The organism is Streptomyces sp. NPDC006739 (assembly GCF_042869815.1).
GTDB lineage: Bacteria > Actinomycetota > Actinomycetes > Streptomycetales > Streptomycetaceae > Streptomyces.
In genome coordinates this window covers 1-56,504 of sequence record NZ_JBIAGM010000038.1, presented here as the reverse complement: position 1 = coordinate 56,504, position 56,504 = coordinate 1, and the positions used below count along the sequence as shown (strand labels likewise).

At 69.9% G+C, this 56,504-nt stretch carries 51 protein-coding genes and 3 pseudogenes; 30 read left to right on the top strand and 24 right to left on the bottom strand.

Translation table 11 applies throughout. The features are described from left to right. Positions 1-154: 154 nt before the first annotated feature. Positions 155-577: an Hsp20/alpha crystallin family protein gene (locus ACFYMM_RS40260; RefSeq protein ID WP_388396735.1), complete on the bottom strand. Its 423-nt coding sequence runs from the start codon at positions 575-577 to the stop codon at positions 155-157. Between the two features lie 172 nt (positions 578-749). Here ACFYMM_RS40260 and ACFYMM_RS40255 point away from each other — a divergent pair, with 172 nt between their 5' ends. The 8 genes from ACFYMM_RS40255 (at position 750) to ACFYMM_RS40220 (ending at position 9,089) form a co-directional block, all read left to right on the top strand. After that, entirely contained in the window at positions 750-2,144 is a 1,395-nt protein-coding gene (locus tag ACFYMM_RS40255; RefSeq protein ID WP_388396733.1) for a nicotinate phosphoribosyltransferase, read from the top strand. 136 nt (positions 2,145-2,280) lie between these two features. Next, complete coding sequence (locus ACFYMM_RS40250) at positions 2,281-2,571, top strand: DUF1918 domain-containing protein (protein WP_388396730.1); 291 nt, start codon at positions 2,281-2,283, stop codon at positions 2,569-2,571. Beyond that, positions 2,555-3,433, top strand: coding sequence for a universal stress protein (locus ACFYMM_RS40245; RefSeq protein WP_388396728.1), 879 nt, complete (start codon positions 2,555-2,557; stop codon positions 3,431-3,433). Before ACFYMM_RS40250 ends, ACFYMM_RS40245 begins: the two co-directional genes overlap by 17 nt. Positions 3,434-3,463: 30 nt before the next feature. Next, a complete protein-coding gene (locus ACFYMM_RS40240; RefSeq protein ID WP_388396725.1) occupies positions 3,464-4,453 on the top strand; it encodes an Acg family FMN-binding oxidoreductase in 990 nt (329 codons plus the stop codon). Positions 4,454-4,484: 31 nt separating this feature from the next. Next, on the top strand, positions 4,485-4,943 hold the full coding sequence (locus tag ACFYMM_RS40235; RefSeq protein ID WP_388396722.1) for a CBS domain-containing protein: 459 nt from the start codon (positions 4,485-4,487) through the stop codon (positions 4,941-4,943). Then, positions 4,933-7,776 (top strand): cation-translocating P-type ATPase, encoded by a 2,844-nt coding sequence (locus tag ACFYMM_RS40230; protein WP_388396719.1) that lies wholly within the window; start codon positions 4,933-4,935, stop codon positions 7,774-7,776. Before ACFYMM_RS40235 ends, ACFYMM_RS40230 begins: the two co-directional genes overlap by 11 nt. Next, positions 7,777-8,436 carry a potassium channel family protein gene (locus tag ACFYMM_RS40225; RefSeq protein WP_388396716.1) on the top strand — a complete coding sequence of 220 codons (660 nt, stop codon included), beginning with the start codon at positions 7,777-7,779 and terminating at the stop codon, positions 8,434-8,436. After that, the gene (locus ACFYMM_RS40220) at positions 8,433-9,089 is read left to right on the top strand and encodes a potassium channel family protein (RefSeq protein WP_388396713.1); all 657 of its coding nucleotides are present in this window, start codon (positions 8,433-8,435) and stop codon (positions 9,087-9,089) included. Before ACFYMM_RS40225 ends, ACFYMM_RS40220 begins: the two co-directional genes overlap by 4 nt. A 29-nt stretch (positions 9,090-9,118) precedes the next feature. Here ACFYMM_RS40220 and ACFYMM_RS40215 read toward each other — a convergent pair whose 3' ends face one another. The 7 genes from ACFYMM_RS40215 to ACFYMM_RS40185 all read right to left on the bottom strand — a co-directional run bounded on the left by ACFYMM_RS40215 (position 9,119) and on the right by ACFYMM_RS40185 (position 15,555). After that, entirely contained in the window at positions 9,119-9,562 is a 444-nt protein-coding gene (locus ACFYMM_RS40215; protein WP_388396710.1) for a universal stress protein, read from the bottom strand. Between the two features lie 310 nt (positions 9,563-9,872). Continuing rightward, positions 9,873-10,748: a universal stress protein gene (locus ACFYMM_RS40210; protein ID WP_388396708.1), complete on the bottom strand. Its 876-nt coding sequence runs from the start codon at positions 10,746-10,748 to the stop codon at positions 9,873-9,875. Between the two features lie 122 nt (positions 10,749-10,870). After that, positions 10,871-11,350, bottom strand: a complete 480-nt coding sequence (locus ACFYMM_RS40205; RefSeq protein WP_388396706.1) for a hydrogenase maturation protease — start codon at positions 11,348-11,350, stop codon at positions 10,871-10,873. After that, complete coding sequence (locus tag ACFYMM_RS40200) at positions 11,347-12,693, bottom strand: Ni/Fe hydrogenase subunit alpha (protein ID WP_388396703.1); 1,347 nt, start codon at positions 12,691-12,693, stop codon at positions 11,347-11,349. The genes ACFYMM_RS40205 and ACFYMM_RS40200 overlap by 4 nt, the downstream gene beginning before the upstream one ends. 24 nt (positions 12,694-12,717) lie before the next feature. After that, positions 12,718-13,569, bottom strand: coding sequence for an oxidoreductase (locus ACFYMM_RS40195; protein WP_388396700.1), 852 nt, complete (start codon positions 13,567-13,569; stop codon positions 12,718-12,720). Between the two features lies 1 nt (position 13,570). Beyond that, positions 13,571-14,389 (bottom strand): FAD/NAD(P)-binding protein, encoded by an 819-nt coding sequence (locus ACFYMM_RS40190; protein WP_388396697.1) that lies wholly within the window; start codon positions 14,387-14,389, stop codon positions 13,571-13,573. Continuing rightward, positions 14,386-15,555: a 4Fe-4S dicluster domain-containing protein gene (locus ACFYMM_RS40185; RefSeq protein WP_388396694.1), complete on the bottom strand. Its 1,170-nt coding sequence runs from the start codon at positions 15,553-15,555 to the stop codon at positions 14,386-14,388. The genes ACFYMM_RS40190 and ACFYMM_RS40185 overlap by 4 nt, the downstream gene beginning before the upstream one ends. A 293-nt stretch (positions 15,556-15,848) precedes the next feature. Between ACFYMM_RS40185 and ACFYMM_RS40180 the strand changes: the two genes are divergently transcribed. Together ACFYMM_RS40180 and acsA are read left to right on the top strand one after the other, a co-directional pair. Next, positions 15,849-16,130, top strand: coding sequence for an SHOCT domain-containing protein (locus ACFYMM_RS40180; RefSeq protein WP_388396691.1), 282 nt, complete (start codon positions 15,849-15,851; stop codon positions 16,128-16,130). A gap of 211 nt (positions 16,131-16,341) precedes the next feature. After that, positions 16,342-18,177 carry an acetate--CoA ligase gene (gene acsA / locus ACFYMM_RS40175; RefSeq protein ID WP_388396689.1) on the top strand — a complete coding sequence of 612 codons (1,836 nt, stop codon included), beginning with the start codon at positions 16,342-16,344 and terminating at the stop codon, positions 18,175-18,177. Positions 18,178-18,465: 288 nt separating this feature from the next. Here the strand turns inward: acsA and ACFYMM_RS40170 are convergent. Both ACFYMM_RS40170 and ACFYMM_RS40165 read right to left on the bottom strand, forming a co-directional pair. Next, positions 18,466-19,051, bottom strand: a pseudogene (locus ACFYMM_RS40170) (alcohol dehydrogenase catalytic domain-containing protein); the annotation flags it as partial. A 107-nt stretch (positions 19,052-19,158) separates the two neighbouring features. After that, positions 19,159-20,634 carry an AAA family ATPase gene (locus ACFYMM_RS40165; protein ID WP_388396739.1) on the bottom strand — a complete coding sequence of 492 codons (1,476 nt, stop codon included), beginning with the start codon at positions 20,632-20,634 and terminating at the stop codon, positions 19,159-19,161. Positions 20,635-21,052: 418 nt separating this feature from the next. Between ACFYMM_RS40165 and ACFYMM_RS40160 the strand changes: the two genes are divergently transcribed. After that, on the top strand, positions 21,053-21,871 hold the full coding sequence (locus tag ACFYMM_RS40160) for a universal stress protein (protein WP_388396687.1): 819 nt from the start codon (positions 21,053-21,055) through the stop codon (positions 21,869-21,871). 262 nt (positions 21,872-22,133) lie between these two features. Then, entirely contained in the window at positions 22,134-22,421 is a 288-nt protein-coding gene (locus tag ACFYMM_RS40155; protein ID WP_388396684.1) for a DUF1876 domain-containing protein, read from the top strand. A gap of 25 nt (positions 22,422-22,446) precedes the next feature. On the opposite strand, the gene ACFYMM_RS40150 is transcribed toward ACFYMM_RS40155, so the two are convergent. After that, positions 22,447-23,121, bottom strand: coding sequence for a CBS domain-containing protein (locus tag ACFYMM_RS40150; protein WP_388396681.1), 675 nt, complete (start codon positions 23,119-23,121; stop codon positions 22,447-22,449). A gap of 119 nt (positions 23,122-23,240) precedes the next feature. On the opposite strand from ACFYMM_RS40150, the gene ACFYMM_RS40145 reads away from it, so the two are divergent. Further along, on the top strand, positions 23,241-24,161 hold the full coding sequence (locus ACFYMM_RS40145) for a DUF1918 domain-containing protein (RefSeq protein WP_388396678.1): 921 nt from the start codon (positions 23,241-23,243) through the stop codon (positions 24,159-24,161). 50 nt (positions 24,162-24,211) lie between these two features. Here ACFYMM_RS40145 and ACFYMM_RS40140 read toward each other — a convergent pair whose 3' ends face one another. After that, a complete protein-coding gene (locus ACFYMM_RS40140; protein ID WP_388396674.1) occupies positions 24,212-24,892 on the bottom strand; it encodes a CBS domain-containing protein in 681 nt (226 codons plus the stop codon). 191 nt (positions 24,893-25,083) lie between these two features. Here ACFYMM_RS40140 and ACFYMM_RS40135 point away from each other — a divergent pair, with 191 nt between their 5' ends. Together ACFYMM_RS40135 and ACFYMM_RS40130 are read left to right on the top strand one after the other, a co-directional pair. Next, on the top strand, positions 25,084-25,959 hold the full coding sequence (locus ACFYMM_RS40135) for a universal stress protein (protein ID WP_388396671.1): 876 nt from the start codon (positions 25,084-25,086) through the stop codon (positions 25,957-25,959). Positions 25,960-26,016: 57 nt separating this feature from the next. Beyond that, positions 26,017-28,446, top strand: a complete 2,430-nt coding sequence (locus tag ACFYMM_RS40130; RefSeq protein ID WP_388396668.1) for a glycoside hydrolase family 65 protein — start codon at positions 26,017-26,019, stop codon at positions 28,444-28,446. On the opposite strand, the gene ACFYMM_RS40125 is transcribed toward ACFYMM_RS40130, so the two are convergent. From ACFYMM_RS40125 to ACFYMM_RS40100, 6 genes and pseudogenes are all read right to left on the bottom strand, one after another. Beyond that, positions 28,437-29,258, bottom strand: coding sequence for a TspO/MBR family protein (locus ACFYMM_RS40125; RefSeq protein ID WP_388396665.1), 822 nt, complete (start codon positions 29,256-29,258; stop codon positions 28,437-28,439). The genes ACFYMM_RS40130 and ACFYMM_RS40125 overlap by 10 nt on opposite strands. Positions 29,259-29,495: 237 nt before the next feature. Then, a complete protein-coding gene (locus ACFYMM_RS40120; protein ID WP_388396663.1) occupies positions 29,496-32,129 on the bottom strand; it encodes a SpoIIE family protein phosphatase in 2,634 nt (877 codons plus the stop codon). A 345-nt stretch (positions 32,130-32,474) separates the two neighbouring features. Beyond that, a pseudogene (locus tag ACFYMM_RS40115) lies at positions 32,475-32,606 on the bottom strand (Ku protein); the annotation flags it as partial. Positions 32,607-32,658: 52 nt separating this feature from the next. Further along, positions 32,659-34,011 (bottom strand): MFS transporter, encoded by a 1,353-nt coding sequence (locus ACFYMM_RS40110; RefSeq protein ID WP_388396660.1) that lies wholly within the window; start codon positions 34,009-34,011, stop codon positions 32,659-32,661. Next, positions 34,008-34,376: an MmcQ/YjbR family DNA-binding protein gene (locus ACFYMM_RS40105; protein WP_388396657.1), complete on the bottom strand. Its 369-nt coding sequence runs from the start codon at positions 34,374-34,376 to the stop codon at positions 34,008-34,010. Before ACFYMM_RS40105 ends, ACFYMM_RS40110 begins: the two co-directional genes overlap by 4 nt. Next, complete coding sequence (locus ACFYMM_RS40100) at positions 34,373-34,768, bottom strand: MmcQ/YjbR family DNA-binding protein (RefSeq protein ID WP_388396655.1); 396 nt, start codon at positions 34,766-34,768, stop codon at positions 34,373-34,375. Before ACFYMM_RS40100 ends, ACFYMM_RS40105 begins: the two co-directional genes overlap by 4 nt. A gap of 89 nt (positions 34,769-34,857) precedes the next feature. Between ACFYMM_RS40100 and ACFYMM_RS40095 the strand changes: the two genes are divergently transcribed. Continuing rightward, entirely contained in the window at positions 34,858-35,787 is a 930-nt protein-coding gene (locus ACFYMM_RS40095; protein ID WP_388396652.1) for a helix-turn-helix domain-containing protein, read from the top strand. A 90-nt stretch (positions 35,788-35,877) separates the two neighbouring features. Here the strand turns inward: ACFYMM_RS40095 and ACFYMM_RS40090 are convergent, their stop codons facing one another. Both ACFYMM_RS40090 and ACFYMM_RS40085 read right to left on the bottom strand, forming a co-directional pair. Then, positions 35,878-36,900: an alcohol dehydrogenase catalytic domain-containing protein gene (locus tag ACFYMM_RS40090; RefSeq protein ID WP_388396649.1), complete on the bottom strand. Its 1,023-nt coding sequence runs from the start codon at positions 36,898-36,900 to the stop codon at positions 35,878-35,880. A 63-nt stretch (positions 36,901-36,963) separates the two neighbouring features. Beyond that, positions 36,964-38,400, bottom strand: coding sequence for a carboxylesterase family protein (locus tag ACFYMM_RS40085; RefSeq protein ID WP_388396646.1), 1,437 nt, complete (start codon positions 38,398-38,400; stop codon positions 36,964-36,966). Between the two features lie 727 nt (positions 38,401-39,127). On the opposite strand from ACFYMM_RS40085, the gene ACFYMM_RS40080 reads away from it, so the two are divergent. The 4 genes from ACFYMM_RS40080 to ACFYMM_RS40065 all read left to right on the top strand — a co-directional run bounded on the left by ACFYMM_RS40080 (position 39,128) and on the right by ACFYMM_RS40065 (position 43,821). Next, a complete protein-coding gene (locus tag ACFYMM_RS40080) occupies positions 39,128-39,412 on the top strand; it encodes a hypothetical protein (RefSeq protein ID WP_388396642.1) in 285 nt (94 codons plus the stop codon). Positions 39,413-39,580: 168 nt separating this feature from the next. Next, positions 39,581-40,708 (top strand): cellulose binding domain-containing protein, encoded by a 1,128-nt coding sequence (locus tag ACFYMM_RS40075; protein WP_388396639.1) that lies wholly within the window; start codon positions 39,581-39,583, stop codon positions 40,706-40,708. Between the two features lie 341 nt (positions 40,709-41,049). After that, the gene (locus ACFYMM_RS40070) at positions 41,050-42,219 is read left to right on the top strand and encodes a cellulose binding domain-containing protein (protein ID WP_388396638.1); all 1,170 of its coding nucleotides are present in this window, start codon (positions 41,050-41,052) and stop codon (positions 42,217-42,219) included. A 531-nt stretch (positions 42,220-42,750) separates the two neighbouring features. Next, positions 42,751-43,821 carry an endo-1,4-beta-xylanase gene (locus tag ACFYMM_RS40065; RefSeq protein WP_388396636.1) on the top strand — a complete coding sequence of 357 codons (1,071 nt, stop codon included), beginning with the start codon at positions 42,751-42,753 and terminating at the stop codon, positions 43,819-43,821. A 980-nt stretch (positions 43,822-44,801) separates the two neighbouring features. On the opposite strand, the gene ACFYMM_RS40060 is transcribed toward ACFYMM_RS40065, so the two are convergent. Next, the gene (locus ACFYMM_RS40060) at positions 44,802-45,182 is read right to left on the bottom strand and encodes an STAS domain-containing protein (RefSeq protein ID WP_388396634.1); all 381 of its coding nucleotides are present in this window, start codon (positions 45,180-45,182) and stop codon (positions 44,802-44,804) included. 128 nt (positions 45,183-45,310) lie between these two features. Here ACFYMM_RS40060 and ACFYMM_RS40055 point away from each other — a divergent pair, with 128 nt between their 5' ends. From ACFYMM_RS40055 to ACFYMM_RS40030, 6 genes are all read left to right on the top strand, one after another. After that, positions 45,311-45,667: a helix-turn-helix transcriptional regulator gene (locus tag ACFYMM_RS40055; RefSeq protein ID WP_388396632.1), complete on the top strand. Its 357-nt coding sequence runs from the start codon at positions 45,311-45,313 to the stop codon at positions 45,665-45,667. A 377-nt stretch (positions 45,668-46,044) separates the two neighbouring features. After that, positions 46,045-46,464 (top strand): hypothetical protein, encoded by a 420-nt coding sequence (locus ACFYMM_RS40050; protein WP_388396630.1) that lies wholly within the window; start codon positions 46,045-46,047, stop codon positions 46,462-46,464. Positions 46,465-46,572: 108 nt separating this feature from the next. Further along, positions 46,573-46,716 (top strand): hypothetical protein, encoded by a 144-nt coding sequence (locus ACFYMM_RS40045; protein ID WP_388396629.1) that lies wholly within the window; start codon positions 46,573-46,575, stop codon positions 46,714-46,716. Positions 46,717-47,880: 1,164 nt separating this feature from the next. Then, positions 47,881-48,234: a hypothetical protein gene (locus tag ACFYMM_RS40040; RefSeq protein WP_388396627.1), complete on the top strand. Its 354-nt coding sequence runs from the start codon at positions 47,881-47,883 to the stop codon at positions 48,232-48,234. 47 nt (positions 48,235-48,281) lie between these two features. After that, positions 48,282-48,593: a hypothetical protein gene (locus ACFYMM_RS40035; protein ID WP_388396738.1), complete on the top strand. Its 312-nt coding sequence runs from the start codon at positions 48,282-48,284 to the stop codon at positions 48,591-48,593. Beyond that, positions 48,590-49,270: a hypothetical protein gene (locus tag ACFYMM_RS40030; RefSeq protein WP_388396624.1), complete on the top strand. Its 681-nt coding sequence runs from the start codon at positions 48,590-48,592 to the stop codon at positions 49,268-49,270. The genes ACFYMM_RS40035 and ACFYMM_RS40030 overlap by 4 nt, the downstream gene beginning before the upstream one ends. 379 nt (positions 49,271-49,649) lie before the next feature. On the opposite strand, the gene ACFYMM_RS40025 is transcribed toward ACFYMM_RS40030, so the two are convergent. After that, positions 49,650-50,429, bottom strand: a complete 780-nt coding sequence (locus ACFYMM_RS40025; protein WP_388396621.1) for an alpha/beta fold hydrolase — start codon at positions 50,427-50,429, stop codon at positions 49,650-49,652. Positions 50,430-50,832: 403 nt separating this feature from the next. On the opposite strand from ACFYMM_RS40025, the pseudogene ACFYMM_RS40020 reads away from it, so the two are divergent. Then, a pseudogene (locus tag ACFYMM_RS40020) lies at positions 50,833-51,423 on the top strand (transposase); the annotation flags it as partial. 233 nt (positions 51,424-51,656) lie between these two features. Beyond that, positions 51,657-53,012, top strand: a complete 1,356-nt coding sequence (locus ACFYMM_RS40015; RefSeq protein WP_388396618.1) for a cytochrome P450 — start codon at positions 51,657-51,659, stop codon at positions 53,010-53,012. A gap of 171 nt (positions 53,013-53,183) precedes the next feature. Here ACFYMM_RS40015 and ACFYMM_RS40010 read toward each other — a convergent pair whose 3' ends face one another. Further along, on the bottom strand, positions 53,184-53,372 hold the full coding sequence (locus ACFYMM_RS40010; protein ID WP_388396617.1) for a hypothetical protein: 189 nt from the start codon (positions 53,370-53,372) through the stop codon (positions 53,184-53,186). 287 nt (positions 53,373-53,659) lie between these two features. Beyond that, complete coding sequence (locus ACFYMM_RS40005) at positions 53,660-55,075, bottom strand: alpha/beta hydrolase family protein (protein ID WP_388396615.1); 1,416 nt, start codon at positions 55,073-55,075, stop codon at positions 53,660-53,662. A gap of 335 nt (positions 55,076-55,410) precedes the next feature. Between ACFYMM_RS40005 and ACFYMM_RS40000 the strand changes: the two genes are divergently transcribed. Further along, a complete protein-coding gene (locus tag ACFYMM_RS40000) occupies positions 55,411-55,857 on the top strand; it encodes a hypothetical protein (RefSeq protein WP_388396612.1) in 447 nt (148 codons plus the stop codon). Beyond that, positions 55,841-56,062 (top strand): hypothetical protein, encoded by a 222-nt coding sequence (locus tag ACFYMM_RS39995; protein ID WP_388396609.1) that lies wholly within the window; start codon positions 55,841-55,843, stop codon positions 56,060-56,062. The genes ACFYMM_RS40000 and ACFYMM_RS39995 overlap by 17 nt, the downstream gene beginning before the upstream one ends. Positions 56,063-56,504 lie beyond the last annotated feature (442 nt).

The following is a 56,504-nucleotide window of genomic DNA, read 5'->3' as shown; positions in this document are numbered from 1 at the left end:
GGCGGTCGGGGTGGGCGTACGGCACCCGCCGGGGGCTCACGTGGTGGGTGCCCGTGTGGGGGGGGGGGCGGGGGGCGGGGCCCGCGGGTGGGGGGGGGGGGGGGGGGGGGGGGGGGGCGGCCGCCCCCCCCCCCCCCCCCCCGCCGGTTCGGCATCAGTTCCCGTGCCGGATCTCCACGTGCTTCGCCTCCGCCTTCTCGGCGCCCAGACCCACGCTGACGGTCAGCATGCCGTCGGTGTAGTCGGCCTTGACGTCGTCCTCGTCGGCGCCCGGCGGCAACGTGACGCTGCGGCTCATCGCGCCGTACCGGATCTCGCCGTGGTTCTTCGTGACGTCCTTCTCGGTGCGTTCGGCCTGGACGGTGAGGATGCCGTCGCTGATGAAGACGTCGATGTCCTCGGGCGACATGCCCGGCAGCTCCGCCCGCATCACATAGCGGCCGTCCTCCGTGTAGTCCTCGATCCGGACCGTGTACAGGTCACCCATCGTGGGCATCGCGAACCGGGCCGGAAGGTTCTCGAACCAGTCCGACATCTCCGGGAACGCGAACCTCTGCTTACGTGCCACCGTGGTCATCGCCGTACCTCCTCGGCTGTTGTGCGGCCTGCCGACACCTCCAGTCCAGCGCGCACGGACCCGTACCGCTGAGGCCGAACAGCCCCTCCCCCGGGACCTGAGGTCCCTTTCGTACCGAGCGGTCGCCGCCAGACTGGGAACCAAGGAACCAAGACACCCGGCGGCGATCACCATGTCCGACGTCACCACCACCGACCTCTACGAAGTGACCATGGCCATGTCCTACCTCCGGGAGGACATGCGGGCCCCGGCCACCTTCAGCCTCTTCGTCCGCGACCTCCCGTCCGGGCGGGGCTTCCTGATTGCCGCGGGTCTGGAGTCCGCCCTGGACTTCCTGGCCCGCTACCGCGTGGAGCAGGACGACATCGAGGAGTTCGCGGACGCCCTGCACCGGCCTGTCCGGGATCTGGAACCGCTCCTCGGACTCTCCTTCGAGGGCGAGGTGCGCGCCGTGCCGGAGGGCCGTGTGGTGTTCGCCGGTGAGCCGCTGCTGGAGGTGACCGCCCCGCTCCCACAGGCCCAGCTCGTCGAGACGTACCTGCTGAACCAGCTGTGCCACCAGACGGTGGTCGCGTCGAAGGCGGCGCGCTGTGTCCTGGCCGCGGCCGGACGACCGGTCGTGGACTTCTCCCTGCGCCGCGCGCACGGCCCGTGGGCGGGTCTGCAGGCCGCTCGTCTGGGCGCCCTGGTGGGGTTCGCGGGCACGAGCAACGTGGCCGCGGCAGCGGCCCTCGGCATCCCGGCCTCGGGCACCATGGCGCATTCCTACATCGAGGCGTTCCCCGGCGAGGAGGAGGCGTTCCGTGCGTTCGCGCACGCCCACCCGGGCCCCGTCACCTTCCTCGTCGACACCTACGACACCGAGGAGGGCGTACGCATCGCCGCCCGGGTCCTGGCCGAGCTGCGGCGCGGGCCCGGCTGCGCGATCCGCCTGGACAGCGGTGACCTCGACGCACTCGCGCGCCGGTCACGCGCCATCCTGGACGCCGCCGGACTGGCCGACGTGCGGATCGTGGCCAGCGGCGGGCTCGACGAGTACGGCGTGGACCGTCTGGTACGCGCCGGCGCCCCGATCGACGTGTACGCGGTGGGCACGAAGGTGGGGGTGGCAGCGGACGCCCCCTACCTGGACGCCGCCTACAAGCTCGTCGAGTACGACGGCGGGCCCGTGATGAAGCTGTCCTCGGCGAAGGTCACGGCCCCGGGGCGCAAGCAGGTCTTCCGCCGCACCGGGCGGCCCGACGTGATCGCCCTGGCCGGGGAAGAGCCTCCGGATTCCGGTCAGCCGCTGTTGCGCACGGTCATGCGCGGCGGGCGGCGGACCTGGTCGCCGGACCACTGGCACGACGCCCGCAAGCGATTCCGTGAGGACCTCGCCGCTCTGCCCGGCCCGGCACTCCGGATCAAGGACCCCGAAACGGTCCCGCCGGTATGGTCCGAGGCTCTTGCGCGGCTCACCGCCTCGGTGCGCGCCGACATCGAAGCCCGACTCGGCCCACAGGCGCACGTCGCACCCCCGGACACAGCGATCTCCCGCTCTGTCCCCCTGTCGGCGCACACACACTGACCGGTCCCCGCGCCAGCGGAGGGTCGACAGGGCCGCCATCGGGACCATTGGCCCCTGGCGAGCCGACAGCGCCGAAGCCTTCCATGGAATCGGCGGCGGCATCGCTCCGCGCCACCGCAGGGAGGAGGCGAGGACGATGTCCGTCCCCCCACCACTGAAGAAGAACGACCAGGCCGCACCGGCGACCGGCCCCGAGGCGACAGGCGCCTCGGCGCGCGCCCGCGTCGGCGACGAGATCGTCGTACGGGGGACCACGGCCGGAGTCATCGCACGAGACGGCGAGATCGTCGGCCTCCATCACCCTGACGGCAGCCCGCCCTACGACGTGCGCTGGGCCGACAGCGGACGGGTGACCCTGTACTTCCCGGGTCCTGACTCCTGCATCCGCCATCTGGTGACCGGGGGCGACCATGTCCCGGCCCGTTGACCGTCGGCCGATCGTGGTGGGTCTCGATCCTGAGCCCGGCCATCGGATGGCACTGGCCTGGGCGGCCGACGAGGCCGCCCGACGGCGGTTGCCGTTGCGCCTGGTCCACGTCGAGGGCGTGCCCACCAGGGGCTACCGCGGGCGGGAGGTCCCACCGTCGTGGGAGGAGTGGAACGAGGCGCTGCACAAAGCGGGCCGGCAGGTGCTGGAGGAGGCGTCGGTCTTCGTCACGGCCCGGCAACCGCAGCTCGAGGTGGACGTTCTGCTCGCGGAGGGCGACCCGGTGTGGGTGCTGCGCGAGCAGAGTCGCGGCGCCGCCGCCATCGTGCTGGGATCACGGCACCTGAGCCGCAGGCAGGAGGTCTTCGGCTCACACTCGGTGGCCCTGCCGGTCATGGCCCATACTCGCTGTCCCGTGGTGGTCGTTCCCGAGCCGGAACACATCACCCAGGAGCCGGCGTACTTCGTCGTCGGCGTCGACGGCAGCGAACACTCCGCCGCGGCGGTCGACATGGCGTTCGAGGAGGCGGCCCTGCGTGGCGCCCAGCTGCGGGCCCTGCTGATCTGGGAGCCCGGACCGCTCCGGATCTTCGACGAGCACGAGCCGCAGCAGGAGTGCCGCCGCCTGCTCTCCGAGATCGTGGCAGGCCGCCATGCCCGCTACCCCGAGGTCGACCTGCGGCACGAAGTGGTCCTCGGGCATCCCGTCAAAGTTCTCACCGATGCGTCGGCGCATGCGCTGGGCCTCGTGGTGGGAACCCGGGGCCGCGGGGGCTTCGCCGGCATGTTGCTGGGGTCGGTCAGCCAAGGCGTTCTGCACCACGCCACTTGCCCTGTCATCGCCGTCCCGACACCTGGGTGAGTCCCAGGACCCTCACGAAGGGGAGCCGCCGTGACCGCAGAACCTCTCGACGTGAACGCCGTCACCACACTCGTGGCGGACGCCGCCGCGGCGCCCTCGCTGCACAACGCGCAGCCCTGGACCTTCCGCTACCTGCGGGACATCGGAGTCCTCCGTCTGTACGCCAACCTGGAACGCACCCTGCCGCGAACGGACCCGGACAATCGGGGCCTGCACATCGGTTGCGGCGCCGCGCTGCTGAATCTGCGCGTGGCCGCCGCGGCGGCGGGCCTGGCGCCACTCGTCCGCCTGCTGCCCGACCCGGCCTACCCGGAGTTCCTCGCCGAGGTGCATCTGTGCGGCACCGGACCACCTGACGGGGCGCTCGCCCAGCTGGACCCTGCCATCCGGCGCCGCCACTCCAGCCGGCTGCCCTTCCGCGACGAGGACATCCCCGCCGCCGTGCGGCAGAGGTTGTACGACGCGGCCGGGGCCGAGGGCGCACAGCTGCTGTTCCCCGGCGGCTGGCACGTGCAGACCATCCTGGACCTGGTTCGGGACGCCGAGGGCAGGGAGGCCGTGGACCCGGAAGTGCGCGGGGAAACGGCACAGTGGACACGCACGGAGCCGTCGGCTGTTGCCGGGGCGGCCGACGGCATCCCCGGCGAGGCGTTCGGTCCTCGGCAACGCGGTACCTCGGCCCCCGTGCGAGACTTCGCCGTCGGCCGCCCGATGACCGGGCGCGGCTGGGCGCCCTTCGAGAAGCATCCGAACATCGCCCTGCTGGGTACGGCCCACGACGAACCCGCGGACTGGCTCTGCGCCGGTCAGGCGCTGGAACGGGTCCTGCTCCGGGCCACCGCGGACGGGCTCGCCGCCTCGGTCACCTCCCAGCCCCTGGAGTGGCCGGAAATCCGGTGGACCGTCCGTGACCCCGTCTCGTCCATGGCGCACGTCCAGATGGTGATCCGGCTGGGCTACGGCCCCGAAGGCCCGGCGAGTCCACGGCGGCCGGTGGCCGATGTGCTCGATGTCCTCTGAGCGGACCCATCGGACAGCGAGGAGGGGACACGTGGAGGTCTCCGAGGTGATGACCGCTCCTCCGGTGTGCGTCGCACCGGACGCCTCCCTGGTCGAGGTGACCCGGCGGATGGCCGAATGCGCCGTCGGTTCGGTCCTCGTGGTCGAGGACGGAACGCTGCACGGCATCGTCACCGACCGCGACCTCGCCGTACGCGGCATGGGCGGCGGCCTGGATCCGGAGGCCCGGGTGGACGCGGTCATGTCTCCCGGTGTCGTCCGGGTGGAGGCGACCGATGATGTGGAGGTGGCCTTTCGGACGTTCCGCCGTACGGGGGTCCGCCGGCTTCCGGTTCTCGACGCGGGCCGGGTGGTGGGCGTGCTGACGATCGACGACCTCTTCCTCGACGTCTTGCGGCGGCTTGCCGACCTGCTGGGCCCGGTCGCCTGGAGCGTCATGCAGGAGCCGCCCGGCCCGCCTTCGCAGACCGGAGCCCCGCATGAGCCCTGAACCGGCTCGGCAGGCGACGGCCGCTCTCCGCGCGGGCGGACCATCGACCGGCGTCACGACGACGGCGCCACCGGATCGGCGAAACACCTCCGCCTCGTCGATCCCCGCGGTACCGGTCTCCGACGTCTTTGCCGTCCTGGGAAGTCTTCCGCGCGGTCTCACGTCGGCCGAGGCGGCCACACGCCGGGACCGTTGTGGCCCCAACGAGCTGCCCGGCGTGCGGCGGGGCCAGGTGTGGCGTCGGCTGGTCGCGCAGTTCACCGACCTCTTCGCGGTGGTTCTGCTCGTCTCCTCGGCGATCACGTTTCTCGCGTACTGGCTGGGGCAGCCCCGGGATCCGTCCACCCTCCAACTGGCCCTGGCGATCCTCGGCGTGGTGCTGCTGAACGCCGGCATCGGTTTCGCGCAGGAGTACTCCGCCGAACGCACGGCCGAGTCCCTGCAGGCGATGGTGCCGCGCACCTGCCGCGTGCTGCGCGACGGCGAACGGCGCGAGCTGCCCGCGCGGGACCTGGTGCCCGGCGATGTGGTGATCCTTGACGCCGGGGACGCGGTGCCTGCCGACTGCCGGCTGGTCGAGGCCCAGGAAGCCGCCGTCAACAACGCTGCGCTCACCGGCGAGAGCGATCCGGTCGCGCGGGTCGCGGCACCCGTGCCGCCGGGACCGCCGCTGCAGGCCCGCAACTGCGTGTTCATGGGCACCGACCTGGTCGCGGGCACCGCGAAGGCCGTCGTGTTCGCCACGGGTACGGCCACCGAGTTCGGGCGGATCTTCCGGCTCACCGCCGCCGCCCCGAGGCAGCGGACCCCGCTGCAACGGCAGGTCGCCGTCATGGCCCGCCGGGTCGCGGGCGTGGCGCTCGCGACCGGCGCCGCCCTGTTCGCTGTGCGCCTGCCCAGCGGGCAACCGTTCGTCGACACGTTCGTCTTCTCGCTCGGTGTGATGGTCGCTCTGGTGCCGGAGGGGCTGCCGGCCACGCTCTCCGTCTCACTGGCGATCGGTGTACGCCGCATGGCCCGCCGGCACGCACTCGTCAAGCAACTGCTGGCCGTGGAGGCGCTGGGGTCGACAAGCGTCATCTGCACCGACAAGACGGGCACCCTCACGCAGGCCGAGATGACCGTCGTACAGCTGTGGGCGGACGGTGCGTCGCACGCCGTGTCCGGAGTGGGGTACGCACCGGCCGGTGAGATCACCGACGCGGGGGCCCTACGGGAGTTGCTTCGAGCGGCTGCTCTGTGCAGCAACGCCCGGCTGGTGCCGCCGACCGGGCGGGACTCCTGGCGCGTGCTCGGAGACACCACCGAGGGGGCCCTGCTGGTGGCCGCCCGGAAAGCCGGCCTGGATCCGGCGCGAGAAGAGGCCGGTACACCCCGGGTGGCGGAGCATCCCTTCGACTCCGCGCGCAAGCTCATGAGCACCGTGCACCGCGACAGCGACGGCAGGTTCTTCGCCTACGTCAAGGGCGCCCCGCTCGAACTGCTCGCCCACTGCGATGCCATCGACCGCAGCGGCGCGAAGGCCCCACTGTCCGATGCGGCCCGCACCCAAGTGGCGGCGGCCGCGGACGGCATGGCCGGACAGGGCCTGCGCGTTCTGGCGGTCGCCCGGCGGCCGGTCTCCGGTCCACGGCCGTCGCTCGGGGACGTCGAGTCGGAGCTGACGCTGCTGGGGCTGGCCGGGATGTACGACCCGCCCCGGCCGGAGGTGCGGGACGCGGTGGACGCGTGCCGGCGGGCCGGGATCCGCATCATCATGGTCACCGGCGACCATCCCCTCACGGCGGAGGCCGTCGCCCGCCGTGTCGGCATCGTGCGCGAGTCGGCTCCGGCCGTGGCGACGGGCACCCAGCTCGACGCGCTGGACGACAGCGGCCTGGACGCCCTGCTGGCGAACTCCAGCGAACTGCTGCTGTGCCGGGTCAGCCCCGAGCACAAGATGCGGGTGGTCACGGCACTGCAGCGGCGTGGCGAGGTCGTCGCCGTCACCGGCGACGGGGCCAACGACGCCCCGGCCCTCAAGCACGCCGACATCGGCGTCGCCATGGGTGCCTCCGGCACCGACGTCGCCCGTGAAGCGGCGGTGATGGTGCTGCTCGACGACTCCTTCGCCTCGATCACCACCGCGGTGGGACTGGGCCGCTCGGTCTACCGCAACATCCGCAAGTTCCTGATCTACCTCTTCAGCCACAACATCGCCGAACTCGTACCGATCCTCGCCGCCACCTTCGCCGGCTTCCCGCTGGTGCCGATCACAGCGGTACAGATCCTGGCCATCGACCTCGGCTCGGACGTGCTGCCCGCCCTCGCGCTCGGTGCGGAGCCGATGGAGCCCGACGTCATGAACAGCCCTCCGAGACCCCGACAGGAGCGGCTCTTCTCGACGGCGGTCATGGGCCGCATCCTCTTCCTCGGCGACATCCAGGCCCTGGGCGTGTGCGCCGTCTTCTTCTGGCACATCCACGCCTCCGGCATCCCCTACGCGGACTTCACCAAGGACAATCCCGTCTACCGCGAGGCGATCACCATGGTTCAGGCCGGCATCGTCGTCAGCCAGTTCTTCAACGCCCTCGCCGTGCGCACCGACCGGCAGAGCGTCTTCCGGGCCGGCCTGCTGACCAATCCCTGGCTGCTGGTCGCAGGCTGCTTCGGCATCGGGCTGATGGCCGCCATCAGCTACGCGCCACCGCTCCAGGCGGTGTTCCACACCGCGCCGCTGGCCCCCGCCGACTGGGCGGTTCTGGCCGCGTTCGGAGCGCTGCTGCTGGCCGCCGAGGAACTCAGGAAATGGGCGCTGCGGCATCGGAGGACATCCTCGAAGGGAGGAAGGTGAATGAGAGTGATCATCGCGGGTTGTGGCCGGGTCGGGGCCACCCTGGCCACGCAGCTCGTCGCCGAGGGCCACGATGTTCGGCTCGTCGACCGGCAGCCGAAAGCGCAGAAGAGGCTGTCACCGGGCTTCCCCGGCACCTTCCACATCGGCAACGGCTTCAACCGCTCCGCGCTGGAGACGGCCGGAATCGCCCACGCGGACGCCTTCGTCGCGGTCACGTCCGGGGACAACAGCAACATCGTCAGCGCGCGGACCGCCAAGGAGACGTACCGCGTCCCGATCGTCCTCGCCCGCATCCACGATCCGCGCAGCGCCGACATCTACCGGGAACTGGGCATCCCGACGATCTCCAGCGTCCGCTGGGCTGTCAACCGCATCCACCAGATGCTGCTGCACCGGCACCTCACCCCCGAGCTCACCTTCGGCAACGGCGAGACACTCCTCGTCCGCTCCCAGCTGCCGTCCTACCTCTCCGGACGACAGATCACCGAGTTCGACGTCGACGGCGAGATCCGCGTCGTGGAGATCACCCGTGCCGGTCGCTCACTGCTCCCCGCCCATGGTGTCCTGGCCGAGCCCGGTGACCTGGTCACCTTCAGTGTGGCCGCCACGGCGCTGGGCCGGCTGAGCGGCTTCCTCGACAAGGAGCTGGGAACGTGAAGGTCCTGATCGCGGGCGCGGGCCGACTCGGCACCCAGATCGCCCAGGTGCTGTCCGCCGCCCGCAACGACGTCACCCTCGTCGAGTACGACGACGACCGCGTGGCCGAACTCGAAGATCTTCCGCACGTGCGCGTCGTAGCCGGGGACGCCTGCGAGCCGGCGCTCCTGGAGCACGCGGGAGCCCTCGCCTGCGACCTGGTCATCGCCGCCACCGGCCGCGACGAGGACAACCTCGTCATCAGTCTGCTCTGCAAGCGGCAGTTCGGAGTGGGGCGGGTGGCCGCGCGCGTCAACGAGGAGGAGAACGCCTGGCTCTTCGACCAACGGTGGGGCGTGGACGTGGCCGTGCCCGCTGCCACCCCACTGATCTCCCTCATCGAGGAGGCCACCGGTGCCACGGACACGGTGGCGCTGCTGCGGCTGAGCAAGGCGGGCGTCGAGGTCATCGAGACCGCGATCACCGAGGAGTCCCGGGCAGCGGGACACCGGCTGGCCGAGATCGAGCTGCCCGCCGGCACCGTGGTCGCCACCGTCGTACGCGAAGGCCGTCCCACGGTCCCTGGCCCCGAGGTGCGGCTGCTCCCGGGCGACGAGCTCCTGCTCGTGTCACACGAGGCGACCCAGCAGGAGATTCACGCGGCATTCCAGTGAAGTGGCCCCGCACTGGCCCCGGCCTCGAGTCACTGCTTCAGGGAACGCACGATCACGACCGGGCAGCTCGCATGTTGCGACACATGCTGACTGACGGAGCCGAGAAGGGCACGAGCGAACCCGCCCCTGCCCCGGCTGCCCACCACCAGGACCTCGGCTCCCTCGGCGGCCCGCAGCAGGACATCGGCGGCGTTGCCGTGCACCACACGGGTCCGCACAGAGCCCGCGGCCTCCGCGCCGAGCACGTCGGCCAGCTCCTGGCTCATCTTCTGCCGGGTCTCCTCCTCGTCGACGTCCATGTCCACGGCGGGCCCCGACCAGCCGTACAGGCCCGGCAGCTCCCACACGGCGACCGCTTCCACGGTGCCGCCGACCAGCCCGGCATAGCGCACGGCCCAGCGCAGGGCCTCGTACGAGGACTGCGACCCGTCGACGCCGACCACCACCCGCGGCTCCGAGACATCCGTGTCCATGCGTCCCACTCTCCTTCGGTGTCTGAGCCCACGGGGCCGGCCCGCCCCTGCTCTCCACGCTGCGGGACCCATCGCCACACCGCCACAGATGAGCAGCCGGCGGCATGACGGGGCGACGGGGGCGGCGTGCCGTCAGCACCCGTGACACGTGACCCAGCCGGGGCACCCCGCGTTCCCACGGATGCTGCTGCCCGACGGCATGTGGCGACACGTCGAGACCATCAGGGTGCGCGATCTGTTCGGCTGCGAGCGTGGCGCAGATGGCGCCATCCCGAGAACAGTGGACCGGCAGGCATGCCTAGGAGCACAGTCACTGCCGTTCAGGCACGACCGCGACCGGACACTGGGCATGGTGCAGCAGCGCATGGCTCACGCAGCCGAGCTGGAATCCGAAGTGACCCGTCCTACGGTGTGCCCCGACGATCACGAGATCCGCGGCCGCCGACCGGTCCACGAGGATCTTGCCGGCCGGTCCTTCGACGACGGACGGACGCGTCCGGACATGCGGATTCTCGGCGCTCGCCGCCTTGAGAAGAGCGTCGATCACGACGGAGGCGTTCTCCTCGTACGTGTCCGCCGGTCCGCCGGGCTGCAACCGGTCACCGTGTCTGTCGTAGGCAGGCCTGCGCCAGGCACGCACGACGTCGAGGACGCACCCTCGCACCTCGGCCTCGCGGAAGGCGAAACGCACAGCCTCCGCAGTCGTGTCCGATTCGCCCAGGCCGAGCAGGATCCGCTCGTGCGCACCCGCCAGGCCCACGCGATCACCCCGGACCACGAAGACCGGACAGTGCGCCCGGGCGGACACGCCGAGACCGACCGACCCGAGCAGCAGACCCGTGAGCTCACCACGGCCACGCGAACCCGTCACCAGCGCGAACGCACCGTCGCCCGCGCTGACGAGAGCGGCCGCAGCGTCCTCCGGAACGATGTCGGTGGTGACCTTCACATCCGGGTTGCGCCGTTCGGCCCGATCGGCCGCCGAGGCCACGATGTGCTCGGCCAGCAGCTGCTCGGAGGGGCGCCTCGGGTCCACCGAGGGAAGACCCGCCTCGTAGCGCGCCCACAAGGAGGCGTACACCAGCCTGAGCGGAACGCCATGACGCGCGGCTTCGTCCACGGCCCAGTCGACCGCCAGCAGGGATGAGTCCGATCCGTCCACCCCCACCACCAGGGGAAGTGTCATTGTCCCCACCGCCTTTCATGGAGCCGCCGACAGCGTGCGGCATTGGGGGTGAACTTCACCGTCCCACTCCGTGTGGGTAGTCGCGAGGGCGCTTCAGCTCGCGCTGAAGGACCATCGGCCCCCTACTGCTCCTGGTTCGGTCCGTGTCCCTGCCGAACGGATGCGGCGACCCGGTCGACCAGTTCAGGGAGCGCCGACCGCACCGCTTCACTCAGGGGCGCACCGAGTTCGACGTCCGCCACCTCCACGGCGTGCACCACGAGCCTCTGCGGCAGCTGCCCGAGTGCCTCCGCCAGGGCGAGGCACTCCCCGAGGCCGAGCGCGTGGGTGCTCGCAGTAGCTGCTGTCCGGGAGGCCGCGTCCGCCGCCGTGAGGGTGTGCAACTCCCCGGGCCGGGCCGGCTGTGCGCGGAGGGCTTCCACCACGACCACCGTGTCCGCGCCGCGCCACACATCGAGCATGCGCGCAGGTTCGCCGTCACTGACTGTGAGGACGGTTCCGTCCGGGACGCGCCCCCGCAACGCCTCCACCGCGGCCGGGCCGACGCCGTCGTCGCCGCGTAGGGGATTGCCCACGCCGATCACCACGACCCGGCGGCTCATGTGTGCTCCACGGTCACGTCGAGGAAGTGGGCGGCGCAGGAGATACAGGGGTCGTGGTTGCGGATGGCCCGTTCGCACAGATGGGTGAGCTCCTCGTCGCCAGCCGCGGGCCCAGCCGTATCTAGGCGCGCCTGGACGGCCTTGCGCACGTCCTCCTCGATGGCCGTCTGGTTCTGGGCCGTGGGCGGGACGATACGGGCCTCGGTGATCGTGCCGTCCTCGGTGAGGGCATAGCGGTGGTACAGCAGGCCCCGGGGCGCCTCGGTGGCCCCGGTACCGGCCGCATGGCGCGGCGGGACCTCGACGGCCGGTCGGGGAGGTCGTTCGTATCCGCCGATGATCCGCAGGGCTTCCTCGATGGCCTGCACCACTTCCACGGCGCGTACGACGATGCTGCGGAAGGGGTTGTCGCAGACGGCACCGGTCAACGGGTCGCCCAGGCCGGCGTCGCGCGCCGCCTCGGCGGCCACGGGGTGAAGCCAACGGCCGTTGATCGCGTAGCGGGCCAGCGGCCCGGTCAGGTGGCGGCGGCCGTCGAGTGCGGCCGTGCGAGCCGTGGAGTGCGGTACCTGCCCTTCCTGGACGTGCTGTTCGAAGTCGGCCAGCGGGAACTCGCGCAGCGCCGGGTCTTGGCCCTGAGCGGCCAAGACCGCCGGTGTTCCGGAGTCGATCGGGTAGCGGCCGGGGTCGCGCAGTGCGAACAGGTCGTGGTCGCACACGGCGTCGGGGAAGTCGAACGCCGCCGCCCAGCGGACGGTTCCCAGCGCGTCCTCCCGGGCCTGCCGCAGCCGTTCGGCCAACGGACGCAGCTCCTCCCGCCCCGGAGTCCGGTAGAAGCCGCCGACCCGGACGTTGACCGGATGGATGGGGCGGCCGCCAAGCTGTTCGACGATCGCGTTGCCGGCCTGTTTGAGCCTCAGACCGCGTTCGACAGCGGCTCGCTGGTCGCGGGCGAGCTCCACGACGTCCGCACGCCCGAGGAAGTCCGGGGCATGCAGCAGGTAGATGTGCAGAGTGTGGCTCTCGATCCATTCGCCGCAGTACAGCAGGCGCCGGAGTTCCGCGAGGGGGCCGTCCACCGTGACCCCGCAGGCGTTCTCGATCGCCCGGCAGGCGCTCATCTGGTAGGCGACCGGGCAGATGCCACAGATCCGGGCGGTGATGTCGGGAGGCTCGGTATGGCCGCGGCCGGTCAGGAAGGCCTCGAAGAAGCGCGGCGGTTCATAGATGCGCAGCCGCGTCTCGGCGACCGTGTCACCCTCGACGCGTAGGTGGAGGGCTGCCTCGCCCTCCACCCTGGCCAGCGCGTCCAGCCGCAGGACGCGGTTTCCGCGATCGTTCATGCGCGCCTTCCGGGCGGGGGTGCGTCAGGCCGGTGGGCTCTGCTGCCGCCCCTCGGCCGCGAGGTCGGGTACGGGGGCATATTCCGGCGACGCGGCGTTGAAGGTGCGGAAGACACGCTGGATGTCCCGCTCACTCATCCCGTCGTGGCGCAGCTGCGCGATCATGGAGCGCAGATTGGGCTTGCTCGACGGTCCGAAGCAGCCGTAGCAGCCTCGTCCGTAGGCGGGGCAGATGGCGCCGCAGCCGGCGTGTGTGACCGGGCCGAGACAGGGCGTGCCGTGGGCCACGGTGATGCAGGTGGTGCCGCGCCTCTTGCACTCGAAGCAGACGCTGTGGTTCGAGATCTGGGGTTTGCGACCGGCCAGGTATGCGTTGATGACTTCGAGAAGCTGGCGGCGGTCGATGGGGCACCCGCGCAGTTCGAAGTCGACCGGCACGTGGGCCGAGATCGGCGTCGAGGTCTCCAGGGTGGCGATGTACTCCGGCTGGGCGTAGACGGCGGCGAGGAAGTCGTCGACGTCGGCGAAGTTGCGCAGTGCCTGGATGCCGCCCGCGGTGGCGCAGGCTCCGATGGTCACCAGGTATCGGGAGACGCGGCGGACGTGCTGGATCCGCTCGGCGTCCTCGGCGGTGGTGATCGACCCCTCGACCAGTGACAGGTCGTAGGGCCCCCGGCCCGCCGGCCGCGCACGCTCCCGGTCGGCGCCCTCGGCCGGTGTCATCTCCACGAAGTGGTCGATCCGGACGCGTTCGGTGAGGCCGAGGAGTTCGTCCTCACAGTCCAGGAGGGTCAGCTGACAGCCGTCGCACGAGGCGAACTTCCACACCGCGAGTGTCGGCCGTGTACGAATGACCGGGCCGAGGTCGGTGACCATGTCACAACTCCCTCACGAGGAGCAGGTCTGCCACACGGTCGTAGCCGACGACCGGGCCGTCCCGGCACAGCAGAAGCGGGCCGAGCTGGCAGTGGCCGCAGTGGCCGGTGGCGCAGTGCATGTTCCGTTCCAGGGACACCTGGACGCGGTGCGGGACCAGCCCGCGGGTCACGAGATCGCGTGCGGTGTGCCGCATCATCACCTCGGGTCCGCACACCAGTGCGCAGGTCCGTTCGGGACGCAGGGCGAGACGGTCCAGAAGCGTGGTGACGACGCCTACCGCGCGCTGCCAGCCCGGACCGGGGCGGTCGACGGTCACCTCGACCTGGGCCGGGCCGCGCCAGCTCTCGATCTCGTCCTGGAAGACAATGTCGGCGGGGGTGCGGGCGCCCACCAGGACGGTGAGCCGGCCGTAGTCCGCCGGCCGGTCCAGGACCGTGTGCACGACCGGCCGCAGCGGAGCCAGCCCGATGCCGCCGGCGACCACGAGAACGTCGTGTCCGGCTGCCGCTTCGAGGTCCCAGCCGGTGCCGTACGGCCCGCTGAGTCCGACGCTGTCACCCGGGCGCAACCGGTACAGCGCGGTCGAGACCGCGCCCACCGCGCGCACGGTGTGCACAAGACCCCCGTGGCGGCCGCGCAGGGCACTGGCCGAGATGGGCACCTCGCCGACCCCGAACGCGTAGATCATCGCGTACTGCCCCGGTGAAAAGGGTGCGAGTGCTTCCCCGACCGGTACCAGCTCGATCGACCGGGTGTCGGCGGTCTCGGCCCAGGTGGCGGCGACGCGATAGGGCAGCGGGGGCGGCACGGTGGTCATCCCCCCTTCGGCTCCGCTGCCGTCCAGTCGTGCAGGGCAGCCGCTTCCTCCGTGATGTCGATACCGACCGGACACCACACGATGCAACGTCCGCAGCCCACGCAGCCCGACGAGCCGAACTGGTCGTACCAGGTACCGAGTTTGTGGGTCATCCACTGCCGGTAGCGGCTGCGCGAGGAGGAGCGGACCGGACCGCCGTGCAGCTGGGAGAAGTCCAGGTCGAAGCAGGAGTCCCACAACCGCCACCGCTCGGCGTGGTCGCCGGTGAGGTCGGTGACGTCCTCGGTGGTGGTGCAGAAGCAGGTGGGACACACCATGGTGCAGTTGCCGCACGTCAGGCACCGCCCGGCGACATCGTCCCAGCGGGGCGCGTCGAGCGTGCCGGCCATCAGCTCCCGCAGATCCGCCTCAGGCATGGTCCGTCCCATGCGGTCCGCGGCGGCTGTGACGGCTGCGCGAGCCGTCTCCCGGGTTTCCGGGTCGGCCGGACGGGCGGGCAGTTCGGCCAGGATCTCCGCGCCTTCCGGGCTGCCGCTGCGAATCCAGAAGCGGTGGCCCTCCGCGTCGACCACCTCGGTCATCACCAGGTCGTAGCCGGGACCGGCAGCGGGCCCGGTGCCCATGGAGACGCAGAAGCACGTGGCGCCGGGCTCCGTGCACTCGACCACGATCAGCAGGGCCCCGGAGCGCCGCCCCTGGTAGGTGGAGTCGCGGTACGCGCCGCCGGTCAGTACCCGGTCCTGGATGGCGATGGCCCGCAGATCGCAGGGGCGCACACCCAGGAAGGCGTACCGCGGGGGCGCGGCCTGGTCGGCGGTGAGGACCAGCTCCCCCTCCACCCGGTCGGCGCTCCACTCCCGTACCCGCGCCGGATGCAGGAAGGACTTCCAGGACTGGGGACCCGCCGCGTTCGCGAAGGCCGCGCCGTCCGACCGCTCCCGCAGACGGTACCGCCCCGCCTCCAGCTCCACGCCCCATCCGTACGGCAGCTCGTCGGCCGACAGCAGCTCCGCCAGCACGATCGCGCCGTCCCGCACCGTGGGTCCGACCACGGTGAATCCGCGCCGGACCAGCACGTCCACGAGCGCGCCCATGCCGTCCTTGCCCATGACGAGCTCGTCGGACGCGGGCGGCCGGGGGGTGTTCACATCGGCGTCGGCGCTCATGACCGACCTCCTTCAGCGCAGCGGACGGCACATCGAGCCCCGCCGTCCCCACAAGCCCACGATGGCAGCATTTCCGGCACGGTGCCGCGCCGACAGAGCCACCTGGGCACATACGCCGGGTCCTTTGGTCCCATCTCTCCGAGCCGCCGCAGCGCCGGGTGGTGGGAGGTGGATCACGGCCGACGGCCGCGCGACGTGCCGATCGGCTCGGGAACGAGGCCGAATGGCCCTTGGTGACGCAGCCCGGCCGAGGCTCACCATGACCACAAGAGACGCTGTTCGAAATCTCGCAGGTGGAGGTGGCCCGGATGTACTGGTACGGCGGCTGGGCCTGGATGACGTTCATGCCCCTGTTGTGGATCGCACTGATCGTCCTCGCCGTGTGGGCCGTGATCCGCCTGACGCACGCCACGACCGGTGGCGCCTCCCATCGCAGCCACAGCTGGGCGGACGACGAGCCCCGGGAGACCCCGGAAGAGATCCTCGACCGGCGCTATGCCTCGGGAGAGATCGACACGGACGCCTACACCGAGGCCCGCGAGCGCCTCGCTGCCCATAGGCCGAGGCCTCGCTGATCGGACTCTCCAGGTGCCGGCGGCCACTGGCTGTGCTGCTCGCGCTGCGGGCCGCCCCACTGATCGCCCGGCTCGCGCCGAAGGCGGCGGCCCGTCGGCGTGCCAGCGAGAGGACTGATGCCGACCGGCCACGGACGGGGCCGTTCGACCCAGTGCTGCGGGGGTGGCTCGGGCCGATGGTAGGAGCAGGCCCGAAGGAAGGAGGGCCGCCATGCCCTGGGAGACCATCCGTAAGGACGCCCCGCCGCGTGTCGCCCCCAATCTGCGCGACTACGACAAGGAGTGCGCGGACTTCTCGTGGCAGGCGGCGCGCAGCAGGCTGGAGGGGCTGCCCGGCGGGCGGGGACTGAATATCGCGCACGAAGCCGTGGACCGGCACGTGGCATCGGGCCGTGCAACGGCGGTCGCGCTGCGCTGCGTCGGTCGGGACGACTCCGTCACCTCGGTGACTTATGGTGAGCTGGCCCGTTCGACGGCACGCTTCGCCAACGTGCTCCGCGGCCTCGGGGTCGGTCACGGCGACCGGGTGGTGACGCTGCTGGGGCGCTGTCCCGAGCTGTACACCGTGGTACTCGGCACTCTGAAGAACACCAGTGTGCTGTGCCCGCTGTTCTCGGCGTTCGGGCCGGACCCGGTGTTCCAGCGGATGACGCTGGGCGACGCGCAGGTACTGGTCACCACGGCGGACCTGTTCCGCAGGAAGGTCGCCGCGCGACACCACGGCCTCGCCACCCTGCGCTACGTGCTGATCGTCGGTGACGGGGCGGACGACCTGCCCGGCACCCTGTCCCTCGACACCCTCATGGCCGACGCGGCCGACACCTTCACCATCCCTCCGACATCACCCCACGACATGGCCCTGCTGCACTTCACGAGCGGCACGACGGGGATCCCCAAGGGCGCGGTGCACGTGCACGAGGCGGCCGTAGCCCACTGCATGACCGCGCTGTACGCCCTCGACCTCCATGAGGACGACGTGTTCTGGTGCACGGCCGATCCGGGCTGGGTCACCGAAATGTCCTACGGGGTCATCGCCCCGCTCATGCACGGCGTGACGGTCGTGGTGGACGAGGGCGACTACGACGCCCGCCGCTGGTACCGGATCCTCGCCGAGCAGCGGGTGAGCGTCTGGTACACGGCGCCGACGGCCCTGCGCATGCTGATGCGGACCACACCGAGGACCGGTCCGTACGACCTGCCCCGCTCCTTCGACCTGAGTGCGCTGCGGTTCATCGCGTCGGTGGGCGAGCCGCTCAACCCGGAGGCGGTGGTGTGGGGGCGGGACGTGCTCGGGCTGCCGGTGCACGACAACTGGTGGCAGACCGAGACCGGCGCCATCATGATCGCCAACTTCGCCGCCTGCGACATCCGCCCCGGCTCGATGGGACGTCCGCTGCCCGGTGTGCATGCGGCGGTGCTGCGGCGCGGCGGGGACGGCCGGGCCGAGGTCGCCGGCGGGCACGTCACCGTACTGAAGGAGCCCGGAGTCGAGGGTGAGCTGGCGCTCCGGCCCGGCTGGCCGTCCATGTTCCGCGGCTATCTGCACGACGAGCCACGCAGTGCGGCGGCCTTCGCGGACGGCTGGTACCTCACCGGTGACCTGGTACGACGCGACGCGGACGGCTGGTACTGGTTCGTCGGGCGAGCCGACGACGTCATCAAGTCGGCCGGACACCTCATCGGGCCGTTCGAGGTCGAGAGCGCCCTGATGGAGCACCCGGCCGTCGCCGAGTCCGGCGTCATCGGCCGCCCCGATCCCGTCGCCGGGAACATCGTGAAGGCCTTCGTCGCGCTGCGGCCTGGCTTCGACGCGACCACCACGATGCGGCAGGAACTGCTGGCCTTCGCCCGGCGTCGACTGGGTCCGGCCGTGGCACCCCGCGAGATCACCTTCGACCAGCACCTGCCGCACACCCGCAGCGGCAAGGTCATGCGCCGCCTGCTGCGGGCCCGTGAACTCGGTCTGCCCGAGGGCGACATATCCACCCTGGAGGAATCCACCATGGAGGCGACCTCCTCCGCGCAGGGGATGGAGCAGTCCGCATGAATGCCACCCACTTCCCTCGTGCACCCCACACCGCCTCCCGGCCGAACCGTCAAGCCGCTCGCGTAGCACGACGGCAACGGGGCAGTGCGGGTGCCGCAGGACCTGGCAGGCCGAGCCCGACACCAGCCGCCTGAAGCCAACTCGCCCCCGGGCGCCCGCAGAGCCCATCGGCGCGCCGCCGGCCTCGATCAGGGCCCGGTACCGGCCTCGTCCGCGGCGATACCTACCGCGTCCAGGCTCGGCGGGGAGCTGCCCACACCTGCAACGAGCTGGTTTCGCATGACAGATCTTGAGGCGAGCCCCGGCCAGATCCACGACGATGATCCTGCGCGGCGAGTACATCCGCGCCAGAACCACGGCAGCCAGACCGACGGGGCCCGCGCCCACCACGACGACGGTGTCTCCCGGGCCCGACGTGTCCGTTCCGCACTCCGACCTCGTAGGCGGTGGGCAGGAGTTCGGCGAGCAGGACCGCGTCATCCAGCGCGAGGTCGTAGGGTCGCCGGGTGGTGGAGTGATCGGCGAACGGCACGCGCACCAACTCGGCCTGGGTGCCGTTGATCAGATTGCCGAGGATCCATCCGCCTCCGCCGCGGCACTGCCCGTACCTGGCATCGCGACACTCCAGGCAGTCACCGCAGGCCGAGAGGGACGACAGGATCACCTGATCACCGGAACGCAGGTGATGGACCTGGCCACCGGTCTCCACGACCTCGCCGACGGCTTCGTGGCCGAGAACCGTCCCCGGCTTCACCTCGGGGAAGTCTCCCCGTCGGATGTGCAGATCAGTGCCGCACACAGTGGTGGCGTCGACGCGCACGATCGCGTCGGTCGCCTCCTCGATCACAGGGTCCGGAACTGCGTCCCAGGACATCTGTGCAGGGCCGTGGTAAACGAGCGCTCTCGCCGACTTCACTCCTCGCTCCCCCACCTCCACGGTCACCCCGCGGGGCCCCCGGGCAACATGGCCGCCCGTGCACCTCAGTCCGGCTCCATGTACGGGCGACGGAAGACCGGGGCCTGAGCGTTGCGCCACGGGCGTACCGCCGTCAGAGCCCGGGCGACGGCGGATTCCAGCGCGCCACTGGTGTCGACCGGGACGGCTTCAGGCCACGGCGGTTCCTTCGCGGCCATGGCGTCGGCGATCCCGGCGTCGGCGTCGGAGGCGCCGGGGGCGCGCGTGCTCAGGCGGGCTGCGGACACGTCGGTCGGCACATGGCAGTGCAGGGCCACCAGGTCGGCGCTGGCGCGTTCGGCCACCTGCACCGCCGCCTCACGCTGGAGGGAATCGGACCAGGTGGCGTCGAGGACGACGGACTCGCCGGCGGACAGCAGCAGGGCTGCGCGGTCGAGCAGGGCGGCGTACGTCCTGGCCGTCCACTCGGGCGTGTACAGCCCTTCGCCGTAGCCGGCCGCAGCGGACTGCTCCGCCGCAATGCCCGCCAGTTCCTTGCGGATGCGGTCGCTGCTGAGCAGGGTGACCCCCAGCCGGTCGGCCAGCGCTCCGGAGAGCGTGGACTTCCCGCTGCCCGGCAGTCCGCCGACGAGCGTGAGGCCGACGGTGGAGGTGCGCAGGTGGCGCAGTGCCATGGCGGCAAGGTTCCGGGACGCCGCGTCCGCGCCGGGCGCTCCCTGGCGACCCTGGATCACCGAGACTTTGGCACGGACGAAGGCGCGGTACGCGACGTAGTGGTGCCACAGGGAAGGGGGCGCGGGATCCGCGGAGTACTCGCCGTACCTGGCGAGGAAGTACGCCGCGGCGTCCGGGAAGCCGAGCCGTTCCAGGTCCATGGCCAGGAAGGCGGCGTCGTCCAGGCCGTCGACGTAGCGGAGACGGTCGTCGAACTCCAGGCAGTCCAGGACCCGGGGGCCGTCGTCGAGGCAGAACACGTCCTCGGCGAGGAGGTCGCCGTGGCCGTCGACCACCCGCCCCTGCTCGATGCGGCTGTCGAACAGCCGCTTGCGGCCGGCGAGATAGCGGTGCACCAGCCGCTCGATCTCCGTCACGTGCTCCGGCACGACTCCCTCCGCGGCCAGCGCGTGCAGCTGTGCGAAGCTCGCCTCCCATCGTGCCGACAGCGCGTCTCGCGTGCCCTGTTCGTCCACGTCGCGGCCTCGGGGTGCGGCCGCATGCCACGCCGCCAGGTGCCGGGCGACGGTCCGAAGGACGTCGTCCACGGCAACGCCTGCCCGTACGAGACGGGAGAGGCGGCGGTCCTCCGGCATGCGGCGCATGACCACGACCGGTTCGGGCGCCTCCGCATCCGGGCCACGGAACTCGCCCAAGCCCACGTAGACGTCGGGAGCGAACCGGCGGTTGAGGGTTACTTCGCGCTCGCACGCGGCCCGGCGCGCCTCGACCGTGGTGTAGTCCAGGAAACCCAGATCGACCGGCTTCTTGGCCTTGTAGGCCCGGTCACCGACGAAGAACAACGTCGCGGTGTGGGTCTCGCACACCCCGGCGCGCGGGGGCGGCTCGCTGTCGTGCCTGGCGGCCGACTGCAGCGCCGGCGCGTCGGCACGAGACGCGTTGAGGCCGGACTCGGTCATGGGGAACGGCGACAGGCGAGCGCCCGTGGTGTGCGGCGTCCTCGTCCGTGCGGTGGCGGCGCAGCGGGCATCGGCCAGGCTCGCGGACGTGCCATGAGGCCTGCGGTGACGACTGCTGGTGGCATGGCGACGGCCTCCGTCTCGTAAGAAGCTGGAGGGGGCGGCGGACGAGTCCGGCCGGATGCACGGACCGCGCGTCCCCTGCATACCGGGCGCGAGGAGTATCTCCCCCTTTGAGGATCCCTTGTGCTTCACCGTGACGCATGCGGGGGCCGTGGCGGAGCGGCCGGAGCCGTGGAATCCGGCACGAGAGGAGACGGGCGCGGTGACGATTCCCCTGGTGGTGGGCGTCGACGGATCCGAGGCGAGTCTGGAGGCGGTCGACTGGGCCACCGCCGAGGCGGCCCGGCACGGGGTCCCGCTCCATCTGCTGCACGCGGCGGCCGGAGAGCTGGAAGCGTCCCACGTGATCAGCGCCGCCTCCGCGCGCGCCCAGAAGTACGCTCCAGCGGTCCGGTTGTCCAGCGAGGTCTCGAACGAGGACGCGGCTTCGGCTCTGGTCGGCAAGGGCCGCAATGCCTTCGCGCTGGTTCTGGGGTCCAGGGGACTCGGAGATCTCGACGGCATGCTCCTGGGTTCGGTCAGCCTCGCCGTCGCGGCACGTGCCGACTGTCCGGTCGTCGTGGTGCGCGGCTCCCCGGAGCATCGAGCTGCCCGGTTCGGAAACGTGGTCGTGGGCATCGAGGACGGGGAAGGCAGCGGTACGGCCGTCGACTTCGCGTTGCGCGAGGCGCACGTACGAGGCTGCCCACTCGTCGCGGTGCATGCCTGGAGTGCACCGTCCGGTGCTTGTACGACCCCACAAGCCCCGTCGTGGTTCCTGGAGGCCCACCGGCGCCCGCCGGCGCAGGTCCTCGACGATGCTCTGTGCCACCCCGCTGAGCGGTACCGGGACTCGCCAGTGAGCCGAAGACTCATCGAGAAACCGGCTCGCTCAGCGCTGCTGGAAGCCGCGTCGGCGGCGGATCTGTTGGTCGTCGGCGCCCGTCGACGACTTGGACACCCAGGCCTGCAGCTCGGCCTGATCAACCACGCACTACTGCATCACGCACCGTGTCCCGTAGCCGTCGTCCCTCAGATGTGAACGCCCCACCACGACGGGAACGGGACGCAGTCGGCCCCCGCCCCGCCCGCTCTTCCAGGGCCGGTCGCCGGTTGGTTGGGGACTTTCGGCCCTGTGGCCGGTGCGCGCTGGAGTCTGATCGTGGAAAAGCCAGGGGCCGCCCAGTGGCCGACTGGATGCCATCCACCCGGTTTCCAGCCGTCCCGTGCGTCCGTTGCGGTCGCCTGGACCGCCGCTGCTCGGACTTGGGCCGCGCCGCGGACACACAGGTAAGGAGAGAACGATGTCGCACACCGGACAGTGGAGCGTGCGTCTCCACCTCTTCGAAGAGGACGACGGGACGACGAAGGCACAGATCACGCTGGACACCGGCACCACGGCGCTCACCGGGCACGGAACCGCGCACTGCAATCCGGCGGACACGAACGTGCCGGAGATCGGCGACGAACTGGCGGCAGGGAGGGCTGTGCACGACCTCGCCCATCAGCTGCTGAACGCCGCCGAACGCGACGTCCAGGGCATGGCGGTGTCCCGTCCAGGCATTCCTCAGACGGCTGGACGGCCCGCTTGAACTCCGGGGCTGAAGGCCGCCTGACTCAAGTGTCGGTGGACACCTCCCGGGAGTCGTCCTTCCGGTAGGCGAGATTCCCGGACACCGACACCACGCCGTCGACGCCACGGCACAACTGCTCGACGACGGGGATCAGACTCCGGTACTCGACGGTGCCGGCGAGGGTCACCCGCCCGTCGCGCACCTCCGCGCTCACGTCCCGTGGATCGAGTTCCAAGGTTCGCCGCAACAGGTCCCCGGTGATCTCCTCACGGATGGCCTCGTCACGGCGGAGGAAGACCCGCAGCAGATCGCCGCGGCTTACGATGCCGAGGAGCCGGTCCGTCTCGTCCACCACGGGCAGTCGTTTGACGTTCTGGGTCTCCATGAGGCGGGCGGCCTCGACCACGTTCCACTCCGGGCGTGCGCACACCGCGGGAGCGGACATCAGTTCCTCGGCGCGGGAGCCCTCGGCCTTGGCCCGTTCCCAGGCCTCCAGGTGCGGGATGGGTGTCCTGCCCGATGGGTCGGCCTGGTCGGCGCTCTTGCGCAGCAGGTCGGCCTCGGACACCACGCCCAGAGGACGGTCCAGCTCGTCCACCACGGGCACGGCGGTGACGCCGTTCTCCTCCAGCAGTCTGACGAGCTCCTTGAACGGCGTGTCACGCCGCGCCCGGACGACGTCCCGGCTCATCAGATCCTCGACCGTTCGGTGGTGCATGTCGCCTCCCGGAAACGGGCCGCCCACCTCGCGGAGACGGGGCAGCCGCCGCCTCGTGCGGCGGTGTGGTCCGCGTGGCAGGTTGGATACAGCACCATTCTGAGGAGAGGGCGGCGATCATGCGAGCTCACCTTGGCGATCAACTCGTCGTCGAGAGTCCGGCGACCGGCGCGGCCAGGCGCGACGGCGAAATCGTCGGACTCCACCACGAGGACGGAACACCTCCCTACGATGTGCGCTGGTCGGACACGGATGAAGTGACGCTCGTGTTTCCCGGGCCCGACGCCCACATCCACCATCTCGAACATGAACACTCTCGGGCCGCGCGTGAGCCGCTGCCAGACACACACGAGACGGAGAGCGTGTTCACCGCTCCGCGGTCGGCCAGAGCGGCCAATCCCGGCGACATCGGACGGCGTGTGGGGGTCGAACGCCGACGGCAGGGGCTGAGCCTGGTAGAAGCGGCACGCCGTGCCATGATGTCGCCCGACTACCTCGCCTACCTGGAGGAGCAACCCTCCGACCCGAGTCTTGCGACTCTCATCCGGCTGGCCGACGCGCTGGGCACGACGGTCGCCGCACTGCGTGGCGGAGGCATGGATCTTCCACCCGGTCAGGGACATGCATTGCTCCACCCCCGGCTGCGGAACCTGGCCCCGGAGGAGTGCCGCACCCTGCTGTCCACGCACGGCGTGGGGCGCGTCGCGATGTCGGCATCCGACGGCCGCCCAGTGGTCGTCCCGGTCAACTACGAGATGGTCGACGACGCCATCGTCTTCCGGACCGCGCCCGACTCCGTGGCGGCCGCGGCGGCGGGGACGGAGGTCGCCTTCGAGGTCGACCACGTGGACGACGCCATGAGCCAGGGCTGGAGCGTGCTCGCCGTCGGCCCCGCGAGCGTGGTGACGGAGCCGGAGGCCGTGCGCAAGCTCACCCAGCACGCGCACACCACCCCCTGGGCCGGCGGTGAGCGCGAGACGTGGATGTCGATCCGGCCCACGAGCCTGACGGGCCGTCGCATCACTCCGGCTGATCAGTAGACAGCCACCCAGGTGAACCGGAATGACCCCCGTGCCCGCGGGCACGGGGGTCATTCCGCCGGGCAGGGGCCGACCGGGCTCGGTTCCTCTCCACTCAGTAGCGGCTCGACACCCACCACGCCCTCCAGCCCGCGGACGAGGCGCTCGGCGACCCAGATGAGCGAAGTGTCGTGGACGGGCCCGCGGAGCGTGACCATCCCGTCCCGCACGGACACGTGGATGGCATGAGCGTGCAGGGGGAACAGGTAGGACACCACCGTGCGGCGGACCTCCTCCTCGATGTCCTCGTCGGACCGCAGGAACACCTTCAGCAGGTCGCCACGGCTGACGACCCCGCACAGCCGATCCGCGTCGTCGACCACCGGCAGGCGCTTGACGTGGTGCACGGCCATCAGGCGAGCCGCCTGGGTGAGGGTGTCGTCCGGTCGGACCGTGACGGCGGGCGTGCTCATCACCTCCCCGGCGGTCATGCCCTCCGCCTTGGTCAGGTCGGACCGGCGTCGGATCCGCTCGAAGCGGGTCGGCTCGCGGTTCCGGAATTCCTCCTTGGGCAGCAGATCGGCCTCGGACACGGCGCCGACAACCTTCCCTTCGCCACTGACGACCGGCACGGCACTCACGTGGCGCTCGTCCATGACCTGCACGATCTCCTTGAAGTGCGCGTCGCGCCCGACGGCGACAGCGGGCGCGGTCATCACATCGCTCACGATGTGCGGAACGGCGACAGGCATGTCCTGAGTCCTCGAAGGGTTCCGGAGGTGGTTGGCTCGGCCACGCCTCCAGCATCACGGCCGGCGCACCCGCCGCAAACCGGCCGGGGACCGACCAGTCCGGCCCGGTGGCATGTCGCGGCGCCGAGCAGGCAGTGCGACGGTATTCACAGGGGGCTCTCGGCCACCGGGCGGCAAAGGCGGTGACGGCGATGGACCTCCCACTGGTCGTGGGCGTCGACGGATCGGACTCCAGTCTGACGGCGGTCGACTGGGCCGTGGACGAGGCGGTACGGCACGGGCTGCCCCTTCATCTCGTCCATGCCTCCCTCTGGGAGATGTACGAGGGAGCCCAGCCGTCCTTCAGTACGGACCGCCCGGCCGAGGGAGTCATGGCCGAGCACATCGTCGCCTCCTGCGTGGAACGGGCCCGTCGCCGCAACCCCGAGGTGAAGGTCTCGGGCGAGGCACTGGCCCAGGACGCCGTGTCCGCGCTGCTGCGGGCGGGCCCCGAGGCGTTCGCTCTGGTCACGGGCTCACGCGGGCGAGGCGAGATCGCCGGGATGCTCCTGGGGTCCGTAAGCCTTGCGGTTGCGGCACGCGCCGTCTGCCCGGTCGTCGTGGTCCGAGGCGCGGAACCCAACCGCCGAGGAGCCCTTGGCCGCGTCGTCGTGGGTGTCGGTGACGCGACCGGCAGCGCGGCGGCGGTACGGTTCGCCGTCCGCGAGGCCGAGGTGCGAGGCTGCGCCCTGACGGCCGTACGGGCCTGGCGCAATCCGTCGCAGGAACCCGTGGACCACATGCTGATCGCCGACGACGCTGCCAGGCTGCGCGAGGAGCGGGCTTCCACCGGCCTCGACGACGCACTGCGTGAGGCCGTACGAGAGCGCCCCCAGGTCGATGTCCACCGTCGGCCGCTCGAAGGCGCCGCCCACCGGATTCTCCTGAAGGCGTCGGCCGAGGCCGACATGATCGTCGTCGGCGCCCAGCGACGACACGGACACTTCGGTCTGCAGCTCGGGAGGGTGGCCCACACCCTCCTGCACCACTCGGACTGCCCGGTCGCCGTCGTTCCGCAACCGGTCTGAGACACGCCGCACATACCTGAACGTCCAGAGCCTCGGCAGGAGAGGGAAAGGTGGCGGATGTCGGAGTGGACATGGGAATGGACGGGCTACGACCCCACCGCCGAGCGGCTGCGTGAATCGCTCTGCACCCTCGGAAACGGCTACTTCGCCACCCGGGGCGCGCTGCCCGAGCGCCGCGCCGGGCTGCTGCACTACCCGGCGACCTATGCGGCCGGCTGCTACAACCGCCTGGAGTCCACCGTGTCCGGGCGGCAGGTGGTGAACGAGGATCTGGTCAACCTCCCGAACTGGCTGCTTCTCCGATTCCGTCTGCGCCGAAACGCCGGAGCGTGGGGCCCGTGGATCTCCCCCGGCACGCACACCCTCCTGGACCACAGGCAGACCCTGGACCTGCGCCGCGGCACGCTCACCCGGGCCTCCCGTTACCGGTTGGACGACGGGGGCGTGCTCAGGGTCGAACAGATCCGTTTGGTGCACATGGAGGATCCGCACCTGGCAGCGCTTCGCACGGTCGTCACGGCCGAGGACTGGTCAGGTGAGATAGAGATCGAAAGCTCGATCGACGGCGAGGTGATCAACGGCAACGTGCACCGATACCGCGCCCTCAACCGCCACCATGTCACCCACGTGCGCACCGGCGCCCACGAACCCCACACGGTCTGGCTGACATGCCGGACCAGCACGTCGGACATCTCCGTCGCCCTGGCCGCCCGAATGAGGATCAGCGTCGGCGGGGCTCCGGCCTCGTCGGTGCTCCGTCCGGGCCGCCGACGCGCGGTCCACCGTCTGATGATCCCTGTCTCGCCGGGTCTACGCGTCACGGTGGACAAGACCGTGGCGCTCCACACCTCGCGGGACACGGCGATCAGTGACCCGCTCGGCGAAGCGGTCGACCGGGTGACCACAGCGGCGGGCTTCCCCACCCTTCTGGACTCCCATGCTGCCGCGTGGGAGCGGCTGTGGCGGCGCGCGGACATCCAGGTACCCGGCGAAGCCGGCCGGATCCTGCGCTTCCATCTCTTTCACGTCCTGCAGACGCTGTCACCCCACACCGCGGACCTGGACGTGGGAGTTCCCGCCCGGGGCCTGCACGGGGAGGCGTACCGGGGTCACGTCTTCTGGGACGAGCTGTTCGTTCTCCCGTACCTCAACCTGCACTTCCCGGAAGTCTCCCGGTCCCTGCTGAACTACCGCTATCGGCGCCTCACACGGGCCTGCCGAGCCGCGTCCGCGACCGGACGGTCCGGGGCGATGTACCCGTGGCAGAGCGGCAGCGACGGCCGCGAGGAATCCCAGGAATGGCATCTGAACCCCGCCTCGGGCCGCTGGCTGCCCGACCACTCCCACCTCCAGCACCACGTGGGCTCGGCGATCGCCTACAACGTCTGGCAGTACTGCGAGGCAACCGGCGACACCGAGTACCTCCACACGAGGGGCGCGGAGATGCTGCTGCAGATCGCCCGCTTCTGGGCGGACCTCGCCATCCACGACCCCGACACGGACCGCTACCGGATCCGCGGGGTTGTCGGCCCCGACGAGTACCACGACAGCTACCCCGGGGCCGTTCTGCCGGGACTGGACGACAACGCCTACACCAACGTCACCGCCGCCTGGGTTCTCACCCGCACCCTGGAACTCGTGCGGCGCCTTCCCGCATGGCGCCGCGAGGAACTGTTCGACCGGCTCCGGCTGAACACCGACGAGCTGCCCAAGTGGGCGGAGGTCTCCCGCCGCTTGCGAGTGCCGTTCCACCAGGGGGTCATCAGCCAGTTCGAGGGCTACGACGGCCTCGTGGAGCTGGACTGGGACGCCTACCGTGCGCGCTACCAGACCATCCGCCGGCTGGACCGGATCCTGGAGGCCGAGGGCGACTCGGTGAACCGCTACAAGGCGTCCAAGCAGGCAGACGTCCTCATGCTCGGCTACCTCTTCTCGCCCTCGGAACTGCGGGCTCTGTTCCGGCGTCTCGGGTACGACCTGGACGACGACCTCTGGCGCAGAACCGTCGACTACTACCTGCGGCGCACCAGCCATGGATCCACTCTCAGCGAACTCGTCCACGGCCTGGTTCTCGCCCGGGCCAGACGGGCCGAGGCGTGGCAGTACGTCCACGAGGCCCTGGAGGCCGACATCGCCGACATCCAGGGCGGCACCACAGGGGAAGGCATCCACCTCGGGGCCATGGCCGGGACGCTGGACCTGGTTCAGCGTGGCCTGACGGGGCTGGAGACCCGGGAGGACGCCCTGTGGCTGAACCCGGTGCCTCTTCCCGCTCTCTCCGAGTACGGGTTCACGGTGCACTACCGCGGTCACTGGGGCATCGGCGTACGCCGCCGGAGCGGGCAGCTGGAGATCGGCGTCCCGGACTCGGACGCGTCGCCGATCCGCGTGATGCTGGCCGATCGGGCGGTGACCATCGCGCCCGGGGAAACCTGCTCCCTCATCGTGCCGGACATCGCCCCAGACGGCTCGTCACGTCAGGCCTGATCTCGCGCTTGCGAGCTGGTGTCGGGGTTCAAGTTCAACTGTTCCCGGTTCAGCCTGACGATCGAGGCGTTCAGTGCGGCCGCGAAGGCGCACCAGGCGGCATAGGGGGCCAGGACACACGCCGCGGTTTTGTCGGTACGGACGACCCGGCTGATGACCTGAGCGTTGCTGAGACCGAGCAGGACGGCGTCGGCCAGTGCCGCCGTGGGGCTCCTGCGAGCGAAGAACAGCCAGTTCCACCCCGCGTTGAGCGTCAGGTTCACGGCCAGACTGCTGATGAGCCGGTTCCGCTGCCGAGGGGTCGTGGTCGTTCCGAGCGCGTGCCCGGTGGCGTAGGCGATCGTGGCGTACAGCGGCGTCCACACAAGCCCGAACGCCCAGGACGGCGGCTGCCACGGCGGCTTGCGCAGGGCTTTGTACCAGGTGTTCTCCGGTTCAACGGCCTTGGCACCCGTCGCAGCCGCAGCCGCGACTGCCGCCGTGGCCGCGCCGTAGCGCAGCCAGGGTGCGGTCCGCCTGGTGTGGCCCTTAAGTTCCGGCAGGTGTGATCCCAGTCGAGGTCTCCGAAGGAAGTCGGGACGCTGTGCAGGAAGGTCGGTTCCCAGCTCCGAGGCCGCTCCCGAGGTGTTGGCCCGGGTCTCTTGGTCCTGCCGCTGCTCACCGAGGTATACCGCGCACCGGCGGCTGCGGAGCGGGGACCGCGAAGGTTCACCGGGTCGGCAGCAGTCGGGACCGGGTCGGCTGCCCAGCGTGGACCGAGCCGTTCTCAGGGCTGCGCCATTAATTCGCCGAGTTGGTGGCGTTGTCGACATGGCGGAGTGGGGCGGCGATCCAGAGGCATCGCCTTGCCGGTCAAGCCCGTCGTAGGCGCGGCGTGTTGCCGCCTTCAAGGCCTCTACCTGACCAGCAGGACGCTTTCGGTTCCACCGGCACGGCCGCGCCGGTGGACCAGCTGCTGGAAGGAAGCGGTGACCGCCTTCGATATACAACCGACTCGTTGTATACCGCGTTCGTGAAAGTCTTAGCAGCGCATCTGGCCTGGTCACGCATCATTCTGGTGACCCGGCGTCTGGCCCGATGGATCCGGCGAGGTTCTGTTCGGCCCAGATGATTTTGCCCTGTGCCGTGTAGCGGGTGCCCCAGCGGTCGGCTAGCTGGGCGACCAGAAACAAGCCGCGGCCGCCTTCGTCGTCGGCGACTGCGTAGCGCAGGTGCGGAGAGGTACTGCTGGCGTCCGAGACCTCGCAGATCAAGGTGCGGTCAAAGAGCAGTCGAACTTTGATGGGTTCGGTGGCGTAGCGGATGGCGTTGGTGATCAGCTCGCTGAGAATCAACTCTGTCACGAATCCGGCCTCCTCCAGGTCCCATTCGGCGAGCTGTCGGCTGACATTGGCGCGAGCCTCGGCCACCGCCGTGAATTCGGCCGGGATGTCCCATGCGGCGATTCGATCGGGCGCCAGGATGCGGGTGCGGGCGACCAGCAGGGCGATGTCGTCGTTCTGGCGGGCAGGTAGCAGCGCGGCGAGTACGGCTTCGCAGGTCTCCTCCGGGCTACGGCCCGGGTGAGCCAGGGCGCGGCTCAGGAGCTGCAGCCCGGAGACGATGTCGCGATCGCGGTTCTCGACGAGGCCGTCGGTGTAGAGCACCAGGCTGGTGCCGACGGTCAGGCGCAGTTCGGTGGCCTCGAAGGGCAATCCCCCCAGGCCCAGCGGCGGGCCGGCGGGCACTGCCGGGTGTTCGACGGTGCCGTCGAGGTGGACCAGGGCGGGTAGTGGGTGGCCTGCGCGGGCGAGGGTGCAGATCCCGGTCGTCGGATCATAGATCGTGTAGAGGCAAGTGGCACCAACGACCGCAGGCCCGTTTTCGGCGGCGGTGCCCTCTTCGTCGATGCGGATGACGAGCTCGTCGAGGTGGCTGAGAAGTTCGTCGGGTGGCATATCGAGCGCGGAGAAGTTGAGGACGGCCGTGCGCAGTCGACCCATGGTGGCGGCAGCATGCAGCCCGTGGCCAACCACATCGCCAACCACGAGTGCGACACGCCCGCCAGGCAGCGGAATCACGTCGAACCAGTCCCCCCCGACCCCGGACTGGGCGGGGAGGTAGCGGTAGGCGGTGTCGAGGGCGTTTTGCTCGGGCAAGCCGCGCGGCAGAAGGCTGCGCTGGAGAGCGACTGCCATCGTATGGTCACGGGTGAACCGCCGGGCATTGTCGATGCACACGGCAGCCCTGGCGGCCAACTCCTCGGCCAGCGAAAGGTCGTCCTCCTCAAACGGCTCACTCTCCCCGGCCCGCCAGAAGGTGGCGATTCCCATCAGGACGCCGCGGGCCTTGAGCGGCACGCTGAGCAGGGAGTGGAAACCGTCGTCCAGCACGGCCCGGAAGCGCTCTGGATCGAGTGCGCGCCAGCCAACGTCGGTCGCCAGATCTGGCACCAACACCGGCTGGCTGCCCGTGAACCCGATCGCCTGCGGACTTGCCGACGGGAAGGTGAGTAGCTCGCCCACCTGGAACAAGTGGTGGTCCGTCCGAATCCCGGCCAGCGCCACTCGACGCAGCTCCGCGCCCTCCCCGCTCATCAAGACCTGGGGTTCCTCGCCGCGCAGTACCGGCTCCGAGAGGTCGACGGCGGCATAGTCGGTGAACCGGGGCACGACCACCTCGGTGAGTTCTTCGGCGGTGCGCCGCACATCGAGGGTGGTCCCGATGGCCAGGCTCGCCTCGTACAGCAACTTCAGCCGACCGCGTGCCACCTCGGCCTTCCCGGCCAAGGCGCGCAGCTCGGTGGAGTCCCGCAGCGTGGCCACGCTGCCCGGCGGTCCGCCCTGCTGGTCGGTCAGCCGATTGTTGACGGCCAGCAGACGGTCGCCGACCGGAATCACCTCGTCGGTGGTCACCCGACTCGAGGCCAGCAGCTCAGCCATGTGGGATCCGACACTGAGTTCGGCGACCGGCCGCCCCTCGATGTCCCCGGTCAGATCGAGCAGACGGCGCGCTTCGTCGTTGACGAGCAGCACCCGCCCGTCTCCGCCCACAATGACCACGCCCTCGCGCACCGCGTGTAGCACCGCGTCGTGGTGCTCGTACATCTGGGTCATCTCGGCCGGCCCGAGCCCATGGGTCTGGCGCCGCAAGCGCCCGCTCACCAGCGCCGTTCCGCCAGTCGCCAGCCCGAGTCCCACCGCGCCCGCACCCAGCACCACCGGCAGCTGACGGCCGACGGCGCTACTCACCTGGCCGGCCTGCAGCCCGGCGGAAACCATCCCGACGACAGCACCGCTCTTGTCCATCACCGGGACGACAGCCTGGACATCGTGGCCCAGAGGGCCGCCGGAGACCTCCTCGATGGTGACACGGCCTTGAAGCGACGGCCCGATGGTTCCGACGAACCGCTTGCCGATGGCCCACGGGAGCGGGTGTGTGTAGCGGATACCGTCCCGGTTCATCACCACGATGAACCTGACCCCGGCCTGTTTGCGGGCTGCCTCGGCGAGCGGCTGAAGCACCGCTGTGGGGTGGGGACCCTTCATCGCGGCCACCAGGCCGGGCGCGTGAGCGAACGCCGCCGCGGCGGCGAGCGAGCGATCGCGTGCCCCCTGGAACCGGTCGCTGCGTGCCATGAGCAGCAGCGTGACCACCGCGGCCACCACGAGCAGAACAACGATCAAGACTTGGAGCAGGAACATCTGTCCGGCGACGCTGCGAACGCTCGCCACCGAACGCAGCCGCTGCTGCGATGGTTCCTGTGTGTCCGACTGCGGCTGCCGCCGCTGTCGGTCACTACTCCTTCGGAGCCAGGCTGGCCAGAAGGAGCGCCCCTGGTCTCGGGTCATACGCAATTGTCTTACCCGACCCCGAACGGGCCGGACGCGCCACGCCGGGGCCCTCCCCCTGACACCGTGTCCTACGTGGCGACGCCAGGGCCCCTCCCGCCCTCCCGCAGGCCCGCGTCGGCGGCAGCGACGACGCGCATGTGTCAGAGCCGGGCCTGGCCGTGGTGGAGGTCGCGGCCGCCGACGGCCGACCTTGTTGCCTTCGGCGAGTGCCGCTCGCAGCAGCTCGTAGACCTTGGTGTGTTCCTTGCCGCCGGGTGCGATGTAGCAGGTGCGGTCGAAGTAGACCGGCTCGATGGCGTCCAGGTCGACGAAGTCGGAGATGTCGATGGGATGGCGGTCGGCATGCCAGTCTCCCGGGCGGCGCTGACGGTTCGATGGCTCAGCCGACCGGCGCCCGCGGATCTGCTGGGTCCTGTCGCTGCGGCACCATCGGCGCGGTCTCGCGCATCGTCCAGATGACCGGCAGCGCGATGAGGGCGACGGCGGCGGTGAGCACGCCGGGCGCCAGGCCCCAGCCGGTGGCCTGGATCAGTTGCTGGGCGGTGTAGGGGGCGAGTCCGCCGAAGACCGCGGTGGCGGTGGCGTTGCCGAGGGACAGTCCGGTCATGCGGTCGCGCGGTGCGAACAGTTCGGGGCTGGCCGAGGCGGCGACCGCGCTGTAGGCGCCGGCGATCGCCGCGAGCACGCAGGCGCCGGTCAGGGCGAGGGCGCTGCCATGGCGGTGCATGAGCGCGAACATTGCGACCGACAGCACCAGCGAGGTAACGCACAGGCCGCGCAGCAGCCCGCGTCGCCCCCACTGGTCGGAGAGGTGACCGGCCAGCGGGCTGACCGCGATGACAACGACGGAGGCGCCTGTGGACAGCCACAGGGAGCTGCGTTCGCTGAATCCGGCGTCCTCGGTGAGGAACGTGGTCACGTACGTGACACCGCCATAGTACGTGATCGAGCCGACCGCGGAGATGACGAAGGCCCGGCCGATGGGTTTCCAGCCGGTGCGCAGGAGGCGGCCCAGACCGGTCACCTCGACAGTGCCGTCGTGGTCCTCGGTCCTGGCGCGCTGTTCGAACTCGGGGGACTCCTCCATCGAGCGCCGGGCCAGCAGCGTCGCGGTGGCGAGCAGCGCGCCAAGGCCGTACGGCAGCCGCCAGCCCCAACTGTCCATCGCCGAACCCGGGACGAGGCTGGTGGTAACCGCGGCGGCGCCGACGGCGAGCAGACCACCGATCTCGCTGCTCGCGGAAGCCAGGGAGGCCATCATGCCGCGCCGGGCCGGCTTGGCACCCTCGACGAGGTAGGTGAGGACGCTGCTGTACTCGCCGCCGACGGAAAAACCCATCACGCAGCGCAGGATCAGGAGCAGTACCCCAGCCGTAGCGCCGATCTGGGCGTTGGTGGGCAGGGTTGCGGTGACCCACATGGCGACGGCCATCACCGTCATCGAGGTCAGCATCACCCGGCGCCGTCCCAGCCGGTCGCCGAGCCGTCCGAAGTACACCGCACCGAGCGGCCGCATCACGTACGCGATACCGAAGACGGCGAGGGTGACCAGGACCGAGGTGCCGTCGCCGCCGTAGAAGACCCTGGCCATGATCGTCGTCATGTAGAGGTAGAGCGTGAAGTCGTACCACTCCACGACGGTCGACAGACCGGCGACGACAAGGCTCCGCGCCGGCAGTGTCCGCGGCGCGACCGCCGTCGGGGCCGGTGCGGGGAAGTCGGCGGCGCTCATAGTGCACCGGGGCGGTCGCGCTGCGGCAGGCTCGCCACGACCAGGTCGTCGGAGTGCTCGACCGCGTCGGTGACCAGCCGCTTCGTGATGCCGGGTCCCGGCCCCAGCGAGATCCAGTGCCGTTTGTCGAGGTGGCGGCCGGGTGTGATCGTGGCGTAGCCGCGCTCCTGCGCGCGGGCGTGTTCGCGTTCACACTTGACTGTGATGATCTGATCGTCCGGGTCGTCGGTGACGATCAGGAACACCTTGCCCGCGATCTTGTGCACGTCGGGCCCAGGAGCGAAAGGCCGCCCGTGGCTGACGTCCGGGAGGGCGAGGGCCGACTGGCGGGCGATGTCCTGGAGGCGGTCACCTGCCCTGCTCACCGGGCCTCCCCGGTGGCACCGCCATAGCCGTGCGGGTCGACGGGTCGCTCGGCCTTGGGCAGGTGGGCGACGACGAGCCGGTATGACTCGGTGACGAGCTCCCCGACGAGTTCCTTGTCGACGCCCTCCCCGCCCTCCAGTGTGATCCAGTGCTTCTTGTTCATGTGGTAGCCGGGGGTGATGTGGCTGTACTGCTCCCGCAGGGCCTGGGCCTCACCGGGGTCCGCCTTCAGGATCACGACGGGACGCTCTGGGACCTCGGTCATCAGCATGAACATCTTGCCTCGCACCTTGAAGACCTCCCAGTCTGGGCCGAAGGGATGCTCCAGCGCTGCTCCGGGAAGTCCCTCGGCGCAGTCGGCGGCGGTCTTGTGCAGGTCCGTTCCGTTCATGGGGCGGTGCCCTTCCTCAAGAGGTGGTCGCGGCGGCACATCCCATCCTTCCCTCGAACCCGATGAGGAGGGCGGTAGGCTGCGGACACGTGATGGTCGAGAGGCGACACCCCGGCCCGAGCGGACAGGCCGGACCGGCCGCGGTTCCGCTGTACGGCTTCCAGCCCCCGGTCGGCACCCCGTACGGCCTGGAGGTGACCACCGTCGAGGACTTCTTCGCCCAGCACGACGACTGGCCGTGGAACCCGCCCCGTCCGGGCCGCGCCACCTTCCACTACCTCATCGCCGTCACCGAGGGCGAGTTGCGGCACGACGTCGACCATGTCACGCGGACCGTCGCCCCCGGCCAGTGGCTGTGGGTGCGTCCCGGACACACCCAGTGCTGGCATCCGCCCGGCTCCGCCCGCGGCCCGTTCATCCTGTTCGAGCCGGATGTGCTGCGGCCCGACACCGCCCGCCTGCTGGCCCCGCTGACCGCGCATGATGCTCCTGCCGTGCTGAACCCGCGCCCCCACGACGCCGCCTGGCTCCAGCAGACGGCACTCCAGCTCCTGGACGAACACCGCGCACTCGGACGCCGACCCCTCGACGTCCACCACGCCCTGCGTCGCAGCCTGCTCGAATCGCTGCTGCTGCGCCTCGCCAACGCCCCGGGGGGCACTCCCGCCGAGACGAGTGCCGGAAAAAGCCGTGGTGATTCCTACGGACGGTTCGTGGACGCTCTGGAGCTGCACTTCCGCGAACTGCACCGGGCCGCTGACTACGCCGAACTGCTCGGCTGCTCGGTCCGTACTCTCAGCCGCGCCGCCCGGGAGGCCACCGGTAAGGGAGTGCGTGAGCTCATCGACGATCGGCGCCTCCTTGAAGCCCGGCGCCTGCTGGGAGACGCCCGGTGGGACGCCCGGTCCGTGGCCGTCCACCTCGGCTTCACCGATCCCTCGAACTTCGGCCGCTTCTTCCGCGACCGCACCGGTCTCACCCCGGCCGCTTTCGCGGCCCGGTGGGCGACGCGTGGGTAGGTGCCGATCGGGCTGTGGTCAGAGCCAGTTGGGCATGTGCTCTTCGGCGAGCAGCCAAGCCGTGACCTTGTCGCGTCCCACGACCAGTTCTCAGTCGTCCAGGACAACGACGTGCTTGCCCGGCGTGGTGCCGGATTCGAGGTCGGCATGGGCGGCCCGGACCTGCTCCAGGCCGTGGTGGACATTCGCGACCGGGACCTTGAGGAGTCCCTGCGCGACAGCCTGGAGTTGATGGGCGAAGACGTCGGCCGGGAGGTCGGCGGCCTCGCCCGCGTAGCTGGTCAGCCGCACCCCGCCGGGGATCATGAACGGGGTGAAGTCGGGGATGGCCCACGCGCCACCGAGGGCGCCGGTGAAGCAGACGGTGCCGTGCACGCGCACGCAGCCGAAAGTGTCCGGCAGGGCTGTGCAGCCCACCAGTTCCAGTGCGGCGTCCACGCCCTGCGGTGCGAGGTCCTGGACCTTCTCGGCGATGTGTCCGTCGTCCACGATCGGATGGTCGACGCCCATGGCCCGCAGTTCGTCGGCACGCCCGGCGTGACGCGTGGTGGAGATGACCGTGGCGCCGATGTCCTTGGCCATCGCCGCCGCACTCAGCCCGACCGTGGAGGTGCCGCCGCGGATCAGCAGCGTCTGTCCCGCCGTGAGGTCCAGGCCGCGGGTCAGGGATCCGTAGGCGGTCTGGAACATCTCGGGCAGGGCGCCGACCACGTCCCACGGCAGGGTGGTCTCGAACGGGATGACCTGTGCCGCGGGGACGGTGACGTACTGGGCGTACGCGCCGTCGTACGAGCGGCCCATGCCGCCCATCATGGTGGCCACCTGCCGGCCCGGGCGCAGTCCGCTGTCCTCGTCGGCCTCATCGACCACGCCGACGCCCTCGATGCCAGGAACCCGCGGGTAGGTGACCACCGCGTCCGACTCGCCCTTGCGAGTGGTGACTTCGGACTCGTTGACGCCGAACGTCTTCACCCGGATCCGCACCCAGCCGGGCTTGCGGACGGGCACCGGCAGATCCCTGATCTGAAGTGCGTCGAGGCCGCCGGGCCGGGTGACGACGACGGCCCGCATCGTCGCCGGTGCGGGGTCGCCTGCTGCTGTCGGTTGGCTCATACCGAGTTCCTCACTCTCTTTCGCCCCCTTGGTGCGCTGTTCCGGATGGCGTCCCGCCGGCCGTCAGGGGCGGGCGATGCCCTCCCACAGGTCGAGGGCCTGCTGGTAGTGGGCGGTGGCGTCGAAGGGCGGGTTGCCCACGCTTCCCGAGGTGGGCTTGTCCGTGACGGCGGGCCACAGACGGGACTGCTCGCCGGTGGCGAAGTCGAGGACGATGTCGCGGATATGCATGTCACGCTCGGCCTGCTCGGCGCTGCGGCCCGGCTGTTCCTGCCCGACCAGGGCGTACATCTCGGTGCCGTGCACCGCGGGCGCGCCCTGGGCGGGCCCGATCATCAGGAGATGGGCGTTGCCGCCCGTGGCGGCGTGGGCCAGGGCGCCGCGGGCGGCCGGGAGCGCGAAGAGGTAGTCCGCCATGACCGCGGCGCGGACCTCGGCCGGGGTACGGCCGCCCTGGTCGTAGGCGTCGACGATCTTCTTCGCACGGGAGCGGGAAATACGCCACCCCGCGACCTCGTCGACGATGCGGTCGAGGGTGTGCGGGTCGAAGCGGTCGAGGTCGTTCTCCACCCACCAGCCCATGTCGTCACTGGCCATGCTCAGCAGGACCTCTACGTCGCGGTGGGCGCCCGAGGAGAGGACGTCCATGGGGTGGTCGTGCACGACCGCGCCGGGCTGCCCGATGTCCAGGACGACGCCGGTGGCCTTGTTGTCCATCCCGCCACGGACTCCGAGGTCCGTCGGGAGGACCTTGCGCAGGGCGTCCCTCAGGGAGACCGCGTCGAGGTCGAGCAGCTTCTCCGGGTCGTCCGCGACGCCGAGTTCGGTGACGAACAGGTGCGCGAGTTCCTCGGCCCACCAGGCCGGGACGCTACGAGCGGGCCCGCCGGAGAACCCGGCCAGGCGCCGGTACAGGCCGTCGGCGGAGGACGCGCCGAGCAGCCCGAAGGTGGAGTAGGCGCCGGCGCTATGGCCGTAGACCGTGACCTGGTCGGGGTCGCCGCCGAAGTAGGCGATGTTCTGCTTGACCCAGGTCAGCGCGGCGATGACGTCCTGCAGGAAAAGGTTGCTGGCCTCGCCGAGTCGCCCGCCGTACTGCGACAGCGAGAGCGCACCCAGCGCGCCGAGCCGGTAGTTGACCGACACGCTCACCACGCGCCCCGACGCGGCGAGACCGGCGGCGTTCGAGGTGATCTGCGTGTTCGCGCCGTACTCGAATCCGCCGCCGTGGACGTACACGGTCACCGGGAGCGTCTTGTCGGCCGGCTCCTCGGGGGCCCACACGTTCAGGTTCAGGCAGTCCTCACCCATCCCACTGTCGGCTTCGAGCCAGTCGCCGCTGTCGGGCTGGACGGAGACGACGCCCTTGCGGTCATAGGGGAGGCTCGGATCGAAGTCCGCGACCACGGGGCGGCGGTAGCGCTCGGCGGTGGCGTACGGGATCCCCCACCAGGACCGCACCCCTGGTGCAGTCGGGGCCTTGGGAGCGGTGGCGGTCATGGCGTGTCCTTACAGTGCGGTTCGGATGCTTCGCGCGGTGTGTCGGCGGCTGGTCCTGGTGACGTCTCCCATCGTTCCCTGGGATCCGACAATCGCCCGGCCGACAGCGGTCACCTGATGGTCACCAGGTGACACTTCGCCGCTCCTCTGGTTCGCCACCCGCGGCTCCTGCGCCCTCCCGCCCCGGATGGCCCTCCGCTGCCCCTCCGCCGGCGTGGCCCTCCGCGTAGCCGGACCTGCCTGCGCGTCTGCCTCTCCGGATGATCACCGCCCGATGCAGGCTCGGTGGCGACGCCGTCCACGCCGGCCGTGACCTGCGTACGCGGGCTGAGGCCGGGGGCTCATCTCGTCGTGTGCCAACGGACCCGTAGCGGTTGGCCATTCAGCGGTCCCGGTCGGATCGGCGGTACCGCCCGTGGATCACCCGGCAGAGTCGTCGTCATCGTCGTCGAGGTCGACCGCGTCCACTGGTGAGGACGGCGTCGATCGCGGCTCCGCGGATGGCGTGGGAGAGAGATCCGATCATGCCGCCGGTGTGGTCGCGCAGGAAGCGATCGGGTCCCGCAGTGGGCGCAGGGTGCCAGCGGCGGGGACGCTGGCGTGAAGTTACAGCGGCCGAGCAGGTTCGGGTTGCGGTGATTGAGCGGGACAGCCGCGCGATGTCCTCCTCGCCCAGCTCAGGGCCCTCGCCGGAACACGCGCAGCAGGTGCAGGCGCGGACTGGTTGGTGAGCGCGGTTGCCGGCCACATCCGGCTCCGGCGGAAGTACCCGGACGTCGTGGTCCGGCACCTCGACCTCGCGAACCCGGCGACACAGGGCGACTTCTTCTGCGAGGGCGGCCACTTCGCCGAGGTCAACGGCGCTCTGACCGCGCTGGGCGCCGACCGCATCGACGGGCTGCCGAGCAAGGGGGCACGAGCCGGCGACCGGCGCGGGCCCGAACCTGCCGCCCGAAGCGGCCAGGGCGGCCGCCGACCGTGCGCTCGGTCGGCCCCTGGTCCTACGGCCTGAAGCCAGCAGCCTGATCCTTCGAAGAAAGTTCGAACGGATGGCGTCCGGGCACCTTGTCAGGACCATGCTCCTCTCCTACAGTCCTCCGATACGGAGGCGATGGGAGCGCTCCCACCCAGCGGAAGAGGCGTTCCCGCGATCACCCCCCACCCCTCCGAAAGGACCCGCATGCGAACGTCAAGGCACCCTGGCCCCCGCAGAGCAGGCAGTCTGTTAGGCTTACTCGTCGCCTCGCTCGCCGCCCTGGCGGCGCTGCTGAACTCCGCCTCGGCGGCCCAGGCCGACACCACGCTCTGCGAACCGTTCGGGACGACCACGGTCCAAGGCCGCTACGTCGTCCAGAACAACCGCTGGGGCAGCAGCACGCCCCAGTGCATCACCGCCACGGCGTCCGGGTTCAAGATCACCCAGGCCGACGGCTCGGTTCCCACGAACGGCGGCCCGAAATCCTACCCGTCCGTCTTCAACGGCTGTCACTACACCATCTGCTCGCCGGGCACCGGTCTACCGGCCCGGCTGAGCCGCATATCCAGCGCGCCGACCGGCATCTCCTACGGCTACGTGAACAACGCGGTGTACGACGCCGCATACGACATCTGGCTCGACCCCACAGCCCGCACCGATGGCGTCAACCGGACAGAAATCATGGTGTGGTTCAACAAGGTGGGATCCATTCAGCCCGTCGGCTCCCAGGTCGGCACGGCTACCGTGGCCGGGCGCCAGTGGCAGGTGTGGTCCGGCAACAACGGCTCCAACGACGTCCTGTCCTTCGTCGCCCCGTCGGCGATCACCAGCTGGAACTTCGACGTCATGGATTTCGTGCGCCAGGCCGTCTCACGCGGTCTGGCCCACGACGACTGGTACCTGACCAGTGTCCAGGCAGGCTTCGAGCCTTGGGCGAACGGCACCGGCCTCGCCGTGACCGCCTTCTCCTCCGCGATCGACACCGGCGGTGCCCCCGGTAACCCGGGAGGCCCCACGGCCTGCGCCGTGACGTACGAGACGAACGTCTGGCAGGGCGGCTTCACCGCCGACGTCAGCGTTACCAACACCGGTTCCTCCTCGGTCAACGGCTGGAAACTCGCGTTCACGCTGCCGGCCGGGCAGCAGATCACCAGCGCCTGGAACGCCGGCCTCGCCACGTCATCCGGCGCGGTCACGGCGAGCAGTGTCGCCTCCGACGCGCAGATCCCAGCCGGCAGCAAGGTCTCCTTCGGCTTCCAGGGAACGTACGGCGGCACCTTCACCAGGCCCACAGCCTTCAACCTCAACGGAACCGCCTGCACCACCTCATGACACACCTGGTGCGGCAGCGCATGTGACGTGTGGACGACCGGTACCCGCAGGGCCCGCAGCCCACGTCACGGCAGGTGCCGGGCCGACCGGCAGCAACGCCACCTCGTCCGGCCTCATCGCGAACGCCGTTCAGGACATGACCGAGCGCCACCGCGTCGGCAGCCGAGCAGCGCACCTCTCCCCCACGAAGAAGGCGGATCCCTCCCATGCAGCTCCTTTCGACCTCCCGCTCCCCCGCCCGAAGGCGCACTGCCACATTGCTGGCAGTGCTTTCCTGCGCCGCCTTACCCGTCCTGGGCGCGGCGGCCCTGCCGTCTGCGGCGAGTGCCGCCCCTGAGGTCTTGGGCAACGCGACGCACTTCGACGGGCTCGGCAGCCCCTACGGTGGCTGCGGTCTGCCGCAGAGCGAACTGGACAGCCAGGACTTCGTGGCGCTCAACGTATTCAACACACCCGGCGACTACTCGGGTGCCTACCCCCGGCCGGTGCCGGACTCCAGGGCGTCGATCAAAGGTGCCTTCGACAACGGCCGCAACTGCGGCCGCTGGGTCAAGGTCACCATCGGCGACTACTGCACCGGCACCAACGACGGCGCCCCGGGACAGCCCTTCTGCCGCAACGGCTCCTGGGTGGCCGACAAGTACGACGGGGCCACCCTGACCATGCTCGTCGCGGACAGCTGCGCCGACGCCAACGCCTGGTGCCGGGACGACCCCAACCATCTGGACCTGGCGACGGGTTCACTCAACCGCTTCCGGATCGGCAGCACCGAAGTGGGAACGATGTACCCGGACCACTGGAACAACCGCCACGTCTCCTGGAGCTTCGTCCCAGCCCCGGACTACAGCGGTGACGTCCGTATCGGCTTCCTCAGGGGGGCTCAGCGTTACTGGCCCGCCATCGCCGTCTCGCACCTGCCGGACGGCATCCACGGCGTCCAGTACCTGGCGAACGGCACTTGGACCGACGCTGGAATGAACAGCGACATGGGGCAGTCGTACGTCATCGGCGCGACCGCCTCCGGCGGAAGCAGTTTCACCATACGGATACGCGACGCCGCCGATGCCTGGCTGGGCGGTGGCCGTACGTACTCCTTCTCCCTGCCGTCGAGCTGCTCAGGGGGCTGCTCGCAGGACTACTCCACCGTCCCGTACACCACCGACGACTCCGGGGGGACACCGACCCCCACTCCCCCGTCGAGCCCGTCCGGCGCCGCCTGCACGGCGGCATGGAAGCTGACCAACTCGTGGCAGGGCGGCTACCAGGCCGACGTCACGGTGACCAACACCGGCTCCGAGCCGGTCACCGGCTGGTCGGTGCACCACACCCTGCCGGGCGGTGTGACCGTCGCGAACCGTTGGAACGCGGTGGTGGATCCGTCCCGCCCCGCCACCACCGTTCACAACGCCTCCTACAACGGCTCCCTGTCACCGGGCGCGTCGACGACCTGGGGGATGACGCTCAACGGCGACGACCGAGACCTCGGCATCCTCTCGTGCACCGCGTCCTGACACCCACGAGCGCCCTGGGGGCACGCCCCGCACGGCTCACCCACCCGGTGGAGGCGGTACCGGCAGGTTCCGCGCTCCGGGCACCGGGCCGGGCAGTCCTGGCCCGCGATCCCGTGGTGACCGCGGTGTCGTGCGGCCTTGGTGACGTGGCGCTCAGTGCGCTCCGGGGCCATGCACGGAGCAGGCCGGGCGGTCCCGGGCCACATGCGCCTGACCGGCGACGACGTCACGCCGGCGGTGTCCTTCGGCCTTTGCTGACCACGGACTGGCAGGTCTCACCGGACCCGGTCGCGTCTGCTTCAGGTTGCTGCGCGACCCTCTGCGCGGCCTCGCCCCCGACACCGTCGGATCAGCGCTCCGCCCCTGGGCCGGTGTCCGTCCACCGGGAAAGAACCGGTTCGCCCCGGGCCGGACCGGACTCCGTAGCGCGGCACCGGCAAGTGTGACCGCCATCCGCCCGGCCGCCGTGCCCCGAGGGGGCCTGAGCGGCATTCCCCCATCCGAAACCAAGTCGGCCATTGGAGGTCGAAGGTGACCACAGACAGGACCTTGATCGGATTACGCAGCACAGGGATCGGCAGCCGCGCGCTGGCCGTCGCGCTGACATTGATGACGGCGCCGACGCTCGTCATCACGACGGCCGCACATGCGCAGGCGGCGAGTCCGACACTGCGCAACCTGGCAGAGGCCAAGGGCCGGTACTTCGGCACCGCCTTGACCCAGGGCGACCTGAACGCCGGGGGCGAAACCAACATCGCCGGAACCCAGTTCGACGCGGTCACCCCAGGCAACGAGATGAAATGGGACACCACGGAACCGTCGAACGGTCACTACAACTTCGGGCCCGGCGACCGCATCGTTTCCTTCGCCAAGTCCCACAACATGCGGGTACGCGGACACAACCTGGTCTGGCACTCCCAGCTCCCCTCCTGGGTGAGCAGCACACCGCTGAACCAGGTACAGCGTGTGATGGATTCCCACATCACCACGGAGGCGGCCCACTACAAGGGTCAGGTCTACGCCTGGGACGTGGTCAACGAGCCGTTCAACGAGGACGGCAGTCTGCGCCGCGACGTGTTCTACAACGCGATGGGCACGAATTACATCGCCGACGCGCTGCGCACCGCACACGCCGCCGATCCCGGCGCCAAGCTGTACTTGAACGACTACAACATCGAGGGCGAGAACGCGAAGAGCAACGGGATGTACAACCTCGCGAAGCAGCTGCTCGCCCAGGGCGTGCCGCTGAACGGAATCGGGTTCGAAAGCCACTTCGTCGCCGGCCAGGTTCCCGCTTCTGTGCAGGCCAACATGCAGCGCTTCGCGAGCCTGGGTCTGGACGTGGCGGTGACCGAACTCGACGACCGCATTCACCTTCCCGCCGGAAGCGCGGCCCTGCAGCAGCAGGCGTCCGATTTCGGAAGCGTGGTCCGCGACTGCCTGGCCGTCTCCCGCTGCGTCGGTGTCTCGCAGTGGGGCGTGGACGACGGCCATTCCTGGATCCCCGGCACCTTCCCCGGCTACGGCGCGGCCACCATGTACGACGGCAACGACCAGCCGAAACCCGCCTACCACGCCGTCGTCAGCGCCCTGGGCGGCTAGGGCTTTCTGCGAACGGATCCAGGTCGTGAATGATCACGCGTTGCGGGACGTGGTGATCTGACGCATGGCCAGTGGGCCCGGCTGGAGCCGTTGTCGCCACGGGGCATCAAGCCGGGCCGTGCGCCGGTGGGGAGTCGGCGGCAGCTGATGGACGGCATACGGTGGCGGACCCGGATCGGTGCCCCTGGCGTGACGTGCCGGAAGGCTACGGGCCCTGGGGCCGGGTCTGCCACCTGTTCCGGCGCTGACAGCGGGACGGCACCTGGACCAGGATCGTCCCCCGCCTCCAGGCCGAGGCCGATGCGAAGGGCCTGATCACTGGGACGTGCACGCCGACTCCAAGGACTGCCGGGCCCACCAGCACGCCGCCGGTGCGGAAGGCCCAGACGTGGCGCACCGAGGCCAGCCGTTGGTTCTTGACCCGGCCGGCCATGATCGCGACGCTTCGCCGGAGGCTCAGGTGACCGGTGCTGCTCCGGCCGACCGCCTTGAGGAGGGACCGCAGCTGGGTGCGGGTGAGCTTCGCGGCGCGTTCCGGGGCAACATCTGGTTCGTTCCCGTTCCCAGCCACGCCGGCGGCTCAAGTCCCCTACGCCTCGCACCGCATGGCCCTCACCCTCGCCGCCGACCAACGGCGCAACCCTCTACTTCGACACCGCCCTGTCCTTGAGTCCCGCAGCGCTACCCACGCTCGTAAGCCTGCGCCACTCCGCCCGGCGGGCCGCCGGCCGCCTGCTGTTCACACTCATCCAGCCCGGCACCGCTGAAAGGCGATTGCGCCAGCGACCGCGGTGAGCGTGAGTTCAAGGCCGTCGAATCGAGCGCAACCGCGGCTATTCCGGTTGCAGCTTGCACCGCGAACCGCACGAAGGGACGGCCGGCCGCACCGACGACTGCCGCCGCGGTAAGCGGGTGCGGGGTACCACCCTGCCGCTGTCACTCCCCGTCGGCACGCGTCCGACTGACCGACGGCGGGAGGCTCAGGAGACCGCGGCCTCGTCCACGGTCTCTCGTATCTCCAGCACGGCGTCGGTTCCGGTGATCGCAAACAGGCGCTGAAGCTGCTCCGGCGGAGCAGCCACACGCAGGGTGCCCGCCTGGTGGGTAAGGATCAAGAGGTTGAGGAACGACGAGTCCGCGAAGTCGATCCCGGAGGCGTCCAGAACCACCTTCGCATGCTTCCTCACAGCGGCGTCCAGTGCGTCCGCCAGGGGCGGAATCGAGTGCATGTCGTAGGCGCCGTGAGCGGTGATCACCCAGGCGCCGCGGCATTCGTACTGCTGCAAGGCAGCCGTCGGTCCAGGCCCGCCGGCGCGGCCGGACCCCTGCTTGGCACCGGTGCTACTCATGAGTTTCGGCATGACGGCCTCATTCCAGGACACCTTCGAAGCCCCTCATCGCTGCGCGCAGCGCGGAGCACGCCATCGGTTACCGGAAAAGTATGTCATGTATCTGGCTTCGTCAATGAGCATCCCCTAAAATGCTGGGCATGGTTGCAGTGCCCGAACCTCACAGCGGATGGACGTTCATCACCAGCCACGCGCGCGTACTGGCCGCCATCGCCGACAATCCGAACGTCCGGATCCGCGACATCGCCGCCCACTGCCGGCTCACGGAGCGTGCCGTCCAGCGCATCATCTCCGATCTCGAACAAGACGGTTACCTCTCCCACACCCGGGACGGTCGAACGAACACCTACCGCATCGAGCCCGACAAGGTGCTGCGCCATCCGGCAGAAGCCGGCCTGCCCGTGGCCTCCCTGCTGTCCCTGCTCGTGCAGGACGAGACCGACCGCGGCAAAACACTGGAACCGATCCGGGCACATATCCCCCAAACCCACCACTGACCCCGGCTCCGGATGGACTCCAGGACGCCGGTACGGCCCGCGCAGCATCCACCGCAACGCCCAGCGCAACACTCTGTGCACCACCCAGCGCCACGCCCACCGAAGCCCGGGGCCTTCACGACCTGATCTCGTGAGCACCCTCCAGGCCGAACCCCCGGGCAGGCGTCACTCGCAGTTTCCGGGCGCCAGAGAACGAGGGGTGCGTCGCAGGTGAGGAAGATCGGCTTGCGGCTGGTCTCAAGTCGCCAGTGCCGGCCACGGCACTTCGGGGCGATCACGAGGCAGCTGGCTCCGGGGGCGCGGCTGGTGACGGTCGAGCCGCACCCGGTGTACAAAGCGCTTTGCTTGATCAATCCGGCCGCCTCTACGGTGTGACGATGTCGGAGTCGGCGCCCGGTGAACGGCGCCTGGAACAGGGGGCGGTCCACGTGGGCGTGTTTGTCCGGATCAGGGGCTGGCTGGAGTGCGATGAACGGCAGCTCATCCAGGTCAAGGAGATCGTCGAAGCAGACGATCCCGATCGGACGTATAGCGGTGGCTGGGCCTTTCCCACGAGGCAGTACAACTTCACCAATTGGGCCTTTTTCGGGGCGGAGATGCGCGCGCTGTCCGTCGAGTGGTTCCTGGAGCAACTGCAACGCGTGGCGCGGGTTGCGGCTTCCGACGACGACAACGAACTGATCACCGGGCTGTTCCTCGTCAGCCACGAGTGCGACGGCATGAGCGAGTGGCAGGTTCGCGACGGCATCGTGTCGATCGGAGCCCCGAGCGGGGCCTATCAGTTCCTCGACGAGTAGGGCCGGTGAGAAACCCTCGGTTCAGACCGCGTCGGTGTCGCGTTCGATGACGGCAGGAACGAACCGGCGAGCCGGAGACCGCCTGCATCAGCGGGTGATGATCGTGCTGTGCTGGTCAGCACACTGGTAATGCCGCTGACCGGCGCGGCCCCGGCCCACGTGATCGACGGCCACTTCGACGCCTACTGCGCCACGGGCACGATCACCACCCAATACGCGACCTTCGCCCACCACGGCGCCGGCGACGCCTGACCCACGACGAGACGACCTTGCCGCCTGCTAGCCGCCTGAGTGATGCGGGCGTACTGCGGAGCCTGAATCGTGACCTTTCCCGGACCATGCCACTGGTGGTCCGGCGGAAACCCGACAGGCTTGGCCGGCCCGGGAGCATCAAGGTCGGGAACAGCCGACTGGGGAGTCACCACCCGGACCGCCATGGTCCTGCCAGAACGTCACCTTGGTGGTGGCCTCGGCCGCCGTTCCTCCCCATACCAGGCTCGCTCCGAGCACAAGCACGGTGCATGCCGTCATGGACCTGCGCACAAATCCTGGCAAGGCCTCCGCCCCCGCCGAATCCCGAGACTCCGATCCCCACGTCCGACCTGGTCGGTGGGGCGGAGCTTGTTTCACCTGCAGCAGTCGTCTGGGCGCGCTCATCATCGTCCTTCACCGTTCTTTCAACCGCCCACCACAGGCGGTTGCTCTGATTCCGAAGTCGGGCCGGCAGATCACTTTGGGGAATTGCTCGCGGATCGAGTTGGGCGAGAGGCCGCACGAACCGGTAACCCACCTGCGTCGACCTGCGGTCCCTGCGGGCCTCGCGCCCTGCTCCACCGGGCGTACTGCGGTCGCATCGTTCTGCGCAGAGCGAATGGTCCAGCCGCCAGAAAGATCGGGCACCCACATCGATCAACGCCAGCCTTGGTCGACGCTTACCGGACGCCGTCGGCCATTCCCGTCAAAGCGAGTTTGAAAATGCTGTCCGCGTCTGTGGCACACATCCGGAGTCACCCAGAGACAAGGGGAGGCAGTGCCAACGGCTATCGCTGCGCTCTCGCGCCAGGCCACGGGTCCCGGCCGGGGTCCATTGATGGTCCCGGAAATGACGCAAAGCAAAGGGATCGCCTTCACCCACACAGGTGGTCTCACATCGGAGGCCCCATGGACGTATTAGCACCACGGACACAACCGAAGAGGGGAGGCGCCAGTCAGGGGAACTTTGCCCCGGCCCACGCCCCACCACCGGCGCATGTGACGGTGACGGGCGCGTCCGGGCAGGCGCCCAATACTTCCACGCGCCCTCATCGACCACGCGAAACGATTCGGCGTTCCCCGTTCGAGGGAATCCATGCTTACCTCAGGTCGGCTGGGGCATCGCTGGCACTGTCTGGGTTTTCATCGAAAGAGAGAAACCTCGTGCCTCTTCGCTCCATCACAGCGGCCGCTTCCGCCGCCGCGTGTGCTCTCGTTCTGCTCGTCGCCGTTCCCGGTTCGGCTTCAGCAGCGACCGGACAGTTTCGCTACTCGTACACCACGGCCGAGGGCTACGAGGCCACCGGCTTTTTGAACAATCCCGTCAGCGGTAAGTGCATCAACCTCCCCGCGCCGGGCTCCGCGCCGGGTTCTCCTTCCCGGGCGCCCAAGAACCGCACGGACGCCACCGCCACCGTCTTCCTCGACGCCGGGTGCGAGGGCGACACCTACTACATCCTGCCCCAGGGCGCCGGCGCCTCCGACCGCCTGCTCGTCCGCTCCGTCGTCTTCTCCTGAACGTCGTCTTCTCCTGAACGAAGCATCGCCAAATCACGCCCTGACCGCTGCCAGAGCCGCAAGCCACGTGGCGCGTACCCGCAGGTCCAGGATCTTGGTGGCACAGCACAACAGCTTCCAGCGAAAGGACGTCCCTCAAGGCCGACAGCAAGCGTGAAGAGTTCGACGCGATCGACACCGACAACGACGGCTACATCACCGCCGCGGAACTCAGGGCCGCTCTGGACGGCAACGGCCGCATCAGCGACGAGCACATCAGCATCATCGAGACGGCCGGAATTACGCGGATGACGTCCGGGACGGGTGTCGCAGAAAAGCAAATGATCTCACGCCCCACCTCTCTCAGGGAGTTCCGATGAACCTTCGACGCGCATTCACCGGCCGCCGTACCACGGTCGGCGCCGTGCTGGGCATGGCCAGCCTGCTGACTCTCGCCCCGACCATGGCACGGGCCACACCGTCCGTCCCCCCGGTCGCGGCCGCCAACGAGCTGCCTCCCGTCGGGGAAGTGGACCACGAACCGCTCGCAGGCGACATCACCTTCCACCTGAACGGCCAGACCTGCCAGGCCCGCGTGGCGGGATCGGTCGAGGAGGACGTCGTAGCCCAGGACGCCGCGCACGAGACCGACACGGTCACCGAAAGGCACCTGCACATGGGCGGCAGCGAAGCCTGCGGGAACCGCCGTGCCACCGGAGGCACAATCACCATCGAGCAGAACGACGTCGACGTCGACGCGAAATCCCTGCTGCGACTCACGCAAAAGTTCCCGCCACGGTATGAGCAGGTCATGGTGCTGAGCTTCACCATGACGATCGACCAGCCCGATGCGAAGAACGGTCAGACCCGCGCCGCACGCGAACCCCTGGTGCTGACCACCAAGAACCCGGCCCAGCTCATCGGCCAACTCACCCAGTTCCCGCCCAAGGGCGACCTCTACCAGCTGCAGAACCCTGTCGATCTCGTGCTGCCCGACGACCCGGACACCACCATCGCCACCATCCAGAAATTCCCGGTCAAGGTCGGCGGCCTGTAACCAGAAACAAACTGCAGACTGCCTCGGGGGCTCATCGGCGCCGGGCCCCGCACGGACCGCCTCATGAGGCTGGTCGCAGCGCACGGGGCACGTGTGAGGGGAAGCGGCGAGCGGACGACTTCACAAGCGCATCGCTGTGCTGACCGGCCCGCACGCCGTGGCCGCGCCGGCGTGGGCTGCCGGTACCGGTCCGGCAGACACCGACGCCCAACGCGTACGGCTGCGCGCTGCGGGTTTTCACCGGATGGCGGCCCGCATGGTCCGGGCACGGCCACCGGGGGACGTGGAGCGGCCGGCTCGGTGGATCACCGTGCAATTAAATGTCATCGGCGTGGTGCCGCCGCTTCCTCGGCCACCTTCACCGGCACCGGGACGCTGGCTATGGTCGGCCGTGGTCCGTGAGCGCTGCCGCGGTGGCCCGTACGAAGGCTCCCGGGTTGTCCAGCATGATGTTGTGGCCGCAGTCCGGGATCGAGACGACGGACACCCCGGCATCGGAGAGCGCGTCGGTACCTGAGAGCGGACTGTCGACCTCGGGCAGCAGGTAGGTGCGGGGGATCTTCAGGTCCAGCAGGAGCTCACGCATGGTGGGAACGGTCCCGCGGACGAGATGAGTGGCGCTGCGGTGGAGGGCTTCCAGGCCGGCGAGGCGCATGGTGGACGACCAGTGGACGCCGACCCGGTCGCGGACCTCTTCCCAGCCGCCTCCCAGGAACTCCTGCTCAGAGTACGCAGCGATACCGCTGCTGCCGCTGGCCCCAGGCGTGCGGGGTAGCGGGTCGAGGTTGGCGTCGACCAGGACCAGGCGGGACACCAGGTGCGGGTGGCGGGCAGCCAGCACGATGGCCACCGAGCCGCCCATGCTGTGCCCGATCAACTCGGCGCCGGTGACGCCCGCAGAAGCAAGAACTGCGGCGACGGCATCGGCGTGAGACTCCAGCGTGTAGCTGAAACTCGTTGGCCGGTCACTGATGCCGTGCCCGAGCAGATCGATCAGCAGCGAACGGTGGCCGGCCAGCAGAGGGTCGACCGCAACCTCGGTGAAATAGGCAGGCGAAGTCGCGCCCAGCCCGTGCACGTACACGCGGGACGGCTCCCGGCCCGGCAACTCCACCCAGCGGATCTGGTCACCCTTGTCCGTCACAGTGGCGGTGTGCACGGTCTGCTCCCCCTGCAGTCAAGATCGGTGCCAAAACGAGAGTAACCAGGAGCGTAACCCGGAGAGCCTCGAAGCAGATGACGGTGCCCGGGCCGGATTCGGTCTGTCAACGGGTGAGCTCCGACGGGTGCGAAGGGGTTGCGGATCGGCCGCGCTGGAGTGTCGACGATCACGTAATTGGCCCGGTCCGTGCCGCCGCGGAGGGGGGTCGTCGAGGCGTCGGCCTGCGCCGATGGAGGCGAACCATCGCCACGTTCCTGGGTGGCCGTCCCGGTGAACGCCCGAGCCGAACACTGCAGTTACCGGGCGGCCGCACCCACCTGCTGGGCCTGCCCACCGCCCCGGCAGTGCCCGAGCAAGCGCCGCGGGTGCTGGGGGCCGACGAGTTCGCTTTCCGCACGGGCGGCGCTACGGCACCGTCCTGGTCGACGTGGAAACGACCCACGTGGTGGACGTCCTCCCCCACCGGGACGCGGTCACCTTCGCCGACTGGCTGCGGGAACATCCCGGCGCGGAGATCATATGCAGGGACCGGGCCAGCGCCCACTCCAGCGTCGTACGCGACGCGGTACCGGACGCACAGGAGGCTGCCGATCGCTGGCACCTGCTCGCCAACTCTCCTCCGCCGTCGAGAAGACATGCCACCAGCCCCCTCCCTGCCTGCGGAAACAGGCCGAAGCCGAACGAGACGCACAGCCCGGCCGATGAGCGATCCGCTTCCACCGCCGACACTGCCGCCGACGAAGATCGCGGTCCGCACCCGGGACCGGCACGCCGACATCCACCGCCAGCCAGCAAAAGGATGCTCCGCCTCCGCCATCGCTTGCCTCCTGCACCTGGACCGCAAGACCGCCCGCCGCTTCCGCGACACCGACCTCCCTGGAGCTCGGGCGTCGTCGAAGGCCACGTCAACCGCATCAAGACCATCCAGACAGCCGTGTATGGCTGTGCCTCGTTCCGGCTTCTCCGCACCCCCATCCTGCTGCGAGCATGACCTGAGGATTCACGGCGTCACGGTCAGAGCCAATTATCCGATCGCCGACAACGGCTGGCCGGTGAGGAATGAGGAGCTGGAGCTGTTCGCTGGGGTGGCCGCACTGATGCCCGGCGCCACAGGCGACCGATCAGCTTGTCCCACGTGGCGCAGGAGACGTTCATGACAGGATTGCGCCGGGAAGGTTCAGGGCAGTCATGGAGGCGCCCATGACTGCCGTGAAGAGGTGACCCGTGACGTCCACCGCGCCTCCCCCCATACCCCGAGCTGCAGGATCGTTTCCGCTCATCGGCCACGCGTTGAAGATGCGCGACAACCTCGGCTTCATCGACTCGCTGCGCGAGACACGGGAACCACTCGTCGAGATCGTCCTGCAGCCCGGGACGCGCACGATCGTGGTTCAGGACCCGGCCCTGATCCACCAGATGCTCAAGGGCCTGGGACCCAGCCTCGACAAGGGCCGGCTCTACGACAAGCTGGGCCAGCTACTGGGCGACAGCGTCGTCACCGCCACCGGCCGCGACCACGTACGCAAACGCCGCCAGCTTCAACCCGCGTTCGCCCACACCGAGATCAGCCGGTACGTCGACCTCATGCGCGCCGAGGTGACGGCCACCGTCGCCGCCTGGGAGCGCGGGCGGCCCCTCGACGTACACGAGGCGATGGTCGGGCTCAGCCTCGACATGCTGGCCAAGACGGTGTTCGCCGGCAGCCTCGATGACGCCGTCTTCCGTCGGCTGCGCAGCAACGTGTCGGTGGTGATGAGCGGCGTCGGTCTGCGCATGATGCTGCCCGACTGGGCCGAGCGCCTGCCGCTGCCCTTCAACCGCCGATTCGACCGGGCCCGATCCGCGGTGCGCGCCACCATCAGCACCGCCGTCGACGAACTTCATGCCTCCGGGCACGACACCGGGGACATGCTCTCCATGCTGCTGCGCACCATCGACGAAGAGACCGGCGAGCCGCTGACCGCACATCAGATCTGCTCCGAGATCTTCCTCCTGGCCGTGGCGGGCACCGAGACGACCGCGTCCTTGCTGTCCTGGACCCTGTACGAGCTCGCACGCAACCCCGCCATCGAGGCCCGGGTCCTGGCCGAGCTGGACGAGGTCCTCGGCGAACGGCCGGTCGCCTTCGACGACATGATCCGGCTGCCGTACCTGGACCGGGTGATCACCGAGACCCTGCGGCTGCACCACCCCGGCTGGCTGGTCACCCGCCGCACCACCGAGGAGACCCGGCTCGGCGAGTGGACGCTGCCCGCCGGCACCGAGCTGGCCTACTGCCAACACGCCCTGCACCGCGACCCCGAGCGCTTCCCCGACCCGCTCACCTTCGACCCGGACCGGTGGACCGACACCGCTCAGGAGCCTCCGCCCGGCGCGTTCGTGCCCTTCGGGGACGGCAAGCACAAGTGCATGGGGGACCGTTTCTCCCTCACCGAGATGGTCACGGCGCTGGCGACGATGCTGCGTTCGGTACGGTTGGAACTCGCTGAGGGCCAGGTCATCCGCCAGGTCGCCCGGCTCACGGTACGGCCGCGCAACCTGCGGATGACCGTCCGACCCCGAGCCGGGGTCGGCCTCTAGCGCATGTCTCTTCCAGCACCACTGTCAGGGACGGTGCCGGCGTTGCCATCCCCCTCGCGCGCCGGATCCGCCACGCCGGCCGTCCCGGCATTGTTGCGATCCTCGGTCGCCCCGGAGAACTACCGCACGGCTCTCGTATAGTTCTGAAGTCGCCGACCAGCGGACGGGCGGTCAGCCGGCTGCTCTGCGCTCGATCTCCGGCACCGGGGGCAGCCAGTGCACGGCGTTGTCGCGGAAGGACGCGTGAACGGGGACAAGGTCTGTTCCGCTGGTGTCGTCAAGGGCGGTGACGTTGATGCCGATCTCCGGGATGCCGGCTCGCTCTCGCCGGTCCAGATGACCGTCGCGAAGCCCACCCACCACATGACGGGGGTGCCGCCGAGCTTCTGGCAATCCCCGCAGGCACAAGTATGAGGGAAGACAGCCGGCCTCCGGGTGGTGAAGCGGATGCGGCCACACAGGTAGCCGCCAGTGCGCCCCTCAGCAGCTTCGACTCCCTGAGGGTCAGCCGCGGCGGTGGCGTTCATCAGGTGACCTCCCGGACCGATGAGCAAGTTGGGCCCATCGGTGTGCCATCCCTTTCGTGATCGCCAGGACGCTGCTTGGCGGCTCGAAGGGGCGGCCGTGGTGCGGGTACGGCCGGTGCCTCATCGGAGGAACCGGATCTGCGGGTACCGGGTTGAGGGGCGCTGGAGCAGGTGGTTGTCGAGGTGGCGCAGATGAAGATCGAAGAATGCTCGTACGTAGTCGCGTTGGGCGTGGATGGCGCGGTGCGGATCGAGGGTGCCGATGGCTTGCGTCACCTGGCCGGACGTCAAACCGAGGACCGGCGCGGCCTGCGGTAGCAATGTTTCCAGGTCGGTGAACGAGGTGTGTGTGGAGCCGATGAGGGCCAGTTCGCGTTTCCAGCCGTACTGGCCGGCCCAGAACTGATCCCAGCTGGGATCCTCCGGGCCTGGGCCGGGGTCGCTGCCGAGGAGAAGGAACGGCCGGTCGGTACCGGCGGTGACGGGTGGCAGGAGGCTGCCGTCCAGGTTGACGCCGGCTTGCAGGCGCCGGTCGGCGCGGATGGCTGCGGCAGCTGTGGCGCCACCGAGGGAGTGGCCGAGCATGCCGACGCGGGACAGGTCGAACGCGCCGGTGAGGGTGGGTGGCAGGGGCCGCCGTCCGGCGTCGGTGTTGTGTCCGGCGTTGAGCGCGGTGAGCTGGTCCAGCACGAACCGGGTGTCCGCGGTGCGCACCGCGAGGGCTTTGGCGATCAGGGCATCGTCGATGTCGCCGGTGATGGCGAAGGTTTCCACCCGGCCGCCGGGAAACTCGACTTGATCAGCGTCGTAGGTGTGGTCGATGGCCACAACCAGGTAGCCGTGGCTGGCCAGTTCCTCGATCAGAACCGTGCCGAGGCTGCGGTCGCTGCGCAGGCCCGGCGAGTAGAGGACGACCGGCCTCCGGCACCGGCCGCGGTCCGCCGGCGCGGCCGGCTGGGCGTGCGTGGTCGGCAGCAGCAGCGCGCCTTGCGGGATGCCCTGTTCCCGCTCGAAGAAGGTGACGGCACCGGGTGACATCCACGGCGCGGGCGGGTGGCCATGGGCGGCGCGAGCCGGGTACCAAAGCTGGATCATGAGTTCGCGAACCGGGCGGGAATCCTGCCAGGGATCGACGCGTGCCCGGTCGACCAGGTGCACCGCGACCGTACCCAGGGGATGCGGACCGGCCGGGGCGGGGAGGGTGCTGAGGATTTGCGTGGAGTCTCGATCGATGCGCGTCGGGGACCACAAGTCCACGCGGATGAAGCGGCATTGGTCGGGCAGGTTCCCTCCGAGCTGGAGCAGTGGCTGTTCGCTCGTGCGGAAAGCCGGGAACCCTTCACGGAGCTCTTCTATCTGCCGGGCGCGGAGCCCGGATCGCTGACTCTCGGGGTGGCGCTCTGCGTGCAGCGCGCCGGCGATCACTTGCTCACGCGCCCCGTCTTCCTGGACGCCGAAGCCATGGATGACGTCTATCACCGGCTGCCGAGGGAAGCCTGGGCCATCTTCTGATCTGGGACAGCTGGGCACGAACACCCGTCCGCCCGGCGATCAAGCACGAAGCCAGATGATCAGGTGGCTAGGGTTGCTGGCCTTGCCGGGATTCTCGGCGGCCTCCCTGTTGTGGCTGTGCCAGACCGAGGAGAACGATCCGGAGCCGGCGTTGTGCGGTGTCGACGCGGCCGACGGGGACATGGCGTACGAGGTCCCGGCCGATGGCCGATGCGCGCTTCTTCAACCACAAGCCCTGACTCGACCTCGAGGAGGGTCCTGACCTGCTCGGGCACGGACAGTACGCCCAACATGTGATCGCCTTGCGTTCGCACCCCTGTCACGGGCGACAACACCCGTCCCCGCCGTAGCGTCGGAACATGCCGACCGAAGACAGCCCGGGCCTCACCGCCAAGCACTGGCAGGACTGCACGGACGTGTACGACTTCCTGGATCAGATCCGTCTCCGGCCCGGTGCGTGGCTGTCCGGCGGCTCACTTCGCGATCTGCAGTCCATGCTGATCGGCTACCAGGTAGCCCTCGGCGTGCACTCCATCAATGAACCCTGCGACTTCTGGCACGGCGGAGCTTTCAGCCAGTGGCTCGGAACGCGCCTCGGCGGCACCAGTCCGCTCGGCTGGGCAGCAGACATCGAGCGCAACACCCCTGAGGGCACAACTCCCGTCGACGAGTTCTTCCGTCTCCTCGACGCCTGTCGAAGCGACGCGTCAAACGCCCGCGCTCAACGACTGCCTCGGCGACGTGGCCTGCTACGGCGGCTACGACGATGCTCCCGAGGGCGCCGGACTGGTGCTCGTCTTCACTGACTACGACCGGTTCGCGACGAGCTGCCCCGGGGCGGCGCAGGTCGTCCTGGACATCATCGCCCGTCAGGCCGGGCAGGCAGCCGTACTTCGCCGCCGTCTGATCTGCCTGGTCCAGAGCAACGACCCGCAGATCCGGTTCGAGTCCGTCGGAGCCATGCCCGTCATGTGGAACAGCGATGAATGGGCGGACAGCAACCGCGGCTGAGCGAGTGGCACCAGAGGGAGACGAGCGGCTGAACCACCGTCCCTCCCAACGATCAAGCGGACGGTGCAATTCTCCGAACCCCGACGGTCTCGCCGGCCCAGCGGCACCCGTCATCGTCGGCCTCCGCCCGGATGAGGTCCCCACTAATCCTGGTCGCTGCCGAGCACTTCGCCTTCTGCCCTGACAACATCTGACAAGGCAGACGGCCGTACACACTGGCCGCGTACGCTGAGCGGCTCACCGGTGTCCATAACTGGGACTTCTGGTGGGACTGAGAACCCCCGCTGACACCCGGCCTGGGAAACGATCAACCGAACGATGGGAAGCGATCTTCACGGACGTCACATTGAACCGCCCCGGGTTCGGTAGAGATCTCAGATTGTGGTTGTGACCTGGGGTTTCGTGAGTTCTGTGTAGTAGTTGGCTTCGTACTCGACGGGCG

Coding starts and splice junctions, on each gene's coding strand:
- ACFYMM_RS40260 (WP_388396735.1), bottom strand. CDS start 577: ATGACCACGGTGGCACGTAAGCAGAGGTTCGCGTTCCCGGAGATGTCG.
- ACFYMM_RS40255 (WP_388396733.1), top strand. CDS start 750: ATGTCCGACGTCACCACCACCGACCTCTACGAAGTGACCATGGCCATG.
- ACFYMM_RS40250 (WP_388396730.1), top strand. CDS start 2,281: ATGTCCGTCCCCCCACCACTGAAGAAGAACGACCAGGCCGCACCGGCG.
- ACFYMM_RS40245 (WP_388396728.1), top strand. CDS start 2,555: ATGTCCCGGCCCGTTGACCGTCGGCCGATCGTGGTGGGTCTCGATCCT.
- ACFYMM_RS40230 (WP_388396719.1), top strand. CDS start 4,933: ATGAGCCCTGAACCGGCTCGGCAGGCGACGGCCGCTCTCCGCGCGGGC.
- ACFYMM_RS40225 (WP_388396716.1), top strand. CDS start 7,777: ATGAGAGTGATCATCGCGGGTTGTGGCCGGGTCGGGGCCACCCTGGCC.
- ACFYMM_RS40215 (WP_388396710.1), bottom strand. CDS start 9,562: ATGGACACGGATGTCTCGGAGCCGCGGGTGGTGGTCGGCGTCGACGGG.
- ACFYMM_RS40210 (WP_388396708.1), bottom strand. CDS start 10,748: ATGACACTTCCCCTGGTGGTGGGGGTGGACGGATCGGACTCATCCCTG.
- ACFYMM_RS40205 (WP_388396706.1), bottom strand. CDS start 11,350: ATGAGCCGCCGGGTCGTGGTGATCGGCGTGGGCAATCCCCTACGCGGC.
- ACFYMM_RS40200 (WP_388396703.1), bottom strand. CDS start 12,693: ATGAACGATCGCGGAAACCGCGTCCTGCGGCTGGACGCGCTGGCCAGG.
- ACFYMM_RS40195 (WP_388396700.1), bottom strand. CDS start 13,569: ATGGTCACCGACCTCGGCCCGGTCATTCGTACACGGCCGACACTCGCG.
- ACFYMM_RS40190 (WP_388396697.1), bottom strand. CDS start 14,389: ATGACCACCGTGCCGCCCCCGCTGCCCTATCGCGTCGCCGCCACCTGG.
- ACFYMM_RS40185 (WP_388396694.1), bottom strand. CDS start 15,555: ATGAGCGCCGACGCCGATGTGAACACCCCCCGGCCGCCCGCGTCCGAC.
- acsA (WP_388396689.1), top strand. CDS start 16,342: ATGCCCTGGGAGACCATCCGTAAGGACGCCCCGCCGCGTGTCGCCCCC.
- ACFYMM_RS40155 (WP_388396684.1), top strand. CDS start 22,134: ATGTCGCACACCGGACAGTGGAGCGTGCGTCTCCACCTCTTCGAAGAG.
- ACFYMM_RS40150 (WP_388396681.1), bottom strand. CDS start 23,121: ATGCACCACCGAACGGTCGAGGATCTGATGAGCCGGGACGTCGTCCGG.
- ACFYMM_RS40145 (WP_388396678.1), top strand. CDS start 23,241: ATGCGAGCTCACCTTGGCGATCAACTCGTCGTCGAGAGTCCGGCGACC.
- ACFYMM_RS40140 (WP_388396674.1), bottom strand. CDS start 24,892: ATGCCTGTCGCCGTTCCGCACATCGTGAGCGATGTGATGACCGCGCCC.
- ACFYMM_RS40135 (WP_388396671.1), top strand. CDS start 25,084: ATGGACCTCCCACTGGTCGTGGGCGTCGACGGATCGGACTCCAGTCTG.
- ACFYMM_RS40130 (WP_388396668.1), top strand. CDS start 26,017: ATGTCGGAGTGGACATGGGAATGGACGGGCTACGACCCCACCGCCGAG.
- ACFYMM_RS40125 (WP_388396665.1), bottom strand. CDS start 29,258: ATGTCGACAACGCCACCAACTCGGCGAATTAATGGCGCAGCCCTGAGA.
- ACFYMM_RS40120 (WP_388396663.1), bottom strand. CDS start 32,129: ATGTTCCTGCTCCAAGTCTTGATCGTTGTTCTGCTCGTGGTGGCCGCG.
- ACFYMM_RS40110 (WP_388396660.1), bottom strand. CDS start 34,011: ATGAGCGCCGCCGACTTCCCCGCACCGGCCCCGACGGCGGTCGCGCCG.
- ACFYMM_RS40100 (WP_388396655.1), bottom strand. CDS start 34,768: ATGAACGGAACGGACCTGCACAAGACCGCCGCCGACTGCGCCGAGGGA.
- ACFYMM_RS40090 (WP_388396649.1), bottom strand. CDS start 36,900: ATGAGCCAACCGACAGCAGCAGGCGACCCCGCACCGGCGACGATGCGG.
- ACFYMM_RS40085 (WP_388396646.1), bottom strand. CDS start 38,400: ATGACCGCCACCGCTCCCAAGGCCCCGACTGCACCAGGGGTGCGGTCC.
- ACFYMM_RS40075 (WP_388396639.1), top strand. CDS start 39,581: ATGCGAACGTCAAGGCACCCTGGCCCCCGCAGAGCAGGCAGTCTGTTA.
- ACFYMM_RS40060 (WP_388396634.1), bottom strand. CDS start 45,182: ATGCCGAAACTCATGAGTAGCACCGGTGCCAAGCAGGGGTCCGGCCGC.
- ACFYMM_RS40055 (WP_388396632.1), top strand. CDS start 45,311: ATGGTTGCAGTGCCCGAACCTCACAGCGGATGGACGTTCATCACCAGC.
- ACFYMM_RS40050 (WP_388396630.1), top strand. CDS start 46,045: ATGTCGGAGTCGGCGCCCGGTGAACGGCGCCTGGAACAGGGGGCGGTC.
- ACFYMM_RS40030 (WP_388396624.1), top strand. CDS start 48,590: ATGAACCTTCGACGCGCATTCACCGGCCGCCGTACCACGGTCGGCGCC.
- ACFYMM_RS40000 (WP_388396612.1), top strand. CDS start 55,411: ATGCCGACCGAAGACAGCCCGGGCCTCACCGCCAAGCACTGGCAGGAC.